The organism is Micromonospora sp. NPDC049107, from assembly GCF_040648595.1.
GTDB lineage: Bacteria > Actinomycetota > Actinomycetes > Mycobacteriales > Micromonosporaceae > Micromonospora.
On sequence record NZ_JBEZEC010000020.1, the window covers coordinates 1 to 44603 of the forward strand.

42 protein-coding genes and 1 riboswitch are annotated in these 44603 nt (G+C 71.1%); of the genes, 31 read left to right on the forward strand and 11 right to left on the reverse strand.

Features of this window, described 5'->3' with window-relative positions; all coding sequences use genetic code 11:
* Window positions 1–129 precede the first annotated feature (129 nt).
* On the reverse strand, window positions 130–1467 hold the full coding sequence (locus AB0B55_RS31995; protein WP_357175837.1) for a C39 family peptidase: 1338 nt from the start codon (window positions 1465–1467) through the stop codon (window positions 130–132).
* 212 nt (window positions 1468–1679) lie between these two features.
* Here AB0B55_RS31995 and AB0B55_RS32000 point away from each other — a divergent pair, with 212 nt between their 5' ends.
* The 4 genes from AB0B55_RS32000 (at window position 1680) to AB0B55_RS32015 (ending at window position 6740) form a co-directional block, all read left to right on the forward strand.
* The gene (locus AB0B55_RS32000; protein ID WP_357123437.1) at window positions 1680–3557 is read left to right on the forward strand and encodes a M14 family zinc carboxypeptidase; all 1878 of its coding nucleotides are present in this window, start codon (window positions 1680–1682) and stop codon (window positions 3555–3557) included.
* Between the two features lie 165 nt (window positions 3558–3722).
* Window positions 3723–3786: riboswitch (cobalamin riboswitch) on the forward strand.
* Window positions 3787–3896: 110 nt separating this feature from the next.
* On the forward strand, window positions 3897–4826 hold the full coding sequence (locus AB0B55_RS32005; protein ID WP_357175840.1) for an ABC transporter substrate-binding protein: 930 nt from the start codon (window positions 3897–3899) through the stop codon (window positions 4824–4826).
* Between the two features lie 31 nt (window positions 4827–4857).
* Window positions 4858–5955 (forward strand): iron ABC transporter permease, encoded by a 1098-nt coding sequence (locus AB0B55_RS32010; protein ID WP_357175843.1) that lies wholly within the window; start codon window positions 4858–4860, stop codon window positions 5953–5955.
* Window positions 5952–6740 carry an ABC transporter ATP-binding protein gene (locus tag AB0B55_RS32015; RefSeq protein WP_357123446.1) on the forward strand — a complete coding sequence of 263 codons (789 nt, stop codon included), beginning with the start codon at window positions 5952–5954 and terminating at the stop codon, window positions 6738–6740. The genes AB0B55_RS32010 and AB0B55_RS32015 overlap by 4 nt, the downstream gene beginning before the upstream one ends.
* 22 nt (window positions 6741–6762) lie before the next feature.
* On the opposite strand, the gene AB0B55_RS32020 is transcribed toward AB0B55_RS32015, so the two are convergent.
* The 8 genes from AB0B55_RS32020 to AB0B55_RS32055 all read right to left on the reverse strand — a co-directional run bounded on the left by AB0B55_RS32020 (window position 6763) and on the right by AB0B55_RS32055 (window position 14383).
* Complete coding sequence (locus tag AB0B55_RS32020; protein ID WP_357175845.1) at window positions 6763–7527, reverse strand: VOC family protein; 765 nt, start codon at window positions 7525–7527, stop codon at window positions 6763–6765.
* Between the two features lie 94 nt (window positions 7528–7621).
* Entirely contained in the window at window positions 7622–8359 is a 738-nt protein-coding gene (locus AB0B55_RS32025) for an ABC transporter permease (RefSeq protein WP_357123452.1), read from the reverse strand.
* 11 nt (window positions 8360–8370) lie between these two features.
* Complete coding sequence (locus AB0B55_RS32030; protein WP_357175848.1) at window positions 8371–9294, reverse strand: ABC transporter ATP-binding protein; 924 nt, start codon at window positions 9292–9294, stop codon at window positions 8371–8373.
* Window positions 9291–9617: a transcriptional regulator gene (locus AB0B55_RS32035; RefSeq protein WP_357123458.1), complete on the reverse strand. Its 327-nt coding sequence runs from the start codon at window positions 9615–9617 to the stop codon at window positions 9291–9293. The genes AB0B55_RS32030 and AB0B55_RS32035 overlap by 4 nt, the downstream gene beginning before the upstream one ends.
* Window positions 9614–9904 (reverse strand): hypothetical protein, encoded by a 291-nt coding sequence (locus AB0B55_RS32040; protein WP_357175851.1) that lies wholly within the window; start codon window positions 9902–9904, stop codon window positions 9614–9616. The genes AB0B55_RS32035 and AB0B55_RS32040 overlap by 4 nt, the downstream gene beginning before the upstream one ends.
* Complete coding sequence (locus AB0B55_RS32045; protein WP_357175854.1) at window positions 9901–10254, reverse strand: hypothetical protein; 354 nt, start codon at window positions 10252–10254, stop codon at window positions 9901–9903. The genes AB0B55_RS32040 and AB0B55_RS32045 overlap by 4 nt, the downstream gene beginning before the upstream one ends.
* Before the next feature lie 234 nt (window positions 10255–10488).
* Window positions 10489–12771, reverse strand: a complete 2283-nt coding sequence (locus AB0B55_RS32050; RefSeq protein ID WP_357175857.1) for an AAA family ATPase — start codon at window positions 12769–12771, stop codon at window positions 10489–10491.
* A 361-nt stretch (window positions 12772–13132) separates the two neighbouring features.
* Window positions 13133–14383, reverse strand: coding sequence for a DUF222 domain-containing protein (locus AB0B55_RS32055; protein ID WP_357175860.1), 1251 nt, complete (start codon window positions 14381–14383; stop codon window positions 13133–13135).
* Between the two features lie 237 nt (window positions 14384–14620).
* Between AB0B55_RS32055 and AB0B55_RS32060 the strand changes: the two genes are divergently transcribed.
* The 3 genes from AB0B55_RS32060 to AB0B55_RS32070 all read left to right on the forward strand — a co-directional run bounded on the left by AB0B55_RS32060 (window position 14621) and on the right by AB0B55_RS32070 (window position 17543).
* Window positions 14621–15202, forward strand: a complete 582-nt coding sequence (locus AB0B55_RS32060; protein WP_357175863.1) for a winged helix-turn-helix domain-containing protein — start codon at window positions 14621–14623, stop codon at window positions 15200–15202.
* A gap of 42 nt (window positions 15203–15244) precedes the next feature.
* On the forward strand, window positions 15245–16555 hold the full coding sequence (locus tag AB0B55_RS32065; RefSeq protein WP_357175867.1) for an MFS transporter: 1311 nt from the start codon (window positions 15245–15247) through the stop codon (window positions 16553–16555).
* Between the two features lie 136 nt (window positions 16556–16691).
* Window positions 16692–17543, forward strand: coding sequence for a menaquinone biosynthesis protein (locus tag AB0B55_RS32070; RefSeq protein ID WP_357175870.1), 852 nt, complete (start codon window positions 16692–16694; stop codon window positions 17541–17543).
* Between the two features lie 12 nt (window positions 17544–17555).
* On the opposite strand, the gene AB0B55_RS32075 is transcribed toward AB0B55_RS32070, so the two are convergent.
* On the reverse strand, window positions 17556–18518 hold the full coding sequence (locus AB0B55_RS32075) for a hypothetical protein (RefSeq protein ID WP_357123479.1): 963 nt from the start codon (window positions 18516–18518) through the stop codon (window positions 17556–17558).
* The gene (locus AB0B55_RS32080; RefSeq protein WP_357175872.1) at window positions 18518–19507 is read right to left on the reverse strand and encodes a hypothetical protein; all 990 of its coding nucleotides are present in this window, start codon (window positions 19505–19507) and stop codon (window positions 18518–18520) included. The genes AB0B55_RS32075 and AB0B55_RS32080 overlap by 1 nt, the downstream gene beginning before the upstream one ends.
* A 371-nt stretch (window positions 19508–19878) precedes the next feature.
* Between AB0B55_RS32080 and paaA the strand changes: the two genes are divergently transcribed.
* The 24 genes from paaA to AB0B55_RS32200 all read left to right on the forward strand — a co-directional run bounded on the left by paaA (window position 19879) and on the right by AB0B55_RS32200 (window position 44430).
* On the forward strand, window positions 19879–20958 hold the full coding sequence (paaA, locus tag AB0B55_RS32085) for a 1,2-phenylacetyl-CoA epoxidase subunit PaaA (protein WP_357123485.1): 1080 nt from the start codon (window positions 19879–19881) through the stop codon (window positions 20956–20958).
* Window positions 20955–21242 carry a 1,2-phenylacetyl-CoA epoxidase subunit PaaB gene (gene paaB, locus AB0B55_RS32090; protein WP_266248073.1) on the forward strand — a complete coding sequence of 96 codons (288 nt, stop codon included), beginning with the start codon at window positions 20955–20957 and terminating at the stop codon, window positions 21240–21242. Before paaA ends, paaB begins: the two co-directional genes overlap by 4 nt.
* 76 nt (window positions 21243–21318) lie before the next feature.
* Window positions 21319–22044, forward strand: a complete 726-nt coding sequence (paaC, locus tag AB0B55_RS32095) for a 1,2-phenylacetyl-CoA epoxidase subunit PaaC (protein ID WP_357123489.1) — start codon at window positions 21319–21321, stop codon at window positions 22042–22044.
* Window positions 22041–22547: a 1,2-phenylacetyl-CoA epoxidase subunit PaaD gene (gene paaD, locus AB0B55_RS32100; RefSeq protein ID WP_357123493.1), complete on the forward strand. Its 507-nt coding sequence runs from the start codon at window positions 22041–22043 to the stop codon at window positions 22545–22547. Before paaC ends, paaD begins: the two co-directional genes overlap by 4 nt.
* Window positions 22544–23653, forward strand: coding sequence for a 1,2-phenylacetyl-CoA epoxidase subunit PaaE (paaE, locus tag AB0B55_RS32105; RefSeq protein ID WP_357123496.1), 1110 nt, complete (start codon window positions 22544–22546; stop codon window positions 23651–23653). The genes paaD and paaE overlap by 4 nt, the downstream gene beginning before the upstream one ends.
* Window positions 23650–24045, forward strand: a complete 396-nt coding sequence (locus AB0B55_RS32110; protein WP_357175875.1) for a hypothetical protein — start codon at window positions 23650–23652, stop codon at window positions 24043–24045. Before paaE ends, AB0B55_RS32110 begins: the two co-directional genes overlap by 4 nt.
* Before the next feature lie 73 nt (window positions 24046–24118).
* Window positions 24119–25309, forward strand: a complete 1191-nt coding sequence (gene mqnC / locus AB0B55_RS32115) for a cyclic dehypoxanthinyl futalosine synthase (protein ID WP_357123502.1) — start codon at window positions 24119–24121, stop codon at window positions 25307–25309.
* Between the two features lie 364 nt (window positions 25310–25673).
* Window positions 25674–26924 (forward strand): LPXTG cell wall anchor domain-containing protein, encoded by a 1251-nt coding sequence (locus tag AB0B55_RS32120; RefSeq protein ID WP_357123505.1) that lies wholly within the window; start codon window positions 25674–25676, stop codon window positions 26922–26924.
* A 128-nt stretch (window positions 26925–27052) separates the two neighbouring features.
* Window positions 27053–27763 carry a demethylmenaquinone methyltransferase gene (locus AB0B55_RS32125; RefSeq protein ID WP_357123508.1) on the forward strand — a complete coding sequence of 237 codons (711 nt, stop codon included), beginning with the start codon at window positions 27053–27055 and terminating at the stop codon, window positions 27761–27763.
* A 114-nt stretch (window positions 27764–27877) separates the two neighbouring features.
* Window positions 27878–28102 carry a hypothetical protein gene (locus AB0B55_RS32130; protein WP_357123511.1) on the forward strand — a complete coding sequence of 75 codons (225 nt, stop codon included), beginning with the start codon at window positions 27878–27880 and terminating at the stop codon, window positions 28100–28102.
* Window positions 28103–28241: 139 nt separating this feature from the next.
* A complete protein-coding gene (locus AB0B55_RS32135) occupies window positions 28242–29519 on the forward strand; it encodes a geranylgeranyl reductase family protein (RefSeq protein ID WP_357175878.1) in 1278 nt (425 codons plus the stop codon).
* A gap of 135 nt (window positions 29520–29654) precedes the next feature.
* Window positions 29655–30020, forward strand: a complete 366-nt coding sequence (locus AB0B55_RS32140) for an NADH-quinone oxidoreductase subunit A (protein ID WP_007454588.1) — start codon at window positions 29655–29657, stop codon at window positions 30018–30020.
* Between the two features lie 14 nt (window positions 30021–30034).
* Window positions 30035–30712, forward strand: a complete 678-nt coding sequence (locus AB0B55_RS32145; protein ID WP_007454590.1) for an NADH-quinone oxidoreductase subunit B — start codon at window positions 30035–30037, stop codon at window positions 30710–30712.
* Window positions 30709–31446, forward strand: a complete 738-nt coding sequence (locus AB0B55_RS32150) for an NADH-quinone oxidoreductase subunit C (RefSeq protein ID WP_357175881.1) — start codon at window positions 30709–30711, stop codon at window positions 31444–31446. Before AB0B55_RS32145 ends, AB0B55_RS32150 begins: the two co-directional genes overlap by 4 nt.
* Window positions 31443–32768: an NADH-quinone oxidoreductase subunit D gene (locus AB0B55_RS32155; protein ID WP_357175883.1), complete on the forward strand. Its 1326-nt coding sequence runs from the start codon at window positions 31443–31445 to the stop codon at window positions 32766–32768. The genes AB0B55_RS32150 and AB0B55_RS32155 overlap by 4 nt, the downstream gene beginning before the upstream one ends.
* Window positions 32765–33976 (forward strand): NADH-quinone oxidoreductase subunit NuoE, encoded by a 1212-nt coding sequence (gene nuoE, locus AB0B55_RS32160; RefSeq protein ID WP_357175886.1) that lies wholly within the window; start codon window positions 32765–32767, stop codon window positions 33974–33976. Before AB0B55_RS32155 ends, nuoE begins: the two co-directional genes overlap by 4 nt.
* A complete protein-coding gene (gene nuoF / locus AB0B55_RS32165) occupies window positions 33973–35289 on the forward strand; it encodes an NADH-quinone oxidoreductase subunit NuoF (RefSeq protein ID WP_357175888.1) in 1317 nt (438 codons plus the stop codon). The genes nuoE and nuoF overlap by 4 nt, the downstream gene beginning before the upstream one ends.
* A 55-nt stretch (window positions 35290–35344) precedes the next feature.
* Window positions 35345–37837: an NADH-quinone oxidoreductase subunit G gene (locus AB0B55_RS32170; protein WP_357123529.1), complete on the forward strand. Its 2493-nt coding sequence runs from the start codon at window positions 35345–35347 to the stop codon at window positions 37835–37837.
* Window positions 37834–39186 (forward strand): NADH-quinone oxidoreductase subunit NuoH, encoded by a 1353-nt coding sequence (gene nuoH, locus AB0B55_RS32175; protein WP_357175891.1) that lies wholly within the window; start codon window positions 37834–37836, stop codon window positions 39184–39186. The genes AB0B55_RS32170 and nuoH overlap by 4 nt, the downstream gene beginning before the upstream one ends.
* A 1-nt stretch (window position 39187) precedes the next feature.
* Complete coding sequence (gene nuoI / locus AB0B55_RS32180; protein ID WP_357175894.1) at window positions 39188–39829, forward strand: NADH-quinone oxidoreductase subunit NuoI; 642 nt, start codon at window positions 39188–39190, stop codon at window positions 39827–39829.
* Window positions 39826–40596 carry an NADH-quinone oxidoreductase subunit J gene (locus tag AB0B55_RS32185; RefSeq protein ID WP_357123536.1) on the forward strand — a complete coding sequence of 257 codons (771 nt, stop codon included), beginning with the start codon at window positions 39826–39828 and terminating at the stop codon, window positions 40594–40596. Before nuoI ends, AB0B55_RS32185 begins: the two co-directional genes overlap by 4 nt.
* A complete protein-coding gene (gene nuoK, locus AB0B55_RS32190) occupies window positions 40593–40892 on the forward strand; it encodes an NADH-quinone oxidoreductase subunit NuoK (protein ID WP_355048264.1) in 300 nt (99 codons plus the stop codon). Before AB0B55_RS32185 ends, nuoK begins: the two co-directional genes overlap by 4 nt.
* A 12-nt stretch (window positions 40893–40904) precedes the next feature.
* A complete protein-coding gene (nuoL, locus tag AB0B55_RS32195) occupies window positions 40905–42830 on the forward strand; it encodes an NADH-quinone oxidoreductase subunit L (RefSeq protein WP_357175896.1) in 1926 nt (641 codons plus the stop codon).
* 64 nt (window positions 42831–42894) lie between these two features.
* Window positions 42895–44430, forward strand: coding sequence for an NADH-quinone oxidoreductase subunit M (locus tag AB0B55_RS32200; protein ID WP_357123544.1), 1536 nt, complete (start codon window positions 42895–42897; stop codon window positions 44428–44430).
* Window positions 44431–44603 lie beyond the last annotated feature (173 nt).

The window sequence follows — 44603 nt, forward strand, 5'->3', positions numbered from 1 at the left end:
TTGTCGTCGTCGATGCCGTCCTGCGCCGCCGCCCCCCCCGCCCCCCCGGGGGGGCGGGGGGGGGGGGGGGGGGGGGGGGGGTGGGGGGGGGGGGGGGGCCGCCGGCGGGCGGGGGCGGGGGCTGGGGGGTTACCAGTTGGTGGAGGCGGGGGCCTTGGGCCAGGGCTTGGACTCGGGCTTGATGAGGTAGGCGACGCCGCCGGAGCCGCCGGAGACTCCGCCGCTGGCGTTGGTGCGCTTGGTACGCAGCCAGATCTGCTCGAACTGGGTGCGCTTGTAGACGTTGCGGACGACGTCGTTGCTGGACGAGGCCGGGTCGTTGACGATCACGTCACCGTCGGCGGTGAAGCCGACCACCACGAAGAGGTGCCCCGAGGTGCCGTAGTTCGCCCCGTCCAGCTCACTGGCGAGGAAGGACTGGCTGGTCACCACGGGGATGCCGGCGGCGATGAAACGCTCCAGCTCGTCCAGGGAGTGCAGCCGGGTGACCCGCCCCTCAAGGCCGGGGAAGCTGGCCGCGTACGCGGTGTTGAACGGCCAGTTGCCCGCGCCGTCGTACGCGTAGTCGAAGGTCATCCGGGCGGCGTGGTTGACGGTCGGGTCCGGGTAGGTCGGGTCCACCCAGGACGTGTCGGCCGTCGAGGGCTTGCGACCCCAGTACTCGACGACCATCTCCGTGGAGGTGGGTGAGCACCACGCCTCGCCGCCGCCGTCGTACTCGGGGTAGTGCCCCTTGTGGACGTTCTGCGAGTAGCGGGGCACCGGCAGCTCGACGCCCCAGGCGATGTGCCCGGCGCTCGGCGGGACGGTGAACCGGTCCGGCACGGCGGAGCTCATCGCGCCGAGCATCCGTACCACCGGGGCGGCGGTCTGCCCGGGGGTCCGGTAGAGGGTCAGCCGCAGCTGGTACGACCGCAGCAGCACCGCGGCGTCGGCGTCGTCGATGCTGAACGTGTCGGTCCAGACCGTCGACCAGGGATCGCCCTGCCCGTCGAGGCTGGTCCGCTTGATGTCGGTGTCGCCGGAGGCCCAGCGGCCCAGGACGTACCAGGGGGTCTGGTCGCCGTTGGTGTAACCGCCCTGCATCTCCACCTGGATCCAGGTGCCGGTGGGGGTCTCGGCGTTCCAGGAGGCGATCAGTTCGGTGGCGTCGAAGCCGATCCGGGTCACGGGCGAGGTCCAGGTGCCGTACTCCCAGGTGCGGGTGACGCCGGTGTGCGGGTCGGCGTACTCGGTGGTGCCGGTGGGGCGGGCCAGGGTGACGCCGGAGCGCGGGCCGGGCACGACGCGGGTGCCGGCCTGGCTGCCACGGTGCCAGTCGGCGGGCCCGGACCAGTCCTGGAAGGTGATCTGTTCGTCGTGGGCGGGTGCGGGTGGCCGGGCCGCCGCGGCGGGGGCCGCGGTGGCGAGCAGGGTGAGCGCGCTGACGCCGGCGAGGGCGGCCGCGTGCAGGCGGGAGGGGGCCATGGGTGCTCCGCGGTGTCGAGTGGGGGCATCGTCGCTGGTCAGTTTTCCGCTTGGAAGGAAGTTTCGCCAGATGTTCAGCGGCAGAAAATCATTGCCGCAGCGATGGTCAACCTGGGATGGATTTCGCGGCGATCGATATTGATATGACCATGTGACTGATGGTGAAGTGTGCATCACCGAGCGGGATCTTCCGCCCTTTGAGGAGGTAGTCCATGGCCCTCCGCCCACCTCACTCTCTCCGCCGCGTCCTGGTGCTCGCCGTCGTCACCGGACTGGGAATCGTCACCGTCGCCGCCGGACCGGTCGCCGCCAAGCCGACGCCGGACCGCACCGCCGAGTCGGCCGCCGCCGGTTACCGGGTCCTCGGGCCCCGGACCCTCGCCGACCGCAACGCGGTGGCCCGCACCGGGGCCGCCATCGACTACTCCGAGCACGGCGTCCTGCACGTCTCGGCCACCGCCGCCGAGGCCGCCGCGATCGGCAAGCTCGGCTTCCGGCTGGAACCGCTCGCCCCGCCACCGAGCGCCGAACGCGGCGCGGGCGAGGTGGGCACGCTGGCGTTCCCGCCCGCCGACTCCAACTACCACGACTACGCGGAACTGACCGCCGTCGTGAACCAGGCCGTCGCCGACCACCCGGCCATCGCCCGCAAGATCAGCATTGGTACGTCGTACGAGGGCCGCGACCTGATGGCCGTGAAGATCTCCGACAACGTCGGCACCGACGAGAACGAGCCGGAGATCCTGTTCAACGCCCAGCAGCACGCCCGTGAGCACCTGACCGTCGAGATGGCGATCTACCTGCTCAACCTCTTCACCGACAGCTACGGCAGCGACTCCCGGATCACCAACATCGTCAACAGCCGGGAGATCTGGATCGTGCCGACCGTCAACCCGGACGGCAGCGAGTACGACATCGCCACCGGGTCGTACCGGTCCTGGCGCAAGAACCGTCAGCCGAACAGCGGCTCGTCAAACGTCGGCACCGACCTGAACCGCAACTGGTCCTACCAGTGGGGCTGCTGCGGCGGGTCGTCCGGCACCACCTCGTCGGAGACGTACCGCGGCCCGTCGGCGTTCTCCGCGCCGGAGACGCAGGCGCTGCGCAACTTCGTGAACAGCCGCGTCGTCGGTGGCGTCCAGCAGATCAAGGCGAACATCGACTTCCACACGTACTCGCAACTGGTGCTCTGGCCGTACGGCTACACCACGGCGAACACCGCCACCGGGATGAGCGCGGACCAGTACAACACCTTCGCCACCATCGGTCAGCAGATGGCGGCCACCAACAGCTACACGCCGGAGCAGTCCAGCGACCTGTACATCGCCGACGGCACCAGCATCGACTGGATGTGGGCCACCCACGGCATCTGGGCGTACACCTTCGAGATGTACCCGGGCTCCTCCGGCGGTGGCGGCTTCTACCCGCCCGACGAGGTGATCCCCGCACAGACCACCCGTAACCGCGAGGCCGTACTCATGCTCAGCGAGTACGCCGACTGCCCGTACCGGGCCATCGGCAAGCAGTCGCAGTACTGCGGTGGCGGTGGGGGCACCACGGTCTGGTCGGACACCTTCGAGACCGCCACCGGCTGGACGATCAACCCGTCCGGCACCGACACCGCGACCCTCGGAGCGTTCGAGGTGGGCGCCGCCCAGGCGACCACCTCCTCCGGCGCGAAGCAGCTCACCCCGTACGCCGGCTCGAACGACCTGGTCACCGGCCGGCTCGCCGGTTCGGCGGCCGGTGACTACGACGTCGACGGCGGTGTGACGAGCGCCCGGTCGCCGGCGGTGACCCTGCCGTCGTCCGGCACGCTGACCCTCTCGCTGGCCTGGTACCTGGCGCACGGCTCGAACGCCTCGTCGGCCGACTACCTGCGGGTGAGCGTCGTGCACAGCGGCGGCACCACCGCCCTGCTCACCCAGACCGGCGCGGCCAGCAACCGGAACGGGAGCTGGGCGGTGGCGAGCCTCAACCTGAGCCCGTACGCCGGGCAGTCCGTCCGCATCCTCGTCGAGGCGGCGGACGCGTCCGGCGCGAGCCTGGTGGAGGCGGCTGTGGACAACGTCACCATCACGGCCTCCTGAGCGGGTGGGGCCCCGTACCGCCCCTGCGGGGCCCCACCACCCGCTTCCGAGCCTCCCGATCCTGGACAAAGGCCCCACGCCTGATCGTCGTACGTCGATCGGTCGTTGATCGATCCGGCACGTCCCGGCGGTGCGCTACCGTCTTAGCGACCAATCCGCAGCGAAGCCGGTGTGAAACCGGCGCTGTCCCGCAACTGTGATGCCCCGCCGACGGCGGGGACGAGCCAGGTCGCCTGCGGAGGGGTCGCGACACGCGCTCTCGAGGAAGGGCGCCTCGTGGGCGGGCGTACCGAAGTCCTGTCGGCGAAGCACCACACTCCTCGACCGACAGGAGGCCCCATGTTCAGACGTACCCCTCGGCTCTTCGCCGCGACCCTCGCGGTCGCCGCGCTCGCCCTCGGCGCGTGCGCGGAGAAGACCGACGACAAGCCGGCGGCCGGCACCGCGGCCGCCAGCTACCCGGTGACGGTCGGCTCGCTCACGCTCGACAAGCGTCCCGAGAAGATCGTGTCGCTCTCGCCCAGCGCCACCGAGATGCTCTTCGCGATCGGCGCCGGCCCGCAGGTGAGCGCCGTCGACGACCAGTCCAACTACCCGGCTGAGGCGCCCAAGAGCGACCTGTCCGGCTTCCAGCCGAACGCCGAGGCGATCGCCGGCAAGAACCCCGATCTGGTGGTGCTCTCCAACGACACCAACAAGATCGTCGACCAGCTCAGCAAGCTGAAGATCCCGGTGTACCTGACCCCGGCGGCGACCACGCTTGACGACTCGTACCAGCAGATCACCGACCTGGGCACCCTGACCGGGCACGCCGACCAGGCCGCCGACGTCGCCAAGCGGATGAAGGACGACATCGCCAAGCTGGTCAAGGACCTGCCCCAGCGCACCGAGAAGCTCACCTACTACCACGAGCTGGGCCCGGAGCTGTACAGCGCGACCAGCAAGACCTTCATCGGCTCGATCTACAGCCTCGTCGGCCTGACCAACATCGCCGACCCGGCCGACGCCGACGGCAAGAACGGCGGCTACCCGCAGCTGTCGCAGGAGGTCATCGTCAAGGCCGACCCGGACTTCGTCTTCCTGGCCGACTCGAAGTGCTGCCAGCAGAACGCCGACTCGGTGAAGGCCCGCAGCGGCTGGGCCGGGCTCACCGCCGTCAAGAACAACCAGGTCGTCACGTTGGACGACGACATCGCCTCCCGCTGGGGCCCGCGCGTCGTCGACCTGCTCCGGACGATCATCGACGCGGTCGCCAAGGTGCCCGCGTGACCGTGGTCGGTCCGTGACCGGAACGTCGCAGATGACCTCTGGAGCACCCGCCACCCGGCGGGCCGGTACGCCTCGCGCGTCCCGGCCCGCCGGGCTGCGTGCGCGCTGGCTGGTCATCGGTGTCCTCGCGGTGCTCGTCGCGCTCGTCGCCGGGGTGTCGCTCGGACCGGTCAGCCTGCCACCGGGCAGCGTCGCCATCGAGCTGCTCAACCTGATCCCCGGGGTGCACCTCGACAGTGGACTGAACGAGCGGGAAATCGCCATCGTCACCGAACTGCGGCTGCCCCGGGTCGTGCTGGGTCTGCTCGTCGGCGGTCTGCTCGCCCTCGCCGGTGGCTGCTACCAGGGCGTCTTCCGCAACCCGCTGGCCGACCCGTACCTGCTCGGAGTGGCCGCCGGCGCGGGCCTCGCGGTCACCGCGGTGATCGCCCTCGGCGGCGTCGGTCGGCAGGGCGCGATCTCCGGGCTGCCGTTGACCATCCCGCTGGCCGCGTTCGTCGGTTCGCTGCTCGCCGTCACGATGACCTACCTGCTCGGCGCGGCCGGCGGGCGGAGCCGGTCCCCGGCCATGCTGATCCTGGCCGGGGTGGCGGTCTCGGCGTTCCTTTCCGCCGGGCAGACGTATCTGCTCCAGCGCCACGCCGACAGCATCCAACCGGTCTACTCCTGGCTGCTCGGCCGGCTGGCGACCGCCGGCTGGCACGATGTGCTGCTCGTGCTGCCGTACGCGGCCGTGACTACGGTCGTGGTGCTGCTGCACCGTCGTGAGCTGGACGTCCTCGCGCTCGGCGACGACGAGGCGACGAGCCTCGGCCTGCACCCGCAGCGCTCCCGGTACCTGCTGATCGCCGCCGCGTCCCTGGGCACCGCCGCGGCGGTCTCGGCGACCGGCCTGATCGGCTTCGTCGGCATCATCGTGCCGCACACCGTCCGGCTGCTCGCCGGGTCGAGCTACCGGGTGATCCTGCCACTGTCGCTGCTGTTCGGCGCCGCGTTCCTGGCCCTGACCGACGTGGTCGCCCGTACCGCCGCCGCCCCGGCCGAAATACCGATCGGCGTGGTCACCGCCCTGCTCGGCGGCCCGTTCTTCGTCCTCGTGCTGCGGACCGCCCGCCGGGTTCTCACGTGACTCCGGGTGCGCCGGCCGTCGAGGTCCGCGAGCTGCACGTCAGCCTGGACGGCACGCCGATCCTCACCGGCGTCGACCTCACCGTCGCCGTCGGCGAGTGGGTCACCGTGATCGGCCCGAACGGCGCCGGCAAGTCGACCCTGTTGCGCGCCGTCGGCGGCCTGCTGCCCGCGCCGGACGCCATCTCGCTCTTCGGTACGCCGAGCGGCGCGCTGCACCGCCGTGAACGCGCCCGGGTGGTGGCGACGGTGACGCAGTCCCCGGCGGTGCCGCCCGGCATGTCGGTCCTGGACTACGTGCTGCTCGGGCGTACCCCGTACATCCCGCCGCTCGGTCGGGAGTCGGCCGCCGACGTGACCGCCGTCCACGACGTGCTGGACCGCCTGGACCTCGGCGGCTTCCACCGCCGCGAACTGGCCACCCTGTCCGGGGGAGAGCGACAGCGGGTCTTCCTGGCCCGCGCGCTCGCCCAGGGCGCGACGCTGCTGCTGCTCGACGAGCCGACCAGCGCGTTGGACATCGGCCATCAGCAGGAGGTCCTGGAACTGGTCGACCAGTTGCGCCGGGCACACGGCCTGACGGTGCTCGCCACCATGCACGACCTCTCCCTCGCGGGCGAGTACGCCGACCGGATGGTCATGCTCGCCGAGGGGCGGGTGGTGGCGACCGGTACGCCGCACGAGGTGCTGACCGAACACCTCCTCGCGACTCACTACCGGGCGAGCGTCCGGGTGCTCCCCGGCACCAACGGCCCCCTGGTGGTCCCCGTCCGTCCCGGTTCGTGACCCGGGCGGCAGGGCTCCCGGGTCAGGGGCCCAGGTCGATGACCGAGAAGAGGGCGCCCTGGGGGTCGCGCAGGGCGGCGAACCGGCCGGTCGGGATGTCCCGCGGTGGCACCAGGATGGTCCCGCCCAGTTCGGCGGCGCGCGCGGCGGCGGCGTCCGCGTCGGTCACCGCGAAGTACACCGTCCAGTACGCGGGCAGGTCGGCCGGGTAGCCGTCGCCCAGCGGCGGCATCATCCCGGCGACGATCCGCGCCCCGAGCCGCCACCCCGTGTACGTCATGCCGCCGACCGGTTGTTCGTCCGGCTGCCAGCCGAACACCAGCTCGTAGAAGACCTTCGCGCCCTCCGGGTCGGGCGTGACCAGTTCGTTCCAGCTCATCGCGCCGGGCACGTTGAACACCTCGGCCCCGGGCATCGCCAGCGGCTGCCAGACGCTGAACGTCGCGCCCGCCGGGTCGGAGAACACGGCCATCCAGCCCCGGTCGAAGACCTCGAACGGCGGTACGACGACCTGCCCGCCGGCCCGTTCGACCCGTCCGGCGGCCAGTTCCGCGTCGTCGGTGGCGATGTACGTCGACCAGATCGGCACCTGGTCCTCGATGGCGGGCGGTCCGACACCGGCCACCGGCCTGCCGTCGAGCAGGAAGACGGTGTAGCCACCCGCCTCGGGCTCCGGGGTCACCCGTCCGGTCCAGCCGAACAGTTCGGGGTAGAAGCGCCGTGCGTCGGTCAGGTCCGGGGTCGCCAGGTCGGCCCAGCACGGCGTGCCCGGCGGGACGGTGCTCACGTCAAGACCCCTCTCGGCGGGCGGCCACGGGCGGGCCCCCTGCGGGAATCCTGGCACCGTCCCGCTGGGGCACGGGGCGGAAACGGACGAATCGTCAGCTGAACCGGCGACCCTCGTCCCGTCGGTACGCCCACGCGGCGAGCGAGGCGAGGAGCACGATCCAGACGGCGAGCATGATCATCGCGAGTGGCTGGACGGGATAGTCGCCGACCGCCCACCACATCAGTTCGGCCGCGCCCCGGGTGGGCAGGAACGGCGCGATCGTCTCGATGAAGCCGGGCGCGTCGCCCGGCGCGGAGAGCAGCCCGCCGCCGAACGCGAGCGGCAGGAAGACGACCTGCGCCACCACGATCGCCGCCTTGCTGGGCAGCGAGTAGCCGATGGCGAGGCCCATCAGCGTGAACGGCACCGAGATGACGGCCACGATGACGGCGGTAAGCAGGAACGCCGTCGCGGTGACCCGGGCCGGGGTGAGCGTCGCGCCGATCACCACGACCGGGATCAGCGACAGGTACGTCAACGCGAGGCCGGCCAGCACCCGGCCCGCGAACCGGGGCGCCGGTCCGGCCGGCAGGGTCCGGGTGTACGGACTCCACGGCTGGTCGCGGTCCTCGGCGACGCCGACGCCGTACTGGAAGATGTTGGCGCTCATCACCGAGAAGGTGATCATCGACGCGGTGGCGAAGGTGGCGCCGACCGGATCGTCGCCGGTGAACGGCACCACGAAGAAGATCATCGCGGCGGCGGGGAAGAAGGCGCTGCCGAAGACGGCCACCGGAATCCGGATGATCTCCAGAAGCTGGTAGCGGGCGTGGACCAGGGCGAGCTGCACGGTGCGCCTCCTCAGACGGCGGTGGGTTGGCCGCTGGCGGCGGCAGCGGGTGGGGCCTGCGACGGCGTGTCGGTCCCGCCGGTGAGGGCGAGGAACGCCTCCTCCAACGACGTGGGCCGGACCTCCAGGTCGGTGAAGGCGGCCTGGGAGCGGACCAGCGCCCGGACCAACTCGTCGGAGTCGGTGGTGAGCAGGTGCAGGCGTCCGTCGACCCGTTCGGCGCGGACGACGCCGGGCAGGTCGGGCACCTCGTCGGTGACCAGGCTGACCCGGCGTACGCCGACGATGCCGCGTACGGCGTCCACGGTGTCGTCGGCGAGCACCCGGCCCTGCCCGATCACCACCACACGGCGGGCGAGCGCCTCCACCTCCTCCAGGTAGTGGCTGCTCAACAGCACCGTCCCGCCGTCGTCGTGGAAGGCCCGGATCGCGTCCCACAGGGTGTGCCGGGCGGTGACGTCCAGGCCGGTGGTCGGCTCGTCGAGCAGGACGAGTCGGGGCCGGCCGACGAAGGCCAGCGCCACGGCCAGCCGGCGACGCTGGCCGCCGGACAGTCCGCCGGTCTGCCGCCGGGTGAGGTCGCCCAGGCCGAAACGGTCGAGCAGTTCGCCTCGGGGCACCGGGTCGGGGTAGTGGGCGGAGACGAAGTCGACGACCTCGCCGACCCGCAGCGTGCCCGGGAGGCCGGTCTCCTGCGGGGTGACGCCGATCTGCCGCCGCGCCTCCGGGTCGCGCGGGTCGCGGCCGTTCAACTCGACCCGCCCGGAGGTGGGTCGGCGCAGACCGACCAGCAGGTTCATCAGGGTGCTCTTGCCGGCGCCGTTCGGGCCGAGCAGGCCGACCAGTTCGCCGGCCCGGACCTCCAGGTCGACGCGGTCGAGGGCGAGGACGTCGCCGTACCGGCGGCTGACCTGGTCGGCGCGGGCGAGGGTCATGACTGCTCCTTCGACGCTGTGGAGTCCGGAGGGGAGGGGTCGAGCAGGCTCCGGATCGCTTCGGTGTACTCCTCGAACGCCAGCCGACCGCGCCGGCTGAGCCGGATCAGAGTGGCCGGCGTACGTCCACGGTGGGTCTTGCTGATCTCGACGTAGCCGGCGTCCTCCAGCTTGCGGAGGTGGACGGAGAGGTTGCCGGCGGTCATCGCGAGCAGTTCCTGGAGCCGGGGAAACGTGATTCGGTCGCCGTCGCCGAGCGTGGAGAGCGCGGCGACCACCCGCAGCCGTGCCTGGGCGTGGATGACCGGATCGAGGTCGGTCACGAGCGCCCTTGCTGGCGCAGTCGGGCGATTGCGCCGGCGACCAGGATGCCGACGCCGCCGGCCACCGAGATGACCAGCGCGTGCCAACCCGGCCCGGCGATCGCGCCGACCACGTTGATGACGCTGACCCAGACGCCGAGACGGAACAGGTCCCGGTCCAGCCAGATCGCGCCGCCGGCCATGTGCAGCGCGCCGGTGAGGCCCACCGCAGCGGCCGACCAGAGCAGGCCCGCCAGGTCGTGCGGCAGGTGCTCGGACACCCGGCCCACCGCCGCGTAGACGCTCACCGTGCCCAGCGCCCAGGCGCACCCGTACCAGCGACCCGCACCGCCGAGTCGCCGGTCACCTGCCCGTACGCCCGCGCGCCCGCCACCGTCTGGATCGCCCCGGCGACGATCAGCAGGGCGAAGAGCACGGTCAGGGGCAGCCAGTCGGGCAGCGCGACCAGCACCCGACCACCCGGGGAGAAGCGCAGGAAGAACAGCCCGAAACCGATCAGCCAGGCCACGCCCCACGGCCAGTAGAGCAGCCGGGCGTCGGGCTGTAGGCGGCGCACGGTGGCGGCGCGCTGGTCGTCGATCAGCCGGAGAGCGGTGGCGGCGTCGGAGGGTGGAAGGTCGTCGTCGTCGGGCCCCATGCAAACTACTTTACGATGCAAAGTTGAACCTGTGTGCCCCGCGCGACTGCCCGGTTGCCGACAGAGACGCCGCGCACTTGCCCGCCGACCGTGCCTCAGGACGTGCCCGACGCCCGGGTACGTGCGACAGGTGTCGGCCGTGCCCCAGGACGCGGTCGACGTACGGGCATCTGCGGCAGGAGTCGGCCGTGCCCCAGGACGCGGTCGACGTTCAGGGGATCTGCGGGCGGCGACCTACAGCGGCACCGGTGCCAGCGGCGCGGCCTGCGGCGCGGTCAGCAACGGCGCGGGCAGCGGTTCGGTGTGCAGCACCGACAACCGGGACACCGCGCGGGTGAGCACCACGTACAGCCGGTGCAGCCCGCGCGGCTCGGCCGCGACGATCGCGGCCGGCTCGACCACCACCACGTGGTCGTACTCCAGGCCCTTGACCAGCGTCGCGGGCACCACCGTGACCCGCTGGGCGGCCGTGACGTCGTCGGCGCTCGCGGTGGTGACGCCGTCGGCGGCCAGCGCCGCGCGCAGCCCGTCGACCGCGTCGTCCGCGGCGATCACGCCCACCGACCCGTCGTGCGCGAGCGCCGCGCGCACCTCGGCCACCGTCGCGGCGGTCAGGTCGGCCACGGTACGCACCTCCAGGCCGCCGTCGTGACGCAGCGACTCTGCCGGGGGTACGTCCACCGCGAGCGCCGGCAGCAGCAGGTTGGCGAAGGCCACCACCGCGGCGGGCACCCGGAAGCCGACCGTCAGCGGGACCACCACGGCGTCCGGCTTGCCCAGGTGTGTCAGGGACTCCCGCCAGTCGGTCGCCGCCCACGGCGCGGTGCCCTGAGCGAGGTCACCGAGGAGCGTGATCGAACCGTGTTCACTCCGGCGGGCGATGGCCCGACACTGCATGGGGGACAGGTCCTGCGCCTCGTCCACCACCACGTGCCCGAACCCGGAAGGTCGCTCCAACAGCCCGGCCGCCTCGTCGACGAGCACGGCGTCCGCGGCGGTCCAGCGGGTGGCCTTCGGGGTACGCGGCGGCTTCGCCCACACCAGCAACTCCTGCTCGGCGTCGTTGAGCAGCCCGTCCGCGGCGGCGGCGAGGCGGGCCGGGTCGGCGAGCAGGCCGTGCACCAGCCCTTCCGGGGTGAGTGCCGGCCAGACCGCGTCCAGGAAGTCCACCACCGGCCGACACCGGCCCATCCGGCGCAGCCACGCGTCGCCGGGCGACTCGGCCCGCCGCGACTCGGCCTGCCGCTGCAGCAGACTCACCACCCGCGCCCGGACCCGCTCCCGACCGGTGCCGTACGGCAGCCCTTCCCGTCGGGTCTCCTCGACGATCCGGTGCAGCGGCTCCAGCCCGATCCGCCACCGGAACGAGCCGTCGGAGACGGTGATCGAGTCGGTAGGCGTACCGATCTGGGCCTGCACCGCCCTGCGCAGCACGGTCGCCATCCGCGCGTCGTGCTTCAGCGCGGCGGCGGCCGGCGTCTCCACCGCCCGCACCGGAACCCGCGAGATCAGCTCCTCCACGGTGGCCTGCTCGACCTCGACCTCGCCGAGGGCCGGCAGCACCGCCGCGATGTACGACAGGAACGCCCGGTTCGGCCCCACGATCAGCACCCCCGCCCGACGCAACCGCTCCCGGTGCAGGTAGAGCAGGTACGCGGCCCGGTGCAGGCCGACGGCCGTCTTCCCGGTACCCGGTGCCCCCTGCACACAGATCGAGTCGGCCAGGTCGGCCCGGACCAGCTCGTCCTGCTCCGGCTGGATGGTGGCGACGATGTCGCGCATCGGCCCCACGCGTGGTCGCTCGATTTCGGCCGTGAGGATCCGGCTGGCCGTGCCCAGCTCCTCGCCGCGGTCCAGCCGCTCGTCCTCGAAACTGGTCAACACCCCGTTGCTGAACCCGAACCGCCGCCGCACCGCGACACCCTGCGGGTCACGAGCGCTGGCCCGGTAGAACGAGCGGGAGACCGGCGCCCGCCAGTCCAGCACCAGCGGCTCGCCAAGCTCATCGGTGACATGCCGCCGCCCCACGTGGTACCGCCGACCAGCATGCTCGCCGCTGCCGCTGCCGCTGCCGCTGCCGCTGCCGCTGCCGCTGCCGCTGCCGCTGCCGCTGGCGCTGCTCCCGCTGCCGCTGCTCCCGCTGCCGCCGCCTAGGCTGCCGGCACTCCTGCTTGTGCTGCTGCCGCTGCCGCTGGCCGGGATGCTGGTGGTCGGGCTGTTGCTGGTTGCCGGCGTCAGGCCGGTTGCGGTGTCCTCGTCTGGTGCTTGTCCGCCGAATTCGAGGCGGCCGAAGAACAGCGGCGTGGTGGGGTCGTCGGCCAGTTCGGCGACCCGGCGGGCGAGTGTGCGGCCGAGGGTCTCCGCCGCGTAGGCGTCGCCGGCGACCTGGTCACCGGTCGAGAAGAGGGCTTCGGCCCGCTCCCGCATCCGGCGCAGGGCCGCGCGGGAGCTGGCCAGGTGAGTGCGTTCGGACGCGAGATCCGTGTCGAGATCCGTGTCGAGGTCAGGTGCGGGCATGCTGACGTCCCATCGTTCACATCTGCTGCTCGCTCGCGTTTCCGGGGACGGATGGCCGACCTCCCGGCGCGACGACGTCCGTTCCGGTGCAGCTCACCTCGGCCGTCAAGCGGGCTGCAACCCTACGCCTTCCCGGCCGCCCCTTCCACCGAATTACCGAGCCAACCACCCGGACGAGTCGGCGCGTCGTGGACTTGAGTGATAGCTACGCCCGAGCCCGCGCGACAGCGGGCCGCCTGTCGGGGCCGAGCTGCGAGCGGGAGCGTCGCCTTGTCGTGGCGTTCCCCCAAGACGTGCTCACGAAGGACGAGCACGTCTTGCTGTGGGTGCCGTGACGTGTGGCGGGATGAACCACTTGTGCTCAGCAGCGCCGGTGGTAGAGGTTGCGGCGTGGGGAGCGCAGCGGGTCCAGCCAGGCGGGTGGGAGGAATTCGGGCTGGCCGTCCGATGCGACGCGGACGACCCAGTCGCCCCGGTGCAGGATTCGGTGATGATGCCCGCAGAGCAGGACCGCGTTGCCCAGTGTCGTGGCGCCGCCGTCGGCCCAGTGGCGCACATGGTGGCCGTCGCACCAACGGGATGGCCGGTCGCAGCCGGGAAAGGCACAGCCGCCGTCGCGGAGCACCAGCGCGCGCCGCAGCGGACCGGTGAAGAGCCGGCGCTGACGCCCGACGTCCAGAATCTGGCTGTTGCCGTTCATGACCGCCGGCAGCACGGCGGCATCGCAGGCCAGGCGGCGGACCGCGCCCGGCGTGAGACGCGCTCCGGTGTCCAGGGTGCCCGCGCCGAGCTCGTTGACCAGCGCGTCGAGCGACATGGTGACAACCAGTTGCGGCCGGTCTCCACCGTTGTCGGGCAGGTGGCCGGTGCGCAGTGCCAGCCGGCAGATCTCGCCGAGTGCGTCGGCCCTGCGTTGGCCCGGACTGCGGTCGTCGTGCTCGCCGGCCGGGGCGCAGAGCGGATCGATGGCCTGCCGCAGCAGGCTCGCGGTCTCGGTGTCGAGGTTGCCGGTGAGGCGTACCTGCCCGTCCTTCGGCTCGGAGAGGGTGACGTGCCGGCGAGCCTCGGCCCGCTCGGCGGCCCGCTCGAGGGCCGCCAGCTCGGCCTCGTCGGCCAGGTCGGGCGCGACGTGCGCGAGGACGCGTTCGCCGAGGCGACTCAGGGTGGTCGGATCGAAGCGGTCGGCCCAGGCGATCAGTAACTCGGTGGCCTTCTCTGCCACCTCCGGGCCGGCCTCGACGGGGAGATCCGCGATCGTCTCCGCCACCACCTTGCCCTGCTCCACAGTGAGGCGGCCGTCCAGGAGAGCGGCACGGACCGTCGGCGGCGACGCGTCCATGGTGGCGGCGAGCTGGACCAACTGGCGGGCCGACCGCCCGGACAGCCGCAGCCGCTCCCGTAACCAGACGGCGGTGGACGATGCGCCCTGGGCGACCGCGAGACCACGGCCGTCGAGCTCGCGCACGAGAGCGAGCTGGATGGTTGCCAGGCGCTGCGCCAAGGCGTGCGACGCGTCCAGCGCCGCGAGCAGTTCGTCGTCGGGAAGGGCCCACGGCGCGGTGTCGGCGCAGGCGTCGACACCGCCACCCGCCTGCGCCAACGCCCCCAACATGGACTGACCCTAGAACAGGTGTACGACATTTTTCCTCCCGAAGGGCCGCCCTGTGGTCAACCTTTTCGGCGGCGCCGCACCTCCGCCACGCGGGCCTGCGTCGCGTGACCACGACGCCCCTGTGCCAGGGGGCGGGGGTGCCAACCCTTCAGCGCTTCCACGGTTCGACGGCGCGTGCCGCGGGGGCGGCGCGCGGGGTTGATGGCGGGTCGGGCGGGTGGCCGGGATCATGGGGGCATGACCGAGGCCAGTCCCGAGTCGCGTCGGAAGACGATCAGCGATCCGCAGGTGATGCGGGCGTTGGCGCATCCGGCCCGGATCGCGATCATCGAGTACCTGAGCAGCCGCGAGGGCGGCGGCACCGCCACCGAATGCGCCGAAATCGCTGGGTTGTCGCCGAGCGCCACCAGCTACCACCTGCGGGCGCTGGCGAAGTTCGGCCTGGTTGAGCAGGCGCCCAGCCGGGGGGACGCGCGGGAGCGGGTGTGGCGTACGCCGGGCATCAGTTGGATGGTCGACGCGGGCCGCGAGGCCGGTCCCGAGGGGCGTGCGGCTGAGCAGGCGCTCGTGGAGGCGCACGCCGCCCGTGCCATGGAACGGACTCGGGACTGGTTGCGGCGGGCGGGGGATGAGCCCGCCGAGTGGTACGACGTGGCGCTGTTCCACGACACCCTGCTGCTGCTCACCGCGGACGAGTTGGCCGCCCTGAATGAGGCGGTCCTGGCGCTGCTGAGGCCGTATCACCCTCGACGTCGTACCGACGCGCCGACGGGTGCACGTTCCGTCACGGTCCAGTATCGGGCGGTGCCGCTGGCGTAGAAGGGGTTGTGTCGGTCACTTGTGAAGGATTATTTTCGAAGTATGTCCTTCACAAGTGACACGTCGCGTTGGACGGACGTCTGGATCGCCGCCGCAGCTCGCGGCACCACGATCTGCGGGGACTTCCTCGCCGCCACCGCGCTCGCGCTGGCCCTGCAGGGAGCCGGTGCCGGAGGGCTCGCCGTCTCGGGACTGCTGCTCGCGGCCACCCTTCCCCTGGTGGTGCTGGCCCCGCTCGCCGGACGGCTTGCCGATCGGGTGGACAGCCGTACCGTGTTGGTGACGACCGGGCTGGCGCAGACCGTGATCTGCCTGCTGCTCGCCGTCGCCGACGACCCAGTCCTCGTCGTGGCCCTCGTGGCGCTGCTCGCCTGCGGTCTCGCGGTCACCCAGCCCTGCTTGGCGGCGCTGCTCCCGGCGATGGTCCGCCCGGCCGACCTGCCGCGTGCGAGCGCGATCAGCCAGACCGCCGTCTCCCTCGGCGCGCTCGGCGGTCCGGTGCTTGCCGGCCTGCTGGTGGGGCAGTTCGGCACCCGCGTACCACTGCTGATCGACGCCGCGACCTACCTCGCGCTCGTGGTCGCGGGCCTCGCGCTGCGAACTCGGCGCGGTGGTTGGCGATCCGCGAGCCACCATCCCGACGGCGCCGAGCAGTCCAGCCGCGCCGAGCAGTCCAGCCGCGCCGAGCAGAACGCCGGTAGCCCCGAAACGCCGGCCGGTACGGCGCAGGGCTGGCGGCTCCGCCGGGACCCGCTGATGGTCGTCATGGTGGTCAGTACCGCCGTGGTGATCGCGGCGATCGGTGGCATCAACGTGATCGAAGTGTTCTTCATCCGGGAGACCCTGCGTGGGTCGGCCACCACGTACGGCCTCATCGGGGCCGCCTGGATGGCCGGAATGTTGCCGGGCGGCTGGCTGGCGGCGCGGCTCGTACGCCGGATCGAGGACGACAGTGCGTTGGTCCGCGGCGTGCTGATCACGCTGGCCGGGTGCAGTCTGATGGTGCTGCTCGCCGCGAGGGTGCCCGCTGCGGCCCTGCTGGTGCCACTTTGGCTGGTGGGCGGCGCGGCCAACGGCGCGGGGAACGTCTTCGCCAACCTCCTCACCGCTCGGCGGGTGCCCGAGCGGATGCGCGCGCGGGCGTACGCCACCTACGGCGCGGCCGTGCAGGGTGGCTCAATGGGTGGGTACCTGATCGGTGGCGCCCTGCTCACCCGAATCCCACCTCGGCCACTGATCGCGGTGGTGGGGGCGACCGGGCTCCTGGTGGTGCTGCTCTTCGTGCCGGTCGTCGTGCGGGCGGCACGCCGGCCCGACGGAGACGTGGCTGGACGAGACCCGGGGGGCGGGTGAACGCGCATCCCACCGAACGTGGGCGGCCGGCTGTGACGTCGTCGGAGGGCCCGCGATCGGGTGGGTCCGGTGCGGGGTTGGCCACTCCGGGCCGGCCCGCCGGGCTGGATCCCGAGGCCGGGGATACGGTCGGGTCATGGTTGAGCGCGTCGCACGCCCGCGGGTCGGGCACATCCAGTTCCTGAACTGCCTGCCGATCTACTGGGGCCTGATGCGCTCGGGCAGCCTGCTCGACGTCGACCTGCACAAGGACTCCCCGGACCGGCTGAGCGCGGCGCTGGTGGCGGGCGACCTCGACATCGGTCCGATCACGCTGATGGAGTACCTGAAGCACACCGACGAGTTGCTCCTCCTGCCGGACCTGGCGGTCGGCAGCGACGGGCCGGTGCTCTCGGTCAACATGGTCTCCGCCCGACCGCTCGCCGAGCTGGACGGCGCCCGCGTGGCGCTCGGCTCGACGTCGCGGACCGGGGTGATGCTGGCGCAGTTGCTGCTCACCGAGCGGTACGGGGTGCGGCCCGAGTACTTCCGCTGTCCTCCGGACCTGACCCAGATGCTGCTGGAGGCCGACGCCGGGGTCCTGATCGGGGACGTGGCGCTGCGGGCGTACTACGAGGCACCGCTGCGGGGCCTCACCGTGACCGACCTGGGGCAGGCCTGGCGGGACTGGAGCGGGCTGCCGATGGTCTTCGCCGTCTGGGCGGTCCGCCGCGACTTCGCGGCCGCGCACCCGGGCCTGGTCAAGGAGGTGCACGAGGCGTTCCTGCGCTCGCGTGACCTCTGCCTCGCCGAGCTGGACCAGGTCGCCGAGGCGGCGGCGCGGTGGGAGGCGTTCGACGCCGCGACGCTGGCCACGTACTTCCGGGCCCTGGACTTCTCGCTCGGCGAGCGGCAGGTCTCCGGGCTGCGCGAGTTCGCCCGGCGGGTCGCCGCGCTCGGCGAGGTCCCCCCGCTGCCGGACGGCGGTCCCGAGTTCTTCGCCGGCTGACCGGCGGCCGGATCAGACGCCGGGGCGCAGCAGCGCCTCGGTGATCTTCTGGCAGTTCTTCATGCCGTACTCGTAGCCCATGTTGATCGGGTAGCGGACCATCACGCCCATCGTCCAGGTGTCGCCGATGGCCAGGCAGTTGATGTGCATCTCCTGCTCGGCGGTCCGGTCGATCCACCCGTTCTTGATGGCGATCTGCTTCTGCTGCGCGGGCGGGAACGCCTTGCGGATGCCGAAGTCACCGGCGCCCCGGACCAGCTTCATCTCGTTGAGCAGCCACTTGGTCCACTTCGGTCCGGCGGCGGTGCCGGTGGCGATGCAGTTGCCCAGTCGCGCGGTGTCGCGGGGGGAGAGCGCGGTACGGGACCAGCCCTTGTCCGGGGCGACGCTGCTGTCGGTCAGCTTGCACATGGAGAGCAGCCGCCGGATCGAGGCGTCCCGGCCGACCGAGTTGTAGAACTGCTCGGCCCGCGTGTTGTCGCTGTCCCGGATGATGCGGGTGGCGTCGGCGAGCTTCGCGTCGCTCGGCGTCTGGCCGGCCTCGGCGGCGCGGCGCAGGTAGTCGGCGACGATCCAGGACTTGATCAGCGAGGCGGTGGTGCTGGTCTCACCCATGTTCTTCGAACCGATGATCTTCCCGGTCCGGCGGTCGAGGACGCTCCAGGAGTACCAGCCCTCGATGTCGAGGTCGAGGTTCTTGGCCTCGAACGGCAGCGGCGTCAGCGAAGGGCTGGGGCTGGGGCTCGGCGGGGCCGGCTGGCGGGCGCTGCGGTCGGTGGCCGCGTTGGTGGACCGGTCGCTGGTCGTCGCCTCGGAGTCACCCCACTTGGCGGCGGCGGCCGACTCGAACGGCGACCCGGGCAGCAGGCGTAGCGAGACCAGCACCAGCCCGATGAGGATGACCGCGACGGCGATCAGGCGCAGCGGCGAGGTTTCGCCCGCACCGCGTCGATCGGCCCGCCGGTTCCCGGCCATCAGAGCTTCCCGACCGGCTGCTGCGGCACCTTGAGCGCGGCGCCGGGCTGCGGGGTGACCAGTTGGGTGGTGACGCTGGCGCAGACCTTCGCGCCGTAGTCCAGCCCTAGCTTGATCGAGTAGCGCAGCATCACCGCGAGACTCCACTTCCCGTTGACCGCGAGGCAGTTGACGTGCCAGTTTCCGTCGGAGGCAATCGGTGTCCAGCCGTTCTTCATGCTGACCGGCCCCTGCGCGGTGATCGACTTGGGTAGACCGTCGATGATCCCCCAGCGGCCGCCACCGGAACTGGCCCGCTGGGCGTCGGTGCTGCCCCGGACCTTGGCCATCTGGTCCAGCACCCACTTTGTCCACTTCGGGCCGGCGGCCTTACCGTCGGCGATGCAGTCGCCGAGCCGGACGGCGTCGCGCGGGGACATCCGGGTGAAGCTCCAGTATCCGGTGTAGGGCTCGGTGTTGCCGCGCTTGGTGTCGGTCAGGCCGCAGGTCTTGATCGCCCGCTGGATCACCGGGTCCGGGATGCTGCTCTTCGACGGCTTGTACGACCCACCCGCGGCGGCGTAGACCTTGTTGGCCGCGGCGTCGTTGCTGTCGATGATGGCGAGGCTGGCCGCCTGCTTCAGCCCGGCCGGCGGCTCCCTGTCCTTGAGCTGGCGCAGGTAGTCGGAGACGATCCACGCCTTGATCATCGATTCGGTGGAGCTGGTCGCGCTCATGTTCGACGATCCGGAGACCTTGCCGGTCTTCCGGTCGAGCAGCGCCCACGAGAAGAATTCACCCTTGAACGCCACCGACACGCGGCCCGCGGCCAGCGTGGGAGGTGGTGGCGGGGCCGGCGCGGGCGCGGCGACGCTGCTGGTGGCGGCGCCGCCACCACCGCCGCCTTCGCCGACGTCGCTGGACAGTCGGGCGTACGCGGTGGGGACCAGTAGGACGCCACCGAGAATTATCGCCACGACGGCGAACACCATGGTCACGCGAGATCGCATGAGTTGGGTGAGCTCCAGATGTCAGGGCCGGGGGGACCGGCTTCGTTGTCCGGGGCGACCGGTGCGTGCGCCGAGGCCGGGGGAGGTGGCCTCTGTGAAGCCGGCGTGGGGGCAGCCGATCGTGTGACCGGCAGAAGTCTACGTCTGGACGGGCCGATCGCCAGAGGGCGACACCGGGCAACGTGCGAAATCGGGAGAAAATCCCGGCGCTTTGCGCCTTATGGGGGATTTGACCTCCTTTCCGTGAGCCACGTCATAAACGCCGGTGTTGCGGTGGGTAGCGGAGATCTGCCCATCGGTGACGGAACGTCACTCGGGTTTCCTGTTACACCCCCTAGTGCATTCGGGCGCAAGCTGTAACACTTGTCCTCATGTATGGCAACGACTTCTCCGCCCCCGGCGACGCACCGGACGACGCGCCCGGCGCGGGCCTGCTCGGCGAGGTCGAAGCGGCCGAGGCCGAGTTGCGCGCCGCCGCCGCTCGTGAACGGCGCGGCGGCCCGGCGCCGGACGAGGATCTGGCGGCCTACTTCACCGAGGTGGTCGACGCGGAGCAGAAGATCGAGCCGCGCGACTGGATGCCCGAGGCGTACCGGCGGACGCTGATCCGGCAGATCGCGCAGCACGCCCACTCCGAGATCATCGGCATGCAGCCCGAGGGCAACTGGATCAGTCGGGCGCCCTCGCTCAAGCGCAAGGCGATCCTGCTGGCCAAGGTCCAGGACGAGGCCGGCCACGGCCTCTACCTCTACGCCGCCGCCGAGACCCTCGGCATCAGCCGCGACGAACTGGTCCGGTTGCTGCTCGACGGCCGGCAGAAGTACAGCTCGATCTTCAACTACCCCACCCTGACCTGGGCCGACGTGGGCGCGATCGGCTGGCTGGTGGATGGTGCGGCAATCGTCAACCAGGTGCCCCTGTGCCGCTGCTCCTACGGGCCGTACGCCCGGGCGATGATCCGGGTCTGCAAGGAGGAGTCGTTCCACCAGCGCCAGGGGTACGAGATCCTGCACACCCTCGCGCACGGCACCCCGGCGCAGAAGGCCATGGCCCAGGACGCGGTCGACCGCTGGTGGTACCCGTCGCTGGCCATGTTCGGTCCGCCGGACGGCGACTCCACCCACTCCGCCCAGTCGATGGCCTGGAAGATCAAGCGCTTCTCGAACGACGACCTGCGCCAACGCTTCGTCGACATGTGCGTCGGGCAGGCCGAGGTCCTCGGGCTCCGCATTCCCGACGACGACCTGCGCTGGAACGAGGAGCGGCAGGCGTACGACTACAGCCAGCCGGACTACGACGAGCTGATGCGGGTCATCAAGGGCAACGGACCGTGCAACCGGGAGCGGATGGCGCACCGTCGGGCGGCCCACGCCGACGGCGCATGGGTACGCGAGGCCGCCGCGGCGTACGCCGCCAAGCGGGCCGACGCGAGGGAGAAGGTGGCCGCGTGAGCAACGAACACTCGCCTCTGTGGGAGGTCTTCGTCCGGGCACGGCGGGGCCTGTCGCACACCCACGTCGGCAGCCTGCACGCCCCGGACGCCGAGCTGGCCCTGCGCAACGCCCGTGACCTCTACACCCGCCGCCAGGAGGGCGTGTCGATCTGGGTGGTGCCGGCGGGCGCGATCACCGCGTCCAGCCCGGACGAGAAGGACGCCTTCTTCGACCCGGCCGCCGACAAGGTCTACCGCCACCCCACCTTCTACGAGGTCCCGGACGGGGTGGCACACCTGTGAGCCAGCGGAGCGAGCGAACCAGCCAGCCCAGCAACGGGGCGCTTCGCGTCGCCGCCGAGCGGAGCGAGGTGGTGGCGTGAACGGGCCCTTCGCCTTCACTCTCGGCCTGGGCGACGACGCGCTGGTCGCCGCCCAGCGGCTGGCCGAGTGGGCGACCCGCGCGCCGGAGATGGAAGAGGACATCGCGCTCGCCAACATCGCCCTCGACCAGCTCGGCGCGGCCCGGCTGCTGCTGTCGTACGCGGGTGAGCTGGAAGCCGCGGGTCGGGACGAGGACGCGCTCGCGTACCTGCGCGACGACCGCGAGTTCCGCAACGTGCTCCTGGTCGAGCTGCCCAACGGCGACTTCGCGGTGACCATGGCGAAGCTGTTCTTCCTGGCGGCGTACCAGGTGCCGCTCTACACCGCGCTCGCCGGCTGCGCGGACGAGCGGTTGGCCGCGATCGGCGCGAAGGCGCGCAAGGAGTCCGCGTACCACCTGGACCACGGCGCGCTGTGGGTGAGGCGGCTCGGTGACGGCACCGAGGAGTCGCACCGCCGGATGCAGGAGGCCGTGGACCACGTCTGGCCGTACACCCATGAGCTTTTCGGGGCGGACCCGGCGGCGCCGGTCGATCCGGCGGGTCTGTGGCCGGCGTTCGACGAGGTCGTCGGTCCGGTGTTGGCCGAGGCGACGCTCACCCGTCCCGAGCGCGGCTGGGCGCCGACCGGCGGGCGGGCCGGTGTACACACCGAGCACCTGTCCTACCTGCTGGCCGAGATGCAGGTGCTGCACCGCGCCCACCCGGGGGCGCAGTGGTGAGCGCGGGAGCGACCGCACAGCGGAGTCGGACCGACGCGTGGACGGCGGCGGCGAGCGTGGTGGACCCGGAGATCCGGGTGATCACCATCGACGAGCTGGGGATCCTCCGCGAGGTCGAGCAGGACCGGATCACCGGTCGGGTCGTCGTCACCATCACCCCGACCTACACCGGCTGCCCCGCCATGGACGTGATCCGGGCCGACGTGCGCCGTGCCCTGGCGAAGGCCGGTTACCCGGACGTCGACGTGCGAACGGTCTACAGCCCACCGTGGAGCACCGACTGGATCTCCGACACCGGGCGGGCCAAGCTCGCGTCCGCCGGGATCGCCCCGCCCGCCCCGGCGTCCGCCCCGGGCGTGGTGGCGCTGACCCTCGCGGTCCGCTGCCCGCTCTGCGGCTCCCCGGAGACCGAGCAGGTCAGCCGGTTCGGCTCGACCGCCTGCAAGGCGTTGTGGCGCTGCCGCTCCTGCTCCGAACCCTTCGACCACCTGAAGGCGCTGTGACAGTCACCATCTCCCGGCCGGTCCGTCGTCGGCCGGCCTTCCACCCACTGTCGGTCGCGGCCGTCGACCGGCTCACCGACGACTCCGTGGCGGTCACCTTCGCCGTACCCGAGGAGTTGCGGGAGACCTTCGCCTTCCAGGCGGGGCAGCACCTGACGGTGCGGCGGGTGACCGACGACGGCGAGGACGTGCGCCGGTCGTACTCCATCTGCTCCACCCCCGACGACCTGGGCCGGCGCGGGCGGCTGCGGATCGGGGTGCGGGAGGTTCCCGGCGGCGCCTTCTCGGCCTTCGCGTGCGGCGCGCTGCGCGGCGGCGACACGGTCGAGGTGCTGCCCCCGCTGGGCGCCTTCACCACGGCGTTCGCGCCGGACCGGGTCCGCCACTACGGCGCGGTCGTCGCCGGCTCCGGCATCACGCCGGTGCTCGGGCTGGTCGCGACGGCCCTGGCCGTCGAGCCGGCCAGCACCTTCACCCTGGTGTACGGCAACCGCACGGCGAACACCGTGATGTTCGCCGAGGAGTTGGCCGACCTGAAGGACCGGTTCCCGTCCCGGCTGCACCTGGTGCACGTGCTGTCCCGGGAGCAGGGCGAGTCGCCGTTGCTGTCCGGACGGATCGACGCCGAACGGTTGGGGCGCCTGCTGGGCACCATTGTCCCGGGCGAGCTGATCGAGGAGTGGTTCCTCTGCGGGCCGTACGGCATGGTGGTCGACGCCCGGGAGGTGCTGGCCGCGCGGGGTCTGCCGGAGTCGGCCGTGCACACCGAGCTGTTCCACGTCGACGCGCCGCCCGAGCCGGTGGCGCGTCCCACCGAGCAGCCGGGCGTCGGGACGGACGTCACCATCGTCCTGGACGGCCGCTCGTCGAGTTTCACCATGGGCCGGGAGCAGCGGGTGCTGGACGCCGCGTTGAAGGTGCGCGGCGAACTGCCGTACGCCTGCAAGGGCGGTGTCTGCTCGACCTGCAAGGCGAAGGTCGTCGACGGGTCGGTCACGATGGCCCGCAACTACGCCCTGGAGCCGGACGAGGTGGCCGCCGGCTATGTGCTGACCTGCCAGTCCAGCCCGACCACCGACAAGCTCACGGTCGACTACGACGCATGACCGACGACCGGCAGTTCGTGCAACGGTTCGCCGAGGTGACCGGGGGCCAGCGTCCGACCGGTCTCGTGGAGGGGTGGGAGCAGGTCGTCGAGTTCTGCGAGGAGGGCTACGACGACATCCTCGACGAGTACTGGTTCGACCTGAGCATCCGGCACACCATCGACAGGGTGCTGACCGACGAACGGTTGTTCGGCTTTCCGCAGATGGGGTGGGTTCGGGAGCGGGTCGCGGCGGCGGATGAGCGGTTCCGGGCGGTGCTCTCCGAGCAGCGGATGCCGGCGCAGCGTGAAGAGCCGTGGTGGGAGGCGTACGTGCCGGCGTGGGCGGGCCCGGTGCTCGCCGCAGAGTTGCGGGACACCTACGACATACGCATCGAGGTACGCGAGAGCTGACCGGCTGTGGGACGTGCCGCACCTCGACGGGGCCTGGCGGTCGAGCCGGGTGAGGCGACGTAGGCTCGGGGTTGTGACGGTGAGCCGGGAGATCGACGACATCCTGCAGCGTGGCGCGGACGGCGGGCGGATCACGCCCGAGGAAGCACTGCTGCTCTACACCGAGGCGCCCTTCCACGCGTTGGGCGAGGCGGCGGACGCGGTGCGCCGGCGGCGCTATCCGGACAACGTCGTCACCTACCTGATCGATCGCAACATCAACTACACGAACGTCTGCGTGACGGCGTGCAAGTTCTGCGCGTTCTACCGCGCGCCGAAGCACGCCGAGGGGTGGACGCACCCGACCGAGGAGATCCTGCGTCGCTGTGGCGAGGCGGTCGAGCTGGGCGCGACCCAGGTGATGCTCCAGGGCGGGCACCACCCGGACTACGGCGTCGAGTACTACGAGGAGCTGTTCTCCTCGGTCAAGCAGGCGTACCCGCAGTTGGTCATCCACTCGATCGGGCCGAGCGAGATCCTGCACATGGCCAAGGTCTCCGGCGTCAGCCTGGACGAGGCCATCGCCCGCATCAAGGCCGCCGGCCTCGACTCGATCGCCGGCGCCGGCGCGGAGATGCTGCCCGAGCGCCCGCGCCGGGCCATCGCCCCGCTCAAGGAGTCGGGCGAGCGCTGGCTGGAGGTCATGGAGCTGGCCCACCGGCAGGGTGTCGAGTCGACCGCGACCATGATGATGGGCACCGGCGAGACGCACGCCGAGCGGATCGAGCACCTGCGGATGATCCGCGACGTGCAGGACCGTACGGGCGGGTTCCGGTCGTTCATCCCGTGGACGTACCAGCCGGAGAACAACCACCTCAAGGGTCGTACGCAGGCGACCACGCTCGAGTACCTGCGGCTGGTCGCGGTGGCCCGGCTCTTCTTCGAGACCGTGCCGCACCTGCAGGCGTCCTGGCTGACCACCGGCAAGGACGTCGGGCAGCTCGCCCTGCACATGGGCGTGGACGACCTCGGCTCGATCATGCTGGAGGAGAACGTGATCTCCTCCGCCGGCGCCCGGCACCGCTCCAACCTGCACGAGCTGATCGGCATGATCCGCTCTGCCGACCGGATCCCGGCGCAGCGCGACACCCTCTACAACCGGCTGGCGGTGCACCACACGCCGGCCGACGACCCGACCGACGAGCGGGTGGTCTCGCACTTCTCGTCGATCGCGCTGCCCGGCGGCGGCGCGGGCCGGTCGCTGCCGCTCGTCGAGGTCAACTGAGGTACGTCGCGGCCGGCCGTTCGGCTGACCGGGGATCCTGCTTCCGCTTGCGTCCACTCGGCGGTACGGGTCCTCCCGGTCGGCTCGCCGGCGCATAGCCCGGTGCGGGTCTGGTGGAGATGATCGTCGGCGGATAGCGTGCGGCCGTCTGCCTGAGGCGCGTCCTCCATCGGCCCATGAGGGTCGTTCACATAACGCACGGCGGTACGGGCGGGATGGGTGACCATCCCGCCCGATCCGTGTGCCGGGTCCAGGCCGGACGGTTGAAAACCCGCCGCCACGCTGGCGTGGGAGATCGACCTCCGATAACGTCCGCTCGTTCGGCGCAACCGATCCTATTTTCTTCCCTACCCCCGGGGGACTGATGACAGCGTTCCACCGCTCGGCCCTGGTTCGTGCCGGCGTCGTGGCCCTGCTCGCGGCCGGTGGCGTGGCCACCGTCGCCGCCCCGGCGCACGCCGCCGACCAGGCCGACCTGGCCCTGGTGCCGCTCAGCTACGAGCTGGCTCAGGGCGTCAAGGCGGCCAAGGCCAAGCCGTTCAAGTTCCAGGTCGACAACACCCGAAGCGCGGTCGACGCCAAGGACGTCCGGGTCACCGTGGAGACGAAGGGCCTGAAGAACCGCAAGGTCGGCGTCCTCGCGCCGGACGGCTGTGACCTCAAGGGCACGACCTTCACCTGCCTGCTCGGCGACCTGGCCGCCGGCACCACGGAGGACTTCGGTATTCCGATCTTCTCGACCGGCGGTCGCGGCGACGCCGGCACGCTGGTGGTCAGCATCAGCTCGGCCACCGCCGACCCGAACCCGCGGGACAACAAGGTGCGGCACGACATCACCGTCGCCAAGCCGGGTTACGACCTGACCACCTGGGTGCAGGACGTCTACGCCGACGTGACGGTGGACGGCGACGAGGCGGGCGAGTCCGGCCTCAAGCCGGTCAAGCGGGGCGACACCGCGCCGCTGGACTGGGCGGTCTACAACGACGGCAGCAAGAAGGCGACCGGCGTGGCGTACGGGATCACGCTGCCGGCCGGCGTCACCTTCGCCAAGCTGCCGGAGGGCTGCGTCGAGCAGCCGCTGGGCGGCTTCGCCAACGCCTACTGCGAGGACAGTGGCGTCGTGCTGAAGCCCGGGCAGTTCTACACGGCCGACGTCCGGGTGAAGGTCGGCGAGGACGTCACCGAGTCGGTGCTCCGGCCCGGGTTCGTCTGGGCCGCCGGTCTCGAGGCCACCCAGGGCAGCCCCGAGGAGGCGCCGCGGGACGCCTCCGGCGCGCAGCGCCGGGCGTTCACCGAGACCGACGAGGTGGACAACACCGCGCAGTTCGACGTGTTCGTCGACCTCAGCGCGCAGCCGACCCCGACGCCGACCGCGACCCCGACGCCGACCGCGACTCCGACTCCGGGCGGCACGACGACGCCGGGCACGAGCACGTCGCCGACCACCGGCGGCGGTGGCTCCGGTGGCGGCGGGTTGCCGGTCACCGGTGTGCAGGCCGGCCTGATCGGCGGCATCGGTGGTCTGATCCTGCTCGTCGGCGGGGCGCTGCTGGTGCTCTCCCGCCGCCGCAAGGTCGTCATGGTCGCTCCCGGCGACGAGACGTCGACCGACTGACCCGCAGGCGCGACGCGAGGGCGGGGTGGGCGACCACCCCGCCCTCGCGCATATCGGCGGCGCCGACCACCGTGGGGTACGCGGACCCAGCGGCCGAGGGCTCGCGCGGGGCTGGCAGAGTGGACGGGGTGAGCCGTACCCCGCAGGGCCAGCGCGCCAGTCTCGACAAGCAACCGCACGAGGTCGCCGCGATGTTCGACGGCGTGGCCGAGCGCTACGACCTGACCAACACCGTGCTCGCCTTCGGGCAGGACCGCTCCTGGCGGCGGGCCACCCGCGCGGCCCTGGGGCTGCGACCGGGTGAGCGGGTGCTGGACGTGGGAGCGGGCACCGGTGTGTCGACCCGCGAGCTGGCCCAGTCCGGGGCGTACGCGGTGGGGGCGGACCTGTCGCTGGGCATGCTCCAGGTCGGCAAGCGGGTGCGTCCCGAGGTGCCGTTGCTGGCCGGTGACGCGCTGCGGCTGCCGTTCGCCGACGCGAGCTTCGACGCGGTGACCATCTCCTTCGCCCTGCGGAACGTCAACGACACCGACGCGGCGCTGCGCGAGCTGGCCCGGGTCACCCGGCCGGGTGGTCGACTGGTGGTGTGCGAGTTCAGCACCCCGATCAACCCGGTCTTCCGGACGGTGTACCTGTCGTACCTGATGCGATCGCTGCCGGTGGTGGCCCGCGCGGTGTCGAGCAACCCCGACGCGTACGTCTATCTGGCCGAGTCGGTGCGGGCGTGGCCGGACCAGGCGGCGCTGGCCGGGCGGGTGGCCGCGGCGGGGTGGGGTCGGGTGGGATGGCGCAACCTGACCGGCGGTGTGGTCGCGCTGCACCGGGCTGTCCGCGCGTAGCCCGGCGACACGTCCGGACGTAGCCCGGCGAGACGTCCGCGCGTAGCACGCGAGATGCTTGCGCGTTTCAGGAATATCCGACTTTAGTCCACTTTGCGCCGTACGCTCGTCCGCATGACCGGAGCAGACCCGGCGAGCCCGGTGGCCGCCACCGACGACGACGCGGCCGAACTCATCACGCAGTTGCGCGCGCTGGCCGGCGCGGACCCGACGGACGTCCGGCAGGTGGTCGCCGAGGTGCTGGCCGCCCTGGACCGGGCGGCGGGCGGCGCGCTGCGGGAGCATCTGCCGGAGACGATCCGGGTCGACGCCGGCCTGGACGCGCCCAGCCCGGCCTGACAGTCGGCTGCTGTGGACGGTCGTCGGCTGTCACATCGGCGAGTTAGGTACCCCTGATCCTGCGCAGGTATGACGCCGGTCATACACTCGTCCCGTCTGGCTTGTGAAGCATTTCACGAGCGTGCGGGAGGAGGCGCGAATGACCGCGGTGGAACACGACGCCGATGTCATCGTCGTTGGCGCCGGTCCCGGTGGATCGGCGACTGCGTACCACCTGGCCCGGCACGGCGTACGGGTTCTGGTGTTGGAGAAGACCGAGTTCCCCCGGGAGAAGGTCTGCGGCGACGGGTTGACCCCGCGCGCGGTGCGCCAGCTCATCCGGATGGGCGTGGACACCTCGCCCGAGGCCGGCTGGCTGCACAACAAGGGCCTGCGGGTGATCGGCGGCGGCGTACGCCTGGAGCTGGACTGGCCGGAGCTGGCGAGCTTCCCGAACTACGGGCTGGTCCGTACCCGGCTGGACTTCGACGACCTGCTCGCCCAGCGGGCGGTCGCGGCCGGCGCCAAACTGCGGACCAACGTCAACGTGCTGGGCCCGGTGCTCGACGGCGACGGTCGGGTGACCGGCGTCGAGGCCGAGGTCGGCCCCGGCAAGGAACCCACCACCTTCCACGCCCCGCTGGTCGTGGCCGCCGACGGTGTCTCCGGCCGGTTCCCGCTCGCGCTCGGGCTCGCCAAGCGGGAGGACCGGCCGATCGGCGTGGCCGTCCGCCGCTACTACCACTCGCCGGCCAAGCACGACGACGACTACCTGGAGTCGTGGCTGGAGCTGCGCAGCAAGGACAGCGGCGACAACCTGCTGCCCGGGTACGGCTGGATCTTCGGGCTCGGCGACGGGCGGGTCAACGTCGGCCTCGGCGTGCTCAACTCGTCGTCCGCGTTCGGCAAGACCAACTACCGCCGGCTGCTCACCGACTGGCTGGCCAACACCCCCGCCGAGTGGGGGATGACCGACGAGACCAACGCGGACGGCCCGATCCTCGGCGCCGCCCTGCCGATGGGCTTCAACCGGGTGCCGCACTACACCCGTGGCGTCCTGCTGGTCGGCGACTCCGGCGGCATGGTCAACCCGTTCAACGGCGAGGGCATCGCGTACGCGATGGAGTCCGGCGAACTGGCCGCCGAGGTGGCGGTGCAGGCGCTCGCGCGTCCGGCCGGGCCGGAGCGGGAACGGGCGCTCCTGGCGTACCCGAACGAGCTGAAGGCCCGCCTCGGCGGTTACTACCGCCTCGGTGGCATCTTCGTGAAACTGATCGGCCGTCCGGAGATCATGCGGATCGCCACCAAACACGGCATGCCCCATCCGACGCTGATGCGTTTCGTCCTCAAGTTGCTGGCCAACCTGACCGACCCCCGGGGTGGGGACGCGATGGACCGGGTCATCAATGCGATGACGAAGGCGGCGCCAGCCGTCTAGTTGGGACGGCATCGGTGCTGGTCACAGCCTCGGAGCCGACAAAGATCGACCCCCGCCGGCAGCCACCGCGAGGGACGTGAATAGTGTGATTTTCGTCAAGCACTGACGGCAGGGAAGGACGAGCAGGAGAAAACGATGTCGCTCTCGCCTTACGCACCGATCATCGGGCTGTTCGCCCTCGCCGCGGCGTTCTCGCTGTTCTCCGTCGGCGCCGCCCGCTTCGCCGGTCCCCGTCGCTACAACAAGGCCAAACTCGAGGCGTACGAGTGCGGCATCGAGCCCAGCCCGCAGCCGGTCGGCGGCGGGCGGTTCCCGATCAAGTTCTACCTGACGGCGATGCTCTTCATCGTCTTCGACATCGAGATCATCTTCCTCTACCCCTGGGCGGTCTCGTTCGACGCTCTGCCGATCTTCGGCTTCGTGGAGATGGTCCTGTTCATCGTCGCGGTCTTCGTCGCGTACGCCTACGTGTGGCGGCGCGGCGGCCTGGACTGGGACTGAGGAAGGAACGTCAGATGGGCATCGAGGAGAAGCTTCCCGCCGGCGTCCTGCTCACCTCGGTGGAGAAGCTGGTCAACTGGTCTCGGAAGTCGTCCGTGTGGGGCGCCACCTTCGGCCTGGCCTGCTGCGCCATCGAGATGATGGCCGCCGGTGGTCCGCACTACGACATGGGCCGCTGGGGCATGGAGGTCTTCCGGGCCTCGCCCCGACAGGCCGACCTCATGATCGTGGCCGGCCGGGTGAGCCAGAAGATGGCGCCGGTGCTGCGCCAGATCTACGACCAGATGGCCGAGCCCCGCTGGGTGCTCTCGATGGGCGTCTGCGCCAGCAGCGGCGGCATGTTCAACAACTACGCCATCGTGCAGGGCGTCGACCACGTCGTACCCGTCGACATGTACCTGCCCGGCTGCCCGCCCCGGCCGGAGATGCTCATCGACGCGATCCTCAAGCTCCGCGAGAAGATCATGTACGAGCCGCTGGGCCCGAACGGTCGCAAGATGCTGGCGGCCCGCCAGGAGCGCGGCGACGTCCCGGTCGTGCCGTACGGCTCGATGCCGTCCTCCTACCGCAACGACAAGGCCCGGCGTGCCGAGTGGACCCAGGCGGTCCGCGAGGGGCGCGAGGAGCAGTTGCGGATCGAGAACTGGATGAACGCCCAGAACCATCTCCACCCGCAGGCAGGCCCGAAATGACGTCTCCCACGGACAAGACCAACGACGGCGGGGTGCCGGTGCCGGTAACGCCGCCCGGCGCCAGCGCGACCGCCCCGGCCGAGTACCCGCCGGCCAGCCCGGCCGGCCGCGGGATGTTCGGCAACCAGGGCACCGGTGACGTGTCCGGCTACGGCGGCCTGGTCCGCCCGCGCCAGCCGATCGAGGAGGCCGCCCGGCCGTACGGCGGGTACTTCGACGAGGTCCGCGACGCGCTGGAGGAGGCGTACCCGGCCTTCGGCGACGCCATCGAAAAGGTGGTCGTCGACCGGGGCGAACTGACCCTGCACATCCGCCCCGAGCGGATCGCCGAGGTCTGCCAGGTACTGCGTGACGACCTCGCGCTGCGGTTCGAGCTGTGCTCCTCGGTGTCCGGGGTGGACTACCTCGGCGCCGACGAGCGCCGGCTGCACGTGGTCTACCTGCTCACCTCGATGACCTACCGGCGTCGGATCCGGCTGGAGGCCGCCGTCTCCGCCGAGTCTCCGCACCTGCCCAGCGTCACCGCCGTCTACCCGACGGCCGACTGGCAGGAGCGGGAGGCGTACGACATGTTCGGCATCGTCTTCGACGGCCACCCCAACCTGACCCGGATTCTCATGCCGGACGACTGGGAGGGCCACCCGCAGCGCAAGGACTACCCGCTCGGTGGCGTGCCCGTCGAGTACAAGGGCGCCGAGATTCCGCCGCCGGACCGGAGGAGGTCCTACCAGTGACCACGTCGAACTACGCGACCGAACGCGAGACCACCGAGGGCCGGGTCTTCACCGTCACGGGTGGGGACTGGGACACGGTCGTGTCGGGCACCGACCCGATCAACGACGAGCGCATCGTGGTCAACATGGGGCCGCAGCACCCGTCCACCCACGGGGTGCTCCGTCTGATCCTCGAACTGGAGGGCGAGACGGTCCGCGAGGCCCGCTCGGTCGTCGGCTACCTGCACACGGGCATCGAGAAGAACCTCGAGTACCGCAACTGGGTCCAGGGCTCGACGTTCGTGACCCGGATGGACTACCTCTCCCCGATCTTCAACGAGACGGCGTACGCCCTCGCGGTGGAGAAGCTCCTCGGCATCACCGACGACGTCACCGAGCGCGCCACCACCATCCGCGTGCTGATGATGGAGCTCAACCGGATCTCGTCGCACCTGGTCTGGCTGGCCACCACCGGCATGGAGCTGGGCGCCATCTCGATCATGCTGTACGGCTTCCGCGAGCGGGAGTACATCCTCGACATCTTCGAGACCATCACCGGCCTGCGGATGAACCACGCGTACGTCCGGCCGGGCGGTGTGGCGCAGGACGTGCCGGACGACGCGATCCGCAAGATCCGCGACTTCCTCAAGATGATGCCAAAGAAGCTCAAGGAGTACGAGGACCTGCTCTCCGGTCAGCCCATCTGGACCGAGCGGACCAAGGGCGTCGCGGTGCTGGACGTCACCGGCTGCGTGGCGCTCGGCATCACCGGTCCGGTGCTGCGCTCGGCCGGGCTCGCCTGGGACCTGCGCAAGACCATGCCGTACTGCGGTTACGAGACGTACGAGTTCGACGTGCCGACCCACCCCGACGGCGACGTGTGGGGCCGCTACCAGGTCCGGCTCGCCGAGATCCGTGAGTCGATGAAGCTGGTCGAGCAGGCGCTGGACCGGCTGCGCCCGGGCCCGGTGATGGTCGCCGACCGCAAGATCGCGTGGCCCGCGCAGCTCGCCATCGGCGTGGACGGCATGGGCAACTCGCTGGAGCACGTCGCGAAGATCATGGGTCAGTCGATGGAGTCGCTGATCCACCACTTCAAGCTGGTCACCGAGGGCTTCCGGGTCCCACCCGGCCAGGTGTACGTCGGCATCGAGTCGCCGCGCGGCGAGCTGGGCGTGCACGCCGTCTCCGACGGTGGCACCCGGCCCTACCGGGTGCACTACCGGGAGCCGAGCTTCGTCAACCTCCAGGCCCTCCCGGCGATGGCCGAGGGTGGCCTGATCGCCGACGTGATCGCCGGCGGCGCCTCGCTGGATCCCGTGATGGGTGGTTGTGACCGATGACGACGACGTTCACTGACGAGACGCGGGAGCGGGCACGCGAGATCATCGCCCGCTACCCGGCGGACCGGTCCCGCTCGGCCCTGCTGCCGCTGCTACACCTGGTCCAGTCCGAGGAGGGGTACGTCTCCCCGGCCGGGGTGACGTTCTGCGCCGAGGTGCTGGGGCTGAACAAGGCCCAGGTCGGGGCCGTGGCCACCTTCTACACCATGTACAAGCGCAAGCCCACCGGCGACTTCCTGGTCAGCGTCTGCACCAACACGATGTGCAACGTGCTGGGTGGCCAGGAGGTCTACGACACCCTCGCGGAGCACCTGGGTGTCGGGCACGACGAGACGACCGCCGACGGGACCATCACGCTGGAGCACGCCGAGTGCCTGGCGGCCTGTGACTACGGCCCGGTGATGACGGTCAACTACGACTTCTTCGACGGCGTGGACCCGTCCACGGCGGTCGGTGTGGTCGACGAGCTGCGCGCGGGCGGCCGGCCCATGCCGACGCGCGGCGCGCGGCTGTGCACGCTCAAGGAGATGGCGGTGCAGCTCGCCGGTTTCGCCGACGAGCGCGAGGGCGCGGTCGCCGACGGCGGTCCGGGTGAGCCGACCCTGCGGGGTCTGCGGTTGGCGCAGGAGCACGGCGTCTCGGTGCCGGGCTTCGACCCGAACACCCCGATCCGCAGCAAGGCCGAGGCCGACAAGGCAGCCGCCGAGGCGAAGGCGAAGGCGGAGGCCGCCAAGCCGGCACCCGTCGAGGCCAGCACCGCGCCGGTCAAGGGCGGCGACGGAGCGGCCACCCCGGCTGCGGCCCCCGCCACCCCGGTCACCAGCGGCGACGGCGCGGCCACCCCCACGGGTACGGCCGGCACCGCCGAGCGGGTCGAGCCGGCGGCGGCCACCGGCAGCACCGCACCGGACGTGAAGGCGCCGGACGACAAGTCGCCGCAGGTGCGTACCGCCGAGACCCGGCAGCCCGACGCGGAGACGGCCGTGCCGGACGCGCCCGGCACGAAGGTGCCGGCGGAGACCTCGCCGCCGGGACCGCGCGACGCGCAGGCGGCCCAGGCCGCCGGCGCGGCGGCCAACGCCCCGGCCGGCGACGGTAAGCCCGCCGGTGACTCGACCGGCGCGCAGGAGCGCAACCTCACCGAAGCGTCGGCGGACGCGGATGGCACGGACCCCGCCGCCGCGAGCGAAACGGGGGCCCACAAGTGACCACTCCCCGCCCGGAGACGCTGGCCAAGCTGACGCCGGTGCTGACCAAGCGCTGGCTGTCACCGGACGCCTGGCGGATCGGCACCTACGAGCAGCTCGACGGCTACGCCGCGCTGCGCAAGGCCCTCAAGGCCCACCCGGATGACCTGATCCAGCTGATCAAGGACTCCGGGCTGCGCGGTCGTGGCGGTGCCGGCTTCCCCACCGGTCTCAAGTGGGGCTTCATCCCGCAGGGGGACGGCAAGCCGCACTACCTGGTGGTCAACGCCGACGAGGGCGAGCCGGGCACCTGCAAGGACCTCCCGCTGATGACCCACGATCCGCACGCGCTGGTCGAAGGCGTGATCATCGCGTCGTACGCGATCCGGGCCAGCCGCGCCTACATCTACATCCGGGGCGAGGCCGTGCACGCCGCCCGGCGGCTGCGCAACGCCGTCCAGGAGGCGTACGACAAGGGCTACCTGGGTCGCAACATCCTGCGCAGCGGCTTCGACCTGGAGCTGGTCGTGCACTCCGGCGCCGGGGCGTACATCTGTGGCGAGGAGACGGCGCTGCTCGACTCGCTGGAGGGGTTCCGGGGGCAGCCCCGGCTGCGCCCGCCGTTCCCGGCCACCCACGGCCTGTACGCCAGCCCGACGGTGGTGAACAACGTCGGCACCATCGCCAGCGTCCCGCCGATCGTGCTCGGCGGGGCCGACTGGTGGAAGTCCATGGGCACCGAGAAGTCCTCCGGACCGATGATCTACTCGCTCTCCGGCCGGATCGCCAACCCGGGCCAGTACGAGTGCTCGATGGGTGTCACGCTGCGGGAGCTGCTGGAACTTGCCGGCGGCATGCAGCCCGGTCACAACCTGCGGTTCTGGACCCCGGGTGGATCGTCGACCCCGCTGCTCGCCGCCGAGCACCTGGACGTGCCGCTGGACTTCGAGGGCGTGGCGGCGGCCGGCTCGATCCTGGGCACCACGGCCACGCAAATCTTCTCCGACCAGGACTGCCCGGTCTACGCGACGTACCGGTGGCTGGAGTTCTACCACCACGAGTCGTGTGGCAAGTGCACCCCGTGCCGGGAGGGCAACTACTGGATGGTCCGGGTCTACCGGCGGATCCTCTCCGGCCAGGGCACCCACGAGGACCTGGACACCCTCCTGGACACCTGCGACAACATCCTCGGCCGCTCGTTCTGCGGCCTGGGTGACGGTGCGACCAGCTCGGTGACCTCGTCGCTGAAGTACTTCAAGCAGGACTACCTCGACTACATCGAGGGTCGTAAAGCTCCCATGCTGTCGGAGAAGACCCTGGTAGGGGCGCACTGATGAGCGCGAGGAACGAGCTTGCGAGTCCCGCAGTCGCGAATGAAGGGCGACTCTGATGACCGACGTAGCCAAGCAGACCGAGACCGTCACCCTCACCATCGACGGCGTCGAGGTCACCGCCCCCAAGGGGGCGCTGCTGATCCGGGTCGCCGAGCAGATGGGCACCGAGATCCCCCGGTTCTGCGACCACCCGCTGCTGGCCCCGGCCGGCGCGTGCCGGCAGTGCCTGGTCGAGGTGGAGGGGCAACGCAAGCCGGTCGCCTCCTGCACCCAGACCGTCGCCGACGGCATGGTCGTCCGGACCCAGCTCACCTCCCCGGTCGCCCAGAAGGCGCAGGAGGGGGTGATGGAGCTGCTGCTGCTCAACCACCCGCTGGACTGCCCGATGTGTGACAAGGGCGGCGAGTGCCCCCTGCAGAACCAGGCGATGTCCACCGGCCGCACCGACTCGCGCTTCCACGAGCACAAGCGCGAGTACGAGAAGCCGATGGCGATCAGCAGCCAGGTGCTGCTGGACCGCGAGCGCTGCGTGCTCTGCCAGCGCTGCACCCGGTTCTCCGAGGAGATCGCCGGCGACAAGTTCATCGACCTGATGGGCCGGTCGTCCGCCGAGGAAATCAACATCTACCGGGACGACGCGTACGGCGAGCAGGGCGACGACGGTGACGTGCCGTTCAACTCCTACTTCTCCGGCAACACCGTGCAGATCTGCCCGGTGGGGGCGCTGACCGGCGCGCAGTACCGGTTCCGGGCCCGTCCGTTCGACCTGGTGTCCAGCCCGAGCGTCTGCGAGCACTGCTCGGCCGGCTGCGGGCAGCGCACCGACTGGCGGCGCGGCAAGGTGCTGCGCCGGCTCGCCGGTGACGAGCCGGCCGTGAACGAGGAGTGGAACTGCGACAAGGGTCGGTGGGGTTTCCAGTACACCCGGGCCGCCGACCGCCTGACCAACCCGCTGGTCCGCGACGAGCACACCGGTGAGCTGCGGGAGGCGTCCTGGAGTGAGGCGCTGACCCGGGCCGCCGAAGGGCTGCACGCGGCCCGCGAGGGCGGCCAGGGCACGGCGGTGCTCACCGGCGGTCGGCTGACCGTCGAGGACGCCTACGCGTACGCGAAGTTCGCCCGGGTCGCGCTGAACACCAACGACATCGACTTCCGGGCCCGGCCGGTCTCCCGCGAGGAGGCCGACTTCCTGGCCAGCTCGGTCGCCGGGGTCACCGACGTCACCTACACCGACGTGGAGAACGCGCCGGCCGTGGTGCTGGTGGGCCTGGAGCCGGAGGAGGAGTGCCCGATCCTCTTCCTGCGGCTGCGCAAGGCGTACCTGAAGAAGACCCTGACGGTGTACGCGCTGGCGCCGTTCGCCACCCGCGGCCTGGAGAAGCTCGGCGCCAAGCTGGCCCGGGTCGTGCCGGGCGAGGAGGCGAGCGTGCTCGCCGAGCACGCCACGGTCACCGAGGCGCTGAGCGCGCCGGGCGCGATCCTCATCGTGGGTGAGCGGCTGGCCGGTGTGCCGGGCGGGCTCTCCGCCGCGGCGGACGTGGCCCGGCGTACCGGTGCGAAGCTGGCCTGGGTGCCGCGGCGCGCGGGTGACCGCGGCGCGGTCGACGCGGGCTGCCTGCCCAACCTGCTCCCCGGGGGCCGGCTGGTCACCGAGCCGGCCGCGCGGGCCGAACTGGGCGAGGCGTGGGACATTCCGGCCGGGGTGATCCCCAGCCAGGCCGGTCGGGACACCGACGGCATCCTGGCGGCGGCGGCCAACGGACAGCTCGGCGCGCTGCTGGTCGGCGGCGTCGACCCGGCCGACCTGGCCGACCCGCGGCTGGCCGAGGCCGCGCTGGACGCGGTGCCGTTCCTGGTCAGCCTGGAACTGCGCGCCAGCGCGGTGACCCGGCGGGCCGACGTGGTGCTGCCGGTCGCCCCGGTGGTCGAGAAGGCCGGCAGCTTCCTCGACTGGGAGGGCCGGCTGCGTCCGTTCGAGGCGGTGCTGAACACCGCCGCGATGACCGACGGGCGGGTGCTCGACGCGCTGGCCGCGCTCCTCGACGTAAGCCTCGGCACCGCCGACGTGCCGAGTGTCCGCCGCGAGCTGGGCTCGCTGCCGGCCACGCGCATGTCCCGGCCGTCCGCGCCGTCGGTGTCGCCGGGCACCGTGCCGCACCCGGCCGCCGGGGAGGCCGTGCTGGCGACCTGGCACCAGCTCGTCGACAACGGCACCCTGACCGAGGGCGACGAGAACCTCGCCGGCACCGCCCGCCCGCCGGTGGTCCGGCTGGGCAAGGGCACCGCCGAGGCGCTCGGTGTCGCCGACGGTGACGCGGTCACGGTCGGCACCGACCGGGGCGCGCTGACCCTGCCGGCGGAGATCACCGAGATGCCGGACGGCGTGGTCTGGCTGCCCACGAACTCACCCGGTTCGACCGTGCGACGCAGCCTCGGGGCGACGTCCGGCACGGTCGTCCGGATCTCCGTTCCCGCATCGGGTACGGCCATCCCGGCCGGGCGCGTGGCGGCCGACGAGACCATCCTCAGTTCTGGGGGTAACCAGTGAACTCGATCGTCCTGGCTCAGGACCCGACGCTTGCCGACTTCGGTCGGGATCCGTGGTGGCTGGTTCTCGGCAAGATTGTCTTCGCCTTCGCGTTCGGTCTGCTGGCCACCCTGCTCGGTGTCTGGTTCGAACGGCGCGTGGTCGGTTACATGCAGGTGCGGCCCGGCCCGAACCAGGTCGGCCCGCTCGGCCTGTTGCAGACCCTCGCCGACGGCCTGAAGATGGCCTTCAAGGAGGACATCCTCCCGAAGGCGGCCGACAAGGTCGTCTACTTCTTCGCACCGACGATCTCGGTGATCTGCGCGGTCACCGCGCTGGCGGTGGTGCCGTTCGGCCCGATGGTGAGCATCTTCGGCCACCACACGCCGTTGCAGGTCACCGACGTGCCGGTGGCCGTGCTCCTGCTGCTGGCCTGCTCCTCGATGGGCGTCTACGGCATCGTGCTGGGCGGCTGGGCCTCCGGCTCGACGTACCCGCTGCTCGGTGGTCTCCGGTCGAGCGCCCAGATGATCTCGTACGAGGTCGCGATGGGCCTGAGCATCGTGGCGGTCTTCATGACCGCCGGCACGATGAGTACCAGCGGGATCGTCGCCGCACAGGGTGACGCCACCCGGCTGACCATCTTCGGCACCGAGATCCCGGCCCCGGGCTGGTACGCGATCCTGCTGCTGCCCAGCTTCGTCATCTTCTTCATCGCCACGGTGGGTGAGACCAACCGGGCGCCGTTCGACCTACCCGAGGCCGAGTCCGAGCTGGTCGCCGGCTTCATGACCGAGTACAGCTCGCTGAAGTTCGCGCTCTTCATGCTCAGCGAGTACGTCGCGATGGTGACCATGTCCGCGGTCACCACCACGCTGTTCCTCGGCGGCTGGCGGGCGCCCTGGCCGATCACGCTGTGGGAGGGCGCCAACTCCGGTTGGTGGCCGATGCTCTGGTTCTTCGGCAAGGTGATCGCGCTGGTCTTCGTCTTCGTGTGGCTGCGCGGCACGCTGCCCCGACTGCGCTACGACCAGTTCATGCGCTTCGGCTGGAAGGTTCTGCTGCCGATCAACCTGGTCTGGATCCTGGTCCTGTCGGGCCTGCGCTCGATCGAGGACTGGGACACCCGCGGCAAGGTCATCGCCGTGAGTATCCCGGCCGGCATCCTGCTGCTCGCCACGCTCTTCTGGCCGAGCCGGAAGCCGCAGCCGAAGCCGACCACGCAGGAGCAGGTCGACAGCCGGCCGTACGGGAGCTTCCCGCTGCCGCCGATGGATCTACAGGTACCACCGAGCCCGCGTATCACGCGCGTGGTCGCCGAGCGGGAGCCGGCCAACATCGTCGCCGGCTCGGACTCCAGGGAGGTGTGACGTGGGCGCGATCACCGGAACGTTCAAGGGATTCGGTGTCACCTTCTCGCACATGTTCAGGAAGGTCGTCACCACCGACTATCCGTTCAAGCCGCCGGTTTCGGCGCCGCGCTACCACGGGCGGCACATCCTCAACCGGCACCCGGACGGCCTGGAGAAGTGCATCGGCTGCGAGCTGTGCGCCTGGGCCTGCCCGGCGGACGCGATCTACGTCGAGGGCGGCGACAACACCGACGAGCAGCGCTTCTCGCCGGGTGAGCGGTACGCCAGCACCTACCAGATCAACTACGCGCGGTGCATCTTCTGCGGACTCTGCATCGAGGCCTGCCCGACCCGTTCGCTGACCATGAGCAACGAGTACGAGCTGGCCCGGGACAACCGACAGGACCTGATCTTCACCAAGGAGCAGTTGCTCGCCCCGCTGTTGGAGGGCATGGAGCAGCCGCCGCACCCGATGCGGCTGGGTGACAGCGAGAAGGACTACTACGTCGGCGCGCTGGACAACCCGGGCACCTCCGCCGGTGCCGAGACGTCACCGATGGGCCCTGGCCGCCACCAGGTCGAGGAGCACCCCGGCGTGACGTTCCCGGGCGCCGAGCAGGCCGCCCAGCGTGCGGCGGTCGGCAAGGGAGAGAACGCATGACCACGTCTACGGTGCTCGCCGCGGCGGGCGGGGTGTCCGGCGGCGAGCAGGTCACCTTCTGGATCCTCGCGCCGCTCGCGCTGATCGGCGCGATCGGGATGGTGGCGGCCCGCAACGCGGTGCACTCGGCGCTCTGGCTGGTGCTGACCATGCTCTGCCTGGGCGTGTTCTACGTGCTCCAGGCCGGGCCGTTCATCGGCATGGTGCAGATCATCGTCTACACCGGCGCGATCATGATGCTCTTCCTGTTCGTGCTGATGCTCGTCGGTCGGGACGCGTCCGACTCGCTGATCGAGACCCTGCGCGGTCAGCGGGTCGCCGCGATCGTGCTGGGGCTGGGCTTCGCCGGCCTCGTCGGCGGCGCCCTCTACCGGGCCGTCGAGGGCTCCACCGCCGTCGGCCTGGACGAGGCCAACGCGGAGGGGAACGTGCAGGGCATCGCCCGCCTGCTGTTCACGAAGTACGTCTTCGCGTTCGAGCTGACCTCGGCGCTGCTGATCACCGCGGCGGTCGGCGCCATGGTGCTCGCGCACGTCGAGCGGCGCAAGCAGGACAAGATGGACCAGCCGGCGACCATGCGGGCCCGCTTCGCGCCGGGCAACTACCCGGGCCCCAAGCCGGGCCCCGGCGTCTTCGCGACCTCCTCCTCGGTGGCCACCCCGGCGCGACTGCCGGACGGCCGGCTCACCGAGCGGAGCACGCCGGACATCCTGCCGGTGCGTGAGCTGACCGCGCAGGAGACCACTCTGAAGGGGACCGACCGGTGACTCCTGACTATTACCTGGTGCTGGCCGCGGTGCTGTTCACCATCGGCGCCGCCGGGGTGCTCGTCCGGCGCAACGCGCTCGTGCTGTTCATGTGTGTCGAGCTGATGCTCAACGCGGCCAACCTGACGCTGGTCACCTTCAGCCGGATCAACGGTGACCTCAACGGCCAGATCATGGCGTTCTTCGTGATGGTGGTGGCCGCCGCCGAGGTCGTGGTCGGCCTCGCGATCATCATGGCCATCTTCCGGACGCGACGCTCGGCGAGCGTCGACGACGCCAACCTGCTGAAGTACTAAAGGGGTCCACCGGTGGAAGAGACTGTGGAATACGCCCAGGCCACGGGGCTGCTCGGGGGCGTCTGGCTGCTGGTGGCGATCCCGCTGGTCAGCGCGGCCATCCTGCTGCTGCTCGGCCGGCGGGCCGACCGCTGGGGGCACTGGTTGGGCGTCGCGGCCATCGGCGCCGCGTTCGTGCTCGGGCTGGCGTCCTTCTTCCAGCTACGAGGCCTGGAGAACAAGTCGGTCGAGCTGAGCCTGTGGGACTTCATCGCGGTCGGTGACCTGCGGGTCGACTTCGGCCTGCTGTTCGATCCGCTGGCCGCCGTCTTCGTGCTCCTCATCACCGGCGTCGGCTTCCTGATCCACCTGTACGCCGTGGAGTACATGGCGCACGACGCGGGTCGCCGCCGGTTCTTCGCGTACTTCAACCTGTTCGTCGCCGCCATGCTGCTGCTGGTGCTCGGCAACAACTACGTGATGCTCTACTTCGGCTGGGAGGGCGTCGGTCTGGCGTCGTACCTGCTGATCTCCTTCTGGTACGGGCGGCCGAGCGCCGCCACGGCCGGCAAGAAGGCGTTCCTGATGAACCGGGTCGGTGACACCGGCCTCGCCATCGGCATCTTCATCATGTTCGCGACCCTGGGCACCACCCAGTACGACGAGGTCTTCAACGGCGTCGGCTCACTGACCGGCACCACCGTGCTGGTCCTCGGCCTGTTGCTGCTGCTCGGCGCGGCCGGTAAGTCCGGCCAGTTCCCGTTGCAGGCGTGGCTGCCGGACGCGATGGAGGGCCCCACCCCGGTGTCGGCGCTCATTCACGCCGCCACCATGGTCACCGCCGGTGTCTACCTGATCGCCCGCTCCAACCCGATCTTCTCCGCGAACTCGACGCTCCAGCTCGTGGTGGTCAGCGTCGGCGCGCTCACCCTGCTGATGGGCTGCATCATCGGCGCGGCCAAGGACGACATCAAGCGGGTGCTCGCCTGGTCGACGGTGAGCCAGATCGGCTACATGTTCCTCGGCGTCGGTCTCGGCGGCGGGGCGTACGCGCTGGCCATCGTGCACCTGCTGGCGCACGGCTTCTTCAAGGCCAACATGTTCCTGGGCGCCGGCTCGGTCATGCACGGCATGAAGGACCAGGTGGACATCCGCCGCTTCGGTGGGCTGTCGACGTACATGAAGGTCACCTGGTTGACGTTCATGATGGGCTGGCTGGCCATCATCGGCATGTTCCCGTTCTCCGGCTTCTTCTCCAAGGAGCCGATCATCGTGGCCGCCTTCGAGCGGGAGGACTGGACCGCCTGGCTCTACGGCGGTGCCGCGCTGCTCGGTGCGGGCCTGACCGCGTTCTACATGACGCGGCTGTTCGTGCTCACGTTCCACGGTCCGAAGCGGTGGACCGAGGACATCGAGCACCCGCACGAGTCGCCGAAGCTGATGACCATTCCGCTGATCCTGCTGGCGATCGGCTCGGTCGGCGCCGGCTTCCTGCTCTCCACCTCCGTGCCGGACTGGCTGACGTCCACCGCCGGTCTGGGCGGCGAGCACGCGGAGCACGAGCCGGTCCTCTCGCACCTCGTGATCACCACGCTGTCGCTGCTGGTCACCGTGCTCGGCGCCGGCCTGGCCTGGTTCCTGTTCCGGGCCGGCACGGCCACCGCGCCGCAGCCGGCCGGGATCCTGGTCACCGCCGCCCGACGCAACCTCTACACCGACGCCGTCAACGAGGCGGTCTTCGAGAAGCCGGGCATCTTCCTCACCCGGGCGCTGGTCTTCCTCGACAACCGGGGCATCGACGGTCTCGTCAACGGGCTCGCCGCCGCCGTCGGCGGGGGTTCGGGTCGACTCCGGCGGATGCAGACCGGCTTCGTCCGCTCGTACGCCACCTCGATCCTGGCCGGCGCGCTGCTGGTGATGGCGGCGTTCCTCGCGGTGCAGGCGGGGTGGTTGGCATGACCGACCCGAAGACGCCCGCCCCCGCCGGCGGACCACGCATCCACCACGGAGGTAAGGCCGCATAATGTCCAACTTCCCGTTCCTCTCGGTGCTCACCGTGGCGCCACTGGTGGGCGCTCTGGTGGTGGCCTTCCTGCCGCGCCACCGGCCCGAGCTGGCCAAGCAGGTGGCGTTCGCCTGGTCGCTGCTGGTACTGGTGCTCTCGGTGGTGATGTGGGTCAGCTTCAACGCCGGCGGTGACCGGTTCCAGTTCCGGGAGTCGTACACCTGGATCCCGAACTGGGGCGTCAACTTCACCTTCGCCGCCGACGGCATCGCGCTGGTGATGCTGATGCTGATCGCGGTCCTGGTGCCGCTGGTGATCCTGGCGTCCTGGCACGACGCCGAGTCGTCGAAGCGGTCCATCCCGGTCTACTTCGCGCTGCTGCTGATCCTCGAGAGCACGATGATCGGCGTCTTCGCGGCCGCCGACGTTTTCCTGTTCTACGTGTTCTTCGAGGTCATGCTCGTGCCGATGTACTTCCTGATCGGCAGCTACGGCGGCCACCAGCGGCAGTACGCGGCGGTGAAGTTCTTCCTCTACTCGCTGGTCGGCGGTCTGTTCATGCTGGCCGCGGTGATCGGCCTGTGGGTGGTCGGTGGCAAGACGTTCGACTGGCAGGCGCTCTCGCAGGTCGACATCAGCACCGGCACCGAGCGGTGGCTGTTCCTCGGCTTCTTCCTCGCGTTCGCCATCAAGGCCCCGTTCTTCCCGTTCCACACCTGGCTGCCGGACGCCGGTGGCGCCGCCCCGGCGGGTGCCGCCGCGTTGCTGGTCGGTGTGCTGGACAAGGTCGGCACGTTCGGCATCCTGCGCTACTGCCTGCCACTGTTTCCCGAGGCGTCGAAGTGGTTCGCGCCCTGGGCGCTGGCGTTGGGCGTGATCGGCATCATCTACGCGGCGCTGCTGGCGGTCGGTCAGAACGACCTCAAGCGGCTGGTGTCGTACACCTCGATCGCGCACTTCGGGTTCATCGGGGTGGGCATCTTCGCGTTCACCACCCAGGCCGGCACCGGCGCGGTGCTCTACATGCTCAACCACGGCCTGGCCACCGGCCTGCTCTTCCTCGTGGTGGGCATGCTCGTCGCCCGGCGTGGCTCGGCGCTGATCAGTGACTTCGGTGGTGCCGGCAAGCTGGTCCCGGTGCTCGCCGGTGTGCTGTTCTTCGCCGGTCTGGCCTCGCTCGCCCTGCCGGGGACCGCGCCGTTCATCTCCGAGTTCCTGGTGCTGATCGGCACGTTCACGGTGAACAAGCCGGTGGCGGTCATCGCCACGGTCGGCATCATCCTGGCGGCGGCGTACGTGCTGTGGATGGTGCAACGCACCACGCAGGGCACGCTCAACCCGGCGCTGACCGAGGTCGACGGTATGCGCCGGGACCTCAGCCTGCGGGAGAAGGTCGTGGTCGCCCCGCTGATCGCGCTGATCGTGCTGCTCGGCTTCTACCCGAAGCCGGTCACCGACGTGATCAACCCGGCCGTCCAGGCGACCATGGACGACATCGGCAGGACCGACCCCGCCCCATCGGTGGGCGGCACTCTCCAGGAGGCAGGCCGGTGAGCGCGAGGAGTGCAGCGGAGCGGAGCCCCGCAGTCGCGAACGAAAGGTCGGCATCGGTGAGCGCGAGGAGTGCAGCGCAGCGGAGCCCCGCAGTCGCGAACGAAAGGTCGGCATCGGTGAGCGCGAGGAGTGCAGCGCAGCGGAGCCCCGCAGTCGCGAACGAAAGGTCGGCA

Bases quoted from the DNA above. Each gene is read 5' to 3' on its own strand.
- AB0B55_RS31995 (WP_357175837.1), bottom strand. From the start codon at position 1,467: ATGGCCCCCTCCCGCCTGCACGCGGCCGCCCTCGCCGGCGTCAGCGCG.
- AB0B55_RS32000 (WP_357123437.1), top strand. From the start codon at position 1,680: ATGGCCCTCCGCCCACCTCACTCTCTCCGCCGCGTCCTGGTGCTCGCC.
- AB0B55_RS32005 (WP_357175840.1), top strand. From the start codon at position 3,897: ATGTTCAGACGTACCCCTCGGCTCTTCGCCGCGACCCTCGCGGTCGCC.
- AB0B55_RS32010 (WP_357175843.1), top strand. From the start codon at position 4,858: ATGACCTCTGGAGCACCCGCCACCCGGCGGGCCGGTACGCCTCGCGCG.
- AB0B55_RS32030 (WP_357175848.1), bottom strand. From the start codon at position 9,294: ATGACCCTCGCCCGCGCCGACCAGGTCAGCCGCCGGTACGGCGACGTC.
- AB0B55_RS32045 (WP_357175854.1), bottom strand. From the start codon at position 10,254: ATGGGGCCCGACGACGACGACCTTCCACCCTCCGACGCCGCCACCGCT.
- AB0B55_RS32050 (WP_357175857.1), bottom strand. From the start codon at position 12,771: ATGCCCGCACCTGACCTCGACACGGATCTCGACACGGATCTCGCGTCC.
- AB0B55_RS32055 (WP_357175860.1), bottom strand. From the start codon at position 14,383: ATGTTGGGGGCGTTGGCGCAGGCGGGTGGCGGTGTCGACGCCTGCGCC.
- AB0B55_RS32060 (WP_357175863.1), top strand. From the start codon at position 14,621: ATGACCGAGGCCAGTCCCGAGTCGCGTCGGAAGACGATCAGCGATCCG.
- AB0B55_RS32065 (WP_357175867.1), top strand. From the start codon at position 15,245: ATGTCCTTCACAAGTGACACGTCGCGTTGGACGGACGTCTGGATCGCC.
- AB0B55_RS32070 (WP_357175870.1), top strand. From the start codon at position 16,692: ATGGTTGAGCGCGTCGCACGCCCGCGGGTCGGGCACATCCAGTTCCTG.
- AB0B55_RS32075 (WP_357123479.1), bottom strand. From the start codon at position 18,518: ATGGCCGGGAACCGGCGGGCCGATCGACGCGGTGCGGGCGAAACCTCG.
- AB0B55_RS32080 (WP_357175872.1), bottom strand. From the start codon at position 19,507: ATGCGATCTCGCGTGACCATGGTGTTCGCCGTCGTGGCGATAATTCTC.
- paaA (WP_357123485.1), top strand. From the start codon at position 19,879: ATGTATGGCAACGACTTCTCCGCCCCCGGCGACGCACCGGACGACGCG.
- AB0B55_RS32110 (WP_357175875.1), top strand. From the start codon at position 23,650: ATGACCGACGACCGGCAGTTCGTGCAACGGTTCGCCGAGGTGACCGGG.
- AB0B55_RS32120 (WP_357123505.1), top strand. From the start codon at position 25,674: ATGACAGCGTTCCACCGCTCGGCCCTGGTTCGTGCCGGCGTCGTGGCC.
- AB0B55_RS32130 (WP_357123511.1), top strand. From the start codon at position 27,878: ATGACCGGAGCAGACCCGGCGAGCCCGGTGGCCGCCACCGACGACGAC.
- AB0B55_RS32135 (WP_357175878.1), top strand. From the start codon at position 28,242: ATGACCGCGGTGGAACACGACGCCGATGTCATCGTCGTTGGCGCCGGT.
- AB0B55_RS32140 (WP_007454588.1), top strand. From the start codon at position 29,655: ATGTCGCTCTCGCCTTACGCACCGATCATCGGGCTGTTCGCCCTCGCC.
- AB0B55_RS32145 (WP_007454590.1), top strand. From the start codon at position 30,035: ATGGGCATCGAGGAGAAGCTTCCCGCCGGCGTCCTGCTCACCTCGGTG.
- AB0B55_RS32150 (WP_357175881.1), top strand. From the start codon at position 30,709: ATGACGTCTCCCACGGACAAGACCAACGACGGCGGGGTGCCGGTGCCG.
- nuoE (WP_357175886.1), top strand. From the start codon at position 32,765: ATGACGACGACGTTCACTGACGAGACGCGGGAGCGGGCACGCGAGATC.
- AB0B55_RS32170 (WP_357123529.1), top strand. From the start codon at position 35,345: ATGACCGACGTAGCCAAGCAGACCGAGACCGTCACCCTCACCATCGAC.
- AB0B55_RS32185 (WP_357123536.1), top strand. From the start codon at position 39,826: ATGACCACGTCTACGGTGCTCGCCGCGGCGGGCGGGGTGTCCGGCGGC.
- AB0B55_RS32200 (WP_357123544.1), top strand. From the start codon at position 42,895: ATGTCCAACTTCCCGTTCCTCTCGGTGCTCACCGTGGCGCCACTGGTG.